The sequence below is a fragment of the Streptomyces sp. NRRL B-24085 genome (assembly GCF_001282115.1).
Taxonomy (GTDB): Bacteria; Actinomycetota; Actinomycetes; order Streptomycetales; family Streptomycetaceae; genus Streptomyces.
This window is the reverse complement of sequence record NZ_LJBR01000055.1, coordinates 1-52,081: the sequence shown is the minus strand read 5'-3', so window position 1 is coordinate 52,081 and position 52,081 is coordinate 1. Positions and strand designations below refer to the sequence as shown.

Annotated in this window: 55 protein-coding genes, 2 tRNA genes and 3 pseudogenes; 34 read left to right on the top strand and 26 right to left on the bottom strand. The window is 70.4% G+C overall.

All coding sequences use genetic code 11. The annotated features are described in order from the left end of the window. The coding region (locus AOJ26_RS08265; protein ID WP_234358497.1) for a LysR substrate-binding domain-containing protein at nucleotides 1–200 on the top strand (200 nt) is incomplete at its 5' end. Nucleotides 201–283: 83 nt separating this feature from the next. Here the strand turns inward: AOJ26_RS08265 and AOJ26_RS08260 are convergent. After that, nucleotides 284–1,138 (bottom strand): phosphotransferase enzyme family protein, encoded by an 855-nt coding sequence (locus tag AOJ26_RS08260; RefSeq protein WP_053847538.1) that lies wholly within the window; start codon nucleotides 1,136–1,138, stop codon nucleotides 284–286. 214 nt (nucleotides 1,139–1,352) lie between these two features. On the opposite strand from AOJ26_RS08260, the gene AOJ26_RS08255 reads away from it, so the two are divergent. The 4 genes and pseudogenes from AOJ26_RS08255 (at nucleotide 1,353) to mgt (ending at nucleotide 5,645) form a co-directional block, all read left to right on the top strand. Further along, a complete protein-coding gene (locus tag AOJ26_RS08255; protein ID WP_053847537.1) occupies nucleotides 1,353–2,288 on the top strand; it encodes a carbohydrate ABC transporter permease in 936 nt (311 codons plus the stop codon). Beyond that, entirely contained in the window at nucleotides 2,285–3,118 is an 834-nt protein-coding gene (locus AOJ26_RS08250; protein ID WP_053847536.1) for a carbohydrate ABC transporter permease, read from the top strand. The genes AOJ26_RS08255 and AOJ26_RS08250 overlap by 4 nt, the downstream gene beginning before the upstream one ends. After that, entirely contained in the window at nucleotides 3,118–4,395 is a 1,278-nt protein-coding gene (locus AOJ26_RS08245) for an ABC transporter substrate-binding protein (protein WP_053847535.1), read from the top strand. The genes AOJ26_RS08250 and AOJ26_RS08245 overlap by 1 nt, the downstream gene beginning before the upstream one ends. A gap of 19 nt (nucleotides 4,396–4,414) precedes the next feature. Next, nucleotides 4,415–5,645, top strand: a pseudogene (gene mgt, locus AOJ26_RS08240) (macrolide-inactivating glycosyltransferase). A 72-nt stretch (nucleotides 5,646–5,717) separates the two neighbouring features. Here mgt and AOJ26_RS08235 read toward each other — a convergent pair. Beyond that, entirely contained in the window at nucleotides 5,718–7,982 is a 2,265-nt protein-coding gene (locus tag AOJ26_RS08235) for an MMPL family transporter (RefSeq protein ID WP_053847533.1), read from the bottom strand. A gap of 235 nt (nucleotides 7,983–8,217) precedes the next feature. Here AOJ26_RS08235 and AOJ26_RS08230 point away from each other — a divergent pair, with 235 nt between their 5' ends. The 3 genes from AOJ26_RS08230 to AOJ26_RS08220 are packed head-to-tail and all read left to right on the top strand — an operon-like array spanning nucleotide 8,218 to nucleotide 10,164. Next, the gene (locus AOJ26_RS08230; RefSeq protein WP_053847532.1) at nucleotides 8,218–8,766 is read left to right on the top strand and encodes a DUF1697 domain-containing protein; all 549 of its coding nucleotides are present in this window, start codon (nucleotides 8,218–8,220) and stop codon (nucleotides 8,764–8,766) included. Further along, nucleotides 8,759–9,124, top strand: coding sequence for a DUF4440 domain-containing protein (locus AOJ26_RS08225; RefSeq protein ID WP_053847531.1), 366 nt, complete (start codon nucleotides 8,759–8,761; stop codon nucleotides 9,122–9,124). Before AOJ26_RS08230 ends, AOJ26_RS08225 begins: the two co-directional genes overlap by 8 nt. A gap of 20 nt (nucleotides 9,125–9,144) precedes the next feature. Continuing rightward, on the top strand, nucleotides 9,145–10,164 hold the full coding sequence (locus AOJ26_RS08220; protein WP_053847530.1) for a ketopantoate reductase family protein: 1,020 nt from the start codon (nucleotides 9,145–9,147) through the stop codon (nucleotides 10,162–10,164). Nucleotides 10,165–10,167: 3 nt separating this feature from the next. On the opposite strand, the gene AOJ26_RS08215 is transcribed toward AOJ26_RS08220, so the two are convergent. From AOJ26_RS08215 to AOJ26_RS08180, 9 genes are all read right to left on the bottom strand, one after another. Next, on the bottom strand, nucleotides 10,168–10,902 hold the full coding sequence (locus AOJ26_RS08215) for a sirohydrochlorin chelatase (protein ID WP_053847529.1): 735 nt from the start codon (nucleotides 10,900–10,902) through the stop codon (nucleotides 10,168–10,170). A gap of 13 nt (nucleotides 10,903–10,915) precedes the next feature. After that, on the bottom strand, nucleotides 10,916–11,803 hold the full coding sequence (locus AOJ26_RS08210; protein ID WP_053847528.1) for an ABC transporter permease: 888 nt from the start codon (nucleotides 11,801–11,803) through the stop codon (nucleotides 10,916–10,918). Then, the gene (locus tag AOJ26_RS08205; RefSeq protein ID WP_053847527.1) at nucleotides 11,790–12,578 is read right to left on the bottom strand and encodes an ABC transporter ATP-binding protein; all 789 of its coding nucleotides are present in this window, start codon (nucleotides 12,576–12,578) and stop codon (nucleotides 11,790–11,792) included. Before AOJ26_RS08205 ends, AOJ26_RS08210 begins: the two co-directional genes overlap by 14 nt. A 44-nt stretch (nucleotides 12,579–12,622) precedes the next feature. Next, nucleotides 12,623–13,741, bottom strand: coding sequence for an ABC transporter substrate-binding protein (locus tag AOJ26_RS08200; protein ID WP_053847526.1), 1,119 nt, complete (start codon nucleotides 13,739–13,741; stop codon nucleotides 12,623–12,625). Further along, a complete protein-coding gene (locus tag AOJ26_RS08195; RefSeq protein ID WP_053847525.1) occupies nucleotides 13,725–15,041 on the bottom strand; it encodes a sulfate adenylyltransferase subunit 1 in 1,317 nt (438 codons plus the stop codon). The genes AOJ26_RS08200 and AOJ26_RS08195 overlap by 17 nt, the downstream gene beginning before the upstream one ends. Nucleotides 15,042–15,043: 2 nt before the next feature. Next, nucleotides 15,044–15,952 carry a sulfate adenylyltransferase subunit CysD gene (gene cysD / locus AOJ26_RS08190; RefSeq protein ID WP_053847524.1) on the bottom strand — a complete coding sequence of 303 codons (909 nt, stop codon included), beginning with the start codon at nucleotides 15,950–15,952 and terminating at the stop codon, nucleotides 15,044–15,046. Next, on the bottom strand, nucleotides 15,949–16,632 hold the full coding sequence (locus tag AOJ26_RS08185) for a phosphoadenylyl-sulfate reductase (RefSeq protein WP_373413164.1): 684 nt from the start codon (nucleotides 16,630–16,632) through the stop codon (nucleotides 15,949–15,951). Before AOJ26_RS08185 ends, cysD begins: the two co-directional genes overlap by 4 nt. Nucleotides 16,633–16,739: 107 nt before the next feature. Then, nucleotides 16,740–16,907, bottom strand: a complete 168-nt coding sequence (locus tag AOJ26_RS43380) for a hypothetical protein (protein WP_159044243.1) — start codon at nucleotides 16,905–16,907, stop codon at nucleotides 16,740–16,742. 26 nt (nucleotides 16,908–16,933) lie between these two features. After that, nucleotides 16,934–17,932 carry a bifunctional lysylphosphatidylglycerol flippase/synthetase MprF gene (locus AOJ26_RS08180; RefSeq protein ID WP_373413165.1) on the bottom strand — a complete coding sequence of 333 codons (999 nt, stop codon included), beginning with the start codon at nucleotides 17,930–17,932 and terminating at the stop codon, nucleotides 16,934–16,936. A 186-nt stretch (nucleotides 17,933–18,118) separates the two neighbouring features. Between AOJ26_RS08180 and AOJ26_RS43375 the strand changes: the two genes are divergently transcribed. The 13 genes from AOJ26_RS43375 to AOJ26_RS08120 all read left to right on the top strand — a co-directional run bounded on the left by AOJ26_RS43375 (nucleotide 18,119) and on the right by AOJ26_RS08120 (nucleotide 29,160). Continuing rightward, nucleotides 18,119–18,213 (top strand) — tRNA-Glu (locus AOJ26_RS43375). A gap of 154 nt (nucleotides 18,214–18,367) precedes the next feature. After that, nucleotides 18,368–19,978 carry an aldehyde dehydrogenase family protein gene (locus AOJ26_RS08175; RefSeq protein ID WP_053847522.1) on the top strand — a complete coding sequence of 537 codons (1,611 nt, stop codon included), beginning with the start codon at nucleotides 18,368–18,370 and terminating at the stop codon, nucleotides 19,976–19,978. Between the two features lie 17 nt (nucleotides 19,979–19,995). Next, nucleotides 19,996–21,135, top strand: coding sequence for an acyl-CoA dehydrogenase family protein (locus AOJ26_RS08170; protein WP_053847521.1), 1,140 nt, complete (start codon nucleotides 19,996–19,998; stop codon nucleotides 21,133–21,135). Between the two features lie 30 nt (nucleotides 21,136–21,165). Next, the gene (locus AOJ26_RS08165; RefSeq protein ID WP_053847520.1) at nucleotides 21,166–22,461 is read left to right on the top strand and encodes an aspartate aminotransferase family protein; all 1,296 of its coding nucleotides are present in this window, start codon (nucleotides 21,166–21,168) and stop codon (nucleotides 22,459–22,461) included. Beyond that, nucleotides 22,458–22,964, top strand: coding sequence for an SRPBCC family protein (locus tag AOJ26_RS08160; protein WP_306300067.1), 507 nt, complete (start codon nucleotides 22,458–22,460; stop codon nucleotides 22,962–22,964). Before AOJ26_RS08165 ends, AOJ26_RS08160 begins: the two co-directional genes overlap by 4 nt. Nucleotides 22,965–22,973: 9 nt before the next feature. Next, on the top strand, nucleotides 22,974–23,525 hold the full coding sequence (locus AOJ26_RS08155) for a hypothetical protein (protein WP_053847519.1): 552 nt from the start codon (nucleotides 22,974–22,976) through the stop codon (nucleotides 23,523–23,525). Further along, nucleotides 23,522–24,073 carry a flavin reductase family protein gene (locus AOJ26_RS08150; protein ID WP_053847518.1) on the top strand — a complete coding sequence of 184 codons (552 nt, stop codon included), beginning with the start codon at nucleotides 23,522–23,524 and terminating at the stop codon, nucleotides 24,071–24,073. The genes AOJ26_RS08155 and AOJ26_RS08150 overlap by 4 nt, the downstream gene beginning before the upstream one ends. A 47-nt stretch (nucleotides 24,074–24,120) precedes the next feature. Next, complete coding sequence (locus AOJ26_RS08145) at nucleotides 24,121–25,122, top strand: VlmB-like protein (protein WP_053847517.1); 1,002 nt, start codon at nucleotides 24,121–24,123, stop codon at nucleotides 25,120–25,122. Next, on the top strand, nucleotides 25,119–26,192 hold the full coding sequence (locus AOJ26_RS08140) for a beta-ketoacyl-ACP synthase III (RefSeq protein WP_078959799.1): 1,074 nt from the start codon (nucleotides 25,119–25,121) through the stop codon (nucleotides 26,190–26,192). The genes AOJ26_RS08145 and AOJ26_RS08140 overlap by 4 nt, the downstream gene beginning before the upstream one ends. Before the next feature lie 12 nt (nucleotides 26,193–26,204). Further along, nucleotides 26,205–26,435, top strand: a complete 231-nt coding sequence (locus AOJ26_RS08135; protein WP_053847516.1) for an acyl carrier protein — start codon at nucleotides 26,205–26,207, stop codon at nucleotides 26,433–26,435. Beyond that, on the top strand, nucleotides 26,435–27,655 hold the full coding sequence (locus AOJ26_RS08130; RefSeq protein WP_053847515.1) for a beta-ketoacyl-[acyl-carrier-protein] synthase family protein: 1,221 nt from the start codon (nucleotides 26,435–26,437) through the stop codon (nucleotides 27,653–27,655). The genes AOJ26_RS08135 and AOJ26_RS08130 overlap by 1 nt, the downstream gene beginning before the upstream one ends. A gap of 96 nt (nucleotides 27,656–27,751) precedes the next feature. Next, nucleotides 27,752–28,129 (top strand): nuclear transport factor 2 family protein, encoded by a 378-nt coding sequence (locus tag AOJ26_RS08125; protein WP_053847514.1) that lies wholly within the window; start codon nucleotides 27,752–27,754, stop codon nucleotides 28,127–28,129. A 251-nt stretch (nucleotides 28,130–28,380) separates the two neighbouring features. Next, nucleotides 28,381–29,160, top strand: a complete 780-nt coding sequence (locus AOJ26_RS08120; RefSeq protein ID WP_063790251.1) for an AfsR/SARP family transcriptional regulator — start codon at nucleotides 28,381–28,383, stop codon at nucleotides 29,158–29,160. 386 nt (nucleotides 29,161–29,546) lie between these two features. Here the strand turns inward: AOJ26_RS08120 and AOJ26_RS08115 are convergent, their stop codons facing one another. Then, nucleotides 29,547–31,046 (bottom strand): MFS transporter, encoded by a 1,500-nt coding sequence (locus AOJ26_RS08115; protein WP_086724083.1) that lies wholly within the window; start codon nucleotides 31,044–31,046, stop codon nucleotides 29,547–29,549. Between the two features lie 228 nt (nucleotides 31,047–31,274). Between AOJ26_RS08115 and AOJ26_RS08110 the strand changes: the two genes are divergently transcribed. The 5 genes from AOJ26_RS08110 (at nucleotide 31,275) to AOJ26_RS08090 (ending at nucleotide 36,059) form a co-directional block, all read left to right on the top strand. Further along, on the top strand, nucleotides 31,275–32,228 hold the full coding sequence (locus AOJ26_RS08110) for a diacylglycerol/lipid kinase family protein (RefSeq protein WP_053847512.1): 954 nt from the start codon (nucleotides 31,275–31,277) through the stop codon (nucleotides 32,226–32,228). Continuing rightward, nucleotides 32,215–33,687, top strand: coding sequence for an MmgE/PrpD family protein (locus tag AOJ26_RS08105; RefSeq protein ID WP_053847511.1), 1,473 nt, complete (start codon nucleotides 32,215–32,217; stop codon nucleotides 33,685–33,687). The genes AOJ26_RS08110 and AOJ26_RS08105 overlap by 14 nt, the downstream gene beginning before the upstream one ends. A 122-nt stretch (nucleotides 33,688–33,809) precedes the next feature. Further along, nucleotides 33,810–34,940, top strand: a complete 1,131-nt coding sequence (locus tag AOJ26_RS08100; RefSeq protein ID WP_063790250.1) for a nucleotide disphospho-sugar-binding domain-containing protein — start codon at nucleotides 33,810–33,812, stop codon at nucleotides 34,938–34,940. 63 nt (nucleotides 34,941–35,003) lie between these two features. Continuing rightward, nucleotides 35,004–35,834 (top strand): helix-turn-helix domain-containing protein, encoded by an 831-nt coding sequence (locus AOJ26_RS08095; protein WP_053847509.1) that lies wholly within the window; start codon nucleotides 35,004–35,006, stop codon nucleotides 35,832–35,834. Nucleotides 35,835–35,971: 137 nt separating this feature from the next. Further along, a tRNA-OTHER gene (locus AOJ26_RS08090) sits at nucleotides 35,972–36,059 on the top strand. A 46-nt stretch (nucleotides 36,060–36,105) separates the two neighbouring features. Here the strand turns inward: AOJ26_RS08090 and AOJ26_RS08085 are convergent. From AOJ26_RS08085 to AOJ26_RS08060, 7 genes are all read right to left on the bottom strand, one after another. After that, nucleotides 36,106–36,732: a YigZ family protein gene (locus AOJ26_RS08085; protein WP_053847508.1), complete on the bottom strand. Its 627-nt coding sequence runs from the start codon at nucleotides 36,730–36,732 to the stop codon at nucleotides 36,106–36,108. Nucleotides 36,733–36,789: 57 nt separating this feature from the next. Next, entirely contained in the window at nucleotides 36,790–37,329 is a 540-nt protein-coding gene (locus AOJ26_RS08080; RefSeq protein ID WP_053847507.1) for a SixA phosphatase family protein, read from the bottom strand. Beyond that, a complete protein-coding gene (locus AOJ26_RS08075) occupies nucleotides 37,326–38,042 on the bottom strand; it encodes a cysteinyl-tRNA synthetase (RefSeq protein WP_053847506.1) in 717 nt (238 codons plus the stop codon). Before AOJ26_RS08075 ends, AOJ26_RS08080 begins: the two co-directional genes overlap by 4 nt. Nucleotides 38,043–38,196: 154 nt before the next feature. Beyond that, nucleotides 38,197–38,361, bottom strand: a complete 165-nt coding sequence (locus AOJ26_RS43370) for a hypothetical protein (RefSeq protein ID WP_159044241.1) — start codon at nucleotides 38,359–38,361, stop codon at nucleotides 38,197–38,199. A gap of 79 nt (nucleotides 38,362–38,440) precedes the next feature. Then, on the bottom strand, nucleotides 38,441–39,142 hold the full coding sequence (locus tag AOJ26_RS08070) for a response regulator (RefSeq protein WP_053847505.1): 702 nt from the start codon (nucleotides 39,140–39,142) through the stop codon (nucleotides 38,441–38,443). A gap of 130 nt (nucleotides 39,143–39,272) precedes the next feature. Continuing rightward, complete coding sequence (locus tag AOJ26_RS08065; protein ID WP_053847504.1) at nucleotides 39,273–39,974, bottom strand: CBS domain-containing protein; 702 nt, start codon at nucleotides 39,972–39,974, stop codon at nucleotides 39,273–39,275. A 14-nt stretch (nucleotides 39,975–39,988) separates the two neighbouring features. Continuing rightward, nucleotides 39,989–40,453: a cyclic nucleotide-binding domain-containing protein gene (locus tag AOJ26_RS08060; protein WP_053847503.1), complete on the bottom strand. Its 465-nt coding sequence runs from the start codon at nucleotides 40,451–40,453 to the stop codon at nucleotides 39,989–39,991. 203 nt (nucleotides 40,454–40,656) lie between these two features. On the opposite strand from AOJ26_RS08060, the pseudogene AOJ26_RS42730 reads away from it, so the two are divergent. After that, nucleotides 40,657–40,922: pseudogene (locus AOJ26_RS42730) on the top strand (universal stress protein); the annotation flags it as partial. Nucleotides 40,923–40,989: 67 nt separating this feature from the next. Then, nucleotides 40,990–41,439, top strand: coding sequence for a universal stress protein (locus AOJ26_RS41640; protein ID WP_053847502.1), 450 nt, complete (start codon nucleotides 40,990–40,992; stop codon nucleotides 41,437–41,439). Here the strand turns inward: AOJ26_RS41640 and ppk2 are convergent. Further along, entirely contained in the window at nucleotides 41,409–42,212 is an 804-nt protein-coding gene (ppk2, locus tag AOJ26_RS08050) for a polyphosphate kinase 2 (protein ID WP_053847501.1), read from the bottom strand. The two genes, AOJ26_RS41640 and ppk2, sit on opposite strands and share 31 nt — an antisense overlap. A gap of 218 nt (nucleotides 42,213–42,430) precedes the next feature. On the opposite strand from ppk2, the gene AOJ26_RS08045 reads away from it, so the two are divergent. The 3 genes from AOJ26_RS08045 (at nucleotide 42,431) to AOJ26_RS08035 (ending at nucleotide 45,930) form a co-directional block, all read left to right on the top strand. Then, nucleotides 42,431–42,838 (top strand): CoA-binding protein, encoded by a 408-nt coding sequence (locus tag AOJ26_RS08045; protein ID WP_053847500.1) that lies wholly within the window; start codon nucleotides 42,431–42,433, stop codon nucleotides 42,836–42,838. A gap of 160 nt (nucleotides 42,839–42,998) precedes the next feature. Further along, nucleotides 42,999–44,639: an APC family permease gene (locus AOJ26_RS08040; RefSeq protein ID WP_053847499.1), complete on the top strand. Its 1,641-nt coding sequence runs from the start codon at nucleotides 42,999–43,001 to the stop codon at nucleotides 44,637–44,639. Between the two features lie 79 nt (nucleotides 44,640–44,718). Next, on the top strand, nucleotides 44,719–45,930 hold the full coding sequence (locus AOJ26_RS08035; RefSeq protein WP_053847498.1) for a 4-hydroxybenzoate 3-monooxygenase: 1,212 nt from the start codon (nucleotides 44,719–44,721) through the stop codon (nucleotides 45,928–45,930). A gap of 4 nt (nucleotides 45,931–45,934) precedes the next feature. On the opposite strand, the gene AOJ26_RS08030 is transcribed toward AOJ26_RS08035, so the two are convergent. Continuing rightward, nucleotides 45,935–46,294 (bottom strand): ArsR/SmtB family transcription factor, encoded by a 360-nt coding sequence (locus tag AOJ26_RS08030; protein WP_053847540.1) that lies wholly within the window; start codon nucleotides 46,292–46,294, stop codon nucleotides 45,935–45,937. 9 nt (nucleotides 46,295–46,303) lie between these two features. On the opposite strand from AOJ26_RS08030, the gene AOJ26_RS08025 reads away from it, so the two are divergent. Further along, entirely contained in the window at nucleotides 46,304–47,446 is a 1,143-nt protein-coding gene (locus AOJ26_RS08025; protein ID WP_234358495.1) for a cation diffusion facilitator family transporter, read from the top strand. Between the two features lie 2 nt (nucleotides 47,447–47,448). On the opposite strand, the gene AOJ26_RS08020 is transcribed toward AOJ26_RS08025, so the two are convergent. Beyond that, entirely contained in the window at nucleotides 47,449–48,006 is a 558-nt protein-coding gene (locus AOJ26_RS08020) for a YbaK/EbsC family protein (RefSeq protein WP_053847496.1), read from the bottom strand. A gap of 20 nt (nucleotides 48,007–48,026) precedes the next feature. Continuing rightward, nucleotides 48,027–48,599, bottom strand: a complete 573-nt coding sequence (locus AOJ26_RS08015; RefSeq protein WP_053847495.1) for a helix-turn-helix domain-containing protein — start codon at nucleotides 48,597–48,599, stop codon at nucleotides 48,027–48,029. Nucleotides 48,600–48,692: 93 nt separating this feature from the next. Between AOJ26_RS08015 and AOJ26_RS08010 the strand changes: the two genes are divergently transcribed. Then, on the top strand, nucleotides 48,693–49,550 hold the full coding sequence (locus tag AOJ26_RS08010; RefSeq protein WP_053847494.1) for a DMT family transporter: 858 nt from the start codon (nucleotides 48,693–48,695) through the stop codon (nucleotides 49,548–49,550). A gap of 106 nt (nucleotides 49,551–49,656) precedes the next feature. On the opposite strand, the gene AOJ26_RS08005 is transcribed toward AOJ26_RS08010, so the two are convergent. Continuing rightward, nucleotides 49,657–50,412, bottom strand: a complete 756-nt coding sequence (locus AOJ26_RS08005; protein WP_053847493.1) for an acyltransferase — start codon at nucleotides 50,410–50,412, stop codon at nucleotides 49,657–49,659. Nucleotides 50,413–50,518: 106 nt separating this feature from the next. Between AOJ26_RS08005 and AOJ26_RS08000 the strand changes: the two genes are divergently transcribed. After that, entirely contained in the window at nucleotides 50,519–51,052 is a 534-nt protein-coding gene (locus AOJ26_RS08000) for a gamma carbonic anhydrase family protein (protein ID WP_053847492.1), read from the top strand. 3 nt (nucleotides 51,053–51,055) lie between these two features. On the opposite strand, the gene AOJ26_RS07995 is transcribed toward AOJ26_RS08000, so the two are convergent. Both AOJ26_RS07995 and AOJ26_RS07990 read right to left on the bottom strand, forming a co-directional pair. Continuing rightward, nucleotides 51,056–51,718 (bottom strand): DedA family protein, encoded by a 663-nt coding sequence (locus AOJ26_RS07995; protein ID WP_053847491.1) that lies wholly within the window; start codon nucleotides 51,716–51,718, stop codon nucleotides 51,056–51,058. Nucleotides 51,719–51,817: 99 nt separating this feature from the next. Continuing rightward, a pseudogene (locus tag AOJ26_RS07990) lies at nucleotides 51,818–52,081 on the bottom strand (hypothetical protein); the annotation flags it as partial.

Below are 52,081 nucleotides of genomic sequence, written 5' to 3'. Positions count from 1 at the left end.
CGGGCGGCGGCCTGGCGCTGATGCCCCGCTGGACGATGCGCCGCCACCCGGCGCTGGTCCTGAGGCCCTTGAGCGGGGTAAGGGCGAGACGCCACATCGACGCCCTGTACCGGCCGGAGCGGACGGCGAGGAGGGCGGTGCGCACGGTTCTGACGGAACTGAGGTCCGCGGCACAGGTCATTCAGGGCGCGGACGACTGACCCGGGGGAGCAGGACTGCACCGATGTGCGGTTCCGCCGCGTGGGCGCGACCAGTCACCGCGGCCTCTGCAACCGTCCTTCGGTCAGAACGGGTACCAGCGCACCGTCTCGTCGCCGTCCCGCAGCGAGGCGACCCGCCGCTCGAACTCGGCCAGGGCCTTCGGGTTGGTCGGCGCGTGCTGCGCGACCCACGCGCAGCTGGCCGTCTCCCGGGCCCCCCGCAGCACCGCGCATCCCTCCCACTCCCGCACGTCCCATCCATAGGCCGAGGTGAACGAGTCGTAGGCCGCCGCGGGCATCCCGTACCGGTCCCGGGACAGAGCCATCACCACCAGGTCGTGCTCCCGCAGATCGGAGGAGAACGTCTCCAGGTCGACGAGGACCGGCCCGTCCGGCCCCACGTGCACATTGCGGGGCAGCGCGTCCCCGTGGATCGGCCCGGGCTCCAGGTGGGGCGTCAGCGCGGCCGCGGCCGCCGCGAAGCCGTCCCGCCGCTCACGCAGATAGGCCGCGTCGGCGGGGTCGACCGCCCCGCCCGCGAGCCGCAGCCACCGCTCCACACCGCCCAGCAGCTCCCGGGGCGGCAGCGCGAAGGACGGCGAGGGCAGCGCGTGCACCACCCGCAGCAGTTCGGCCAGATCCCGCGCCTCGGCGGGCCGTACGGCGTCGGGAAGCCGGTGCCAGAGCGTCACCGGATGACCCTCGACCGACCGCGCCTTCGGCTCGGCCGCCCGCACCGCCGGCACCCCCGCCTCCTCCAGCCACACCGCGATGTCCAGTTCCCGGCGCGCCCGGTCGAGGAGCTCGGCGTCGCGGCCCACCTTGACGACCAGGTCACCGGCGGCGAAGACGGCGTTCTCGCCGAGGGCGAGCAGCTCGGCCGACCCCGCCCGCAGTCCCGCCGCGGCCAGTACGTCCCGCGCCCGTGCCTCGTCCATCCGTCCCGTCCTCCCGGTCCTGACCTGTCCCGCATGCCCGTGCAGTGCCACCGCGAACGGCGTCGACTTCGCGCCATCGCCCGGCCAGTCTCGCATTCCCACAGGTGGGCCCGTGCGCACGCTGCCTTGACGGCGCATACCCCCTTCACGACCATGACGGAGGCCCAGGCCAGGAGGGCCGGATCGTCACGAGCCGCCTGAAGGAGTCGATGACGTGACCTTGGTGACCGCGACGGAGCGGTCGGCGCGGGGCGCACCCGGCGCCGAGGGGGACCGGCGTCCTTCCGGCCGCGGGGTCTGGTTCCTGGTGCTGCCCGCGCTGATCCCGATCCTGGTGCTGAGCGTGGGGCCCCTGATGTACGGGATCCTGCTCGCCTTCACAGACGCCCAGTCGGGCCGCACCCGGGCCACGCAGTGGATCGGCGGCCTCAACTTCCAGGACCTGCTGCACGACACCCTGTTCTGGGAGTCGTTCCGGATCGGCCTGGTGTGGGCGGTCGGCGTGACCGTGCCGCAGTTCCTGCTGGCGCTCGGCCTCGCCCTGCTGCTGAACCAGGACCTCAGGCTGCGCTGGCTCGCCCGCGCCCTTGCGATCATCCCGTGGGCCATGCCCGAGGTCGTCGTCGGCGTCATGTGGCGGCTCGTCTACAACCCGGACGCCGGTGTCCTCAACGAGACCCTGCGCACCCTCGGCCTCGGCGACGGCCGGGACTGGCTCAGCGGTCTGTCCACCGCCCTGCCCGCCGTGATCGTCGTCGGCGTCTGGGCCGGGATGCCGCAGACCACGGTCACCCTGCTCGCCGGTCTCCAGAACACCCCGCGCGAACTCCACGAGGCGGCCGCGATGGACGGCGCGGGCGCCTGGCGCAGATTCCGCACGGTCACCTGGCCCGCCCTCCGGCCGGTGGCGCTCGCGATCACCGCGCTCAACTTCATCTGGAACTTCAACTCCTTCGCCCTGGTGTACGTGCTGACCAGCGGCGGGCCCGGCGGCCGCACCCGTCTGCCCATGCTCTTCGCCTACGAAGAGGCCTTCCGCTACGGCCAGTTCGGGTACGCGGCCGCGATGGGCTGTGTGATGGTCGCCGTCATCTCCGTCCTCCTCGCCCTCTTCCTCGTCGGCCGGCTCAAGGGAGGTGACCGGGCATGAGGACCAGCACCGCCGGCCGGGTCGGCCAGTACGCAGCCCTCCTCGCCTATCTCGTCTTCCTCGCCTTCCCGTTCCTCTGGCTCGTCTCCACCGCCTTCAAGTCCCCCCGGCAACTGGGCAGTCTGCACCCCACCTGGATCCCCCGGGACCCCACCCTCGACAACTTCCGCCAGGCCTTCGACGAACAGCCCCTGCTGCGCGCCGCCGGGAACTCCCTGCTGGCCGCGCTCGCCGCCGCGGTGATCGCCGTACTGATCGCGACCCCGCTCGCCTACGTCACGGCCCGCCACCGCACCCGGCTCGCGAAGGCGGCCACCGGCTGGGTGGTGGTCAGCCAGGCGTTCCCGCTCGTGCTGGTGATCATCCCGCTGTTCCTGGTGCTGAAGAACCTGCGGCTGATCAACTCCCTCGCGGGGCTGGTGCTGGTGTACGTCGTGTGGGCGCTGCCGTTCGCGTTGTGGATGCTCGTCGGATACGTCCGTGCCGTGCCGACCGAGCTGGAGGAGGCGGCCGCCGTCGACGGGGCCGGGCGCCTGCGGACCCTGGTGTCGGTGACGGCGCCGCTGCTCGCGCCGGGGATCGTGGCGACGGCCCTGTTCGCGTTCATCACGGCGTGGAACGAGTTCTTCTTCGCGCTGGTGCTGCTGAAGACGGCGGACAAGCAGACCCTGCCGGTCGTGCTCACCCACTTCATCGGCGCGGAGGGCGTCGCCGACCTCGGACCTCTCGCGGCGGCCGCCTTCCTCGCCACGCTGCCCTCGCTGGTCGTCTTCGCGATCATCCAACGCCGTATCACGGGAGGCATGTTGACCGGGGCGGTGAAGAGCTGATGCGCGCACGCCGGCTCGCGGGGGCCCTCCTTCTCCTGCTCCTGGCCGGATGCACCGGCACGAGCGCGTCCGAGGACGGCCGCGTCACCCTGCGCTTCCAGTCCCTCGCCTGGCAGGAGGAGTCCGTCGAGGCCAACCAGGAACTCGTGAAGGAGTGGAACGCCACCCATCCGGACGTCAGGGTCGAGTACGTGCAGGGGAGTTGGGACAGCGTCCACGACCAGCTGCTGACCTCCTTCGAGGGCGGCGAGGCGCCCGACATCATCCACGACGCCTCCGACGACCTCGCGGACTTCGCCTACGGCGGCTATCTCGCCGACCTCGGCGACCTGCTCCCCGCCCGGCTGAAGTCGGACATCCCGCAGCGGAGCTGGGACACCACCACCTTCGGCGACGGCGTCTACGGCGTGCCCTTCCTCCAGGAGCCGCGGGTCCTCGTCGCCAACGCCGACTGGCTGAGGGAGTCCGGCGTACGCGTCCCGACACCTGAACACCCGTGGAGCTGGCCGGAGTTCCGCCGGATCACCGAGCAGCTCAGCGGCGCCGGCAGGTACGGAGTGGCCTGGCCGCTCAAGGAGCCGGTCTCCGCGACCCTCAACCTGTCCCTGTCGGCGGGCGGACAGCTCTTCCACCGCGGCGCCGACGGCAAGGTGGCCATCCGCTTCGAGAAGGCCGACGAGACCGTGCCCCGCACCATCCACGACCAGGCGAACACCGACCGCAGCGCCTCGCCCACCACGCTCGGCAGCGGCGGCTCCGACACCCTGCCCGGCTTCTTCGGCGGCCGGTACGCGATGGTCCCGCTCGGCTTCTCCTACCGCCAGCAGATCGCCCAGCAGGCACCGAAGGGCTTCCGCTGGCAGGTGCTGCCCGCCCCGGCCGGCGCCGACGGGCTCACCCAGGGCGTCAGCCCGCAGACCCTGTCCGTCGCCGAGGACAGCCCGCACAAGAAGGAGGCCGTCGCGTTCATCGACTTCCTCCTCCAGCCGCGGAACATGGTCCGGCTGGCCCTGGGGGACTGGATGCTGCCCACCGGGACCGAGGCGCTGAAGGACCCCGCCCTGCGCACCGCCGAGGACGGCTGGGCGACGGGGACCGCGCTCGCCCCCCATCTCCGGCCGGCGCCCGCGCAGTCCGTCCGGGGCTACCCGGAGTGGAAGGACAAGGTCGCCACCCCCGCCTTCCAGGAGTACTACAGCGGGGCGATCGGCCTGGACGAACTGCGCGAACGCCTGGAGGACGACGGCAACCTGGTGCTGGCCCGCTACCAGCGCTGAGCGGCACGGGCGTCCCGTAATACGGTTGCACGAGACGTCTCGTCTCGTGCAGCCTGTGGCCCATGACCTCGCACATCGCCATGTTCTCCATCGCCGCCCACGGCCACGTCAACCCCAGCCTCGAGGTGATCCGCGAGCTCGTGGCGCGCGGGCACCGGGTCACCTACGCCGTCCCGCCCCTGTTCGCCGAGAAGGTCGCCGAGACCGGGGCCGAGGTGAAGCCGTGGAACTCGACGCTCCCCGGCCCCGACGACGACCCGTCGGCCTGGGGCACCGAACTGCTCGACCACGTGGAGCTCTTCCTCGCCGACGCGATGCAGGCCCTGCCGCAGCTCGCCGAGGCGTACGACGGCGACGAACCCGATCTCGTCCTGCACGACATCACCGCCTACCCGGCCCGCGTCCTCGCCCACCGCTGGGGCGTGCCCGCGATCTCCGTCTCGCCCAACCTCGTCGCCTGGCAGGGCTACGAGGAGGAGGTCGCCGAGCCGATGTGGGCCGGACCGAAGAGCACCGCACGAGGGCAGGCCTACTACGCCCGCTTCCAGGGCTGGCTGCGGGAGAACGGCATCAACCTGCACCCCGACTCCTTCGTCGGCCGCCCCGACCGCTCCCTCGTCCTGATCCCCAGGGCGCTCCAGCCCCACGCCGACCGGGTCGACGAGAGCGTGTACACCTTCGTCGGCGCCTGCCAGGGGGACCGCGCTGCGCAGGGGGAGTGGGTGCGGCCGGCCGGGGCCGAGAAGGTGGCCCTCGTCTCCCTCGGCTCCTCCTTCACCAAGCGGCCCGACTTCTACCAGGAGTGCGTCAGGGCCTTCGGCGACCTGCCCGGCTGGCACCTGGTGCTCCAGATCGGCAGGCACGTCGACCCGGCCGAGCTGGGCGCCGTACCGGACAACGTGGAAGTGCGCTCCTGGGTACCGCAGTTGGCGGTGCTCAGGCAGGCCGACCTGTTCGTCACGCACGCCGGAGCGGGCGGCAGCCAGGAGGGACTGGCGACCGCCACCCCGATGATCGCCGTACCGCAGGCCGTGGACCAGTTCGGCAACGCCGACATGCTCCAGGGCCTCGGGGTCGCCCGCCGGATCGACACCGGGCAGGCCACCGCCGAGGCGCTGCGCGAGGCCGCCCTCGCGCTCGTCGACGACCCCGAGGTGGCCCGTCGGCTCAAGGAGGTGCAGGCGGGGATGGCGCAGGAGGGCGGCACCCGCAGGGCCGCCGACCTCGTCGAGGCGCAACTGCGCGCATGAGTGAGGGCCCGTTGGCACCCCGGTGGCCAACGGGCCCTCAGTACAAGGGGGTTCTGTCCCGCCCGGCGGGGGTCAGACCCTCAGCGGCTCACCCTCGTCGTCCCGGGCCACGGGCGCGGCCACGGCGTCCGGAGCCTCGTCGTGGGTGAGGTCGGGCAGCCGGTGCAGCCACTTCGGCAGGTACCAGTTGCGCTCGCCCAGCAGGGCCATGACCGCCGGGAGCAGCACGCCCCGGATGATCGTGGCGTCGATGAGCACCGCGGCCGCGAGGCCCACGCCCATCTGCTTCATGGACTGCATGGACAGCGTCCCGAAGATCGCGAACACGGCGACCATGATGACGGCGGCGCTGGTGACGACACCGGCCGTGGTGACCACCCCGTGCTGGATCGCGTCCTTGGTGCTGCGGCCCCGCAGGTGCGCCTCCCGGATCCGCGAGACCACGAACACGTGGTAGTCCATCGACAGGCCGAACAGGATCACGAAGAGGAACAGCGGCAGCCAGGTGATGATGGCGCCGACGCCCTCCGCGCCCACCAGCGAGGCGCCCCAGCCGTGCTGGAAGACGGCGACGAGGATGCCGTAGGCCGCGCCCACCGACAGCAGGTTGAGCACGATCGAGGTGATCGCCACCGTCAGCGAGCGGAACGACAGCAGCATGAGCACGAAGGCGAAGACCACGACGAACGCGAAGACCGGGACGACCGCTCCGGCCAGCTGGTCGTTGAAGTCCTTGGAACCGGCGACCTGTCCGGTGATCGGCGCCTCGACGCCGTCGACCTTGCCGAGCGTGGCCGGACGGACCTCGTCGCGCAGCTTGTCCAGGCTCTCACCGGCCTTGTCGAGGTCGGAACCGCCCACCAGCGGGACGTACACGAAGGCGAGGTTCTGCGCGTCGTGCAGCTTGATCTCGACCGGGCCGCGCGAGGCGCCCGAGGAGATCGCCTTCGCCTTGAAGTCGGCCAGCGCGCCGGTGACCTCGGGGGCGTTGATGTCGGCCGCCTTGACGACCACCTCGGCCGGCTCGGTGCCGCCGGGGAAGGCGTCGTTGACCCGGTTGTACGTCTGCACGATCGGCAGCGAGTCGCCGAACTCCTGGTCCAGGGTGAGGTTCTGCGTCTTCATGCCGAGCGCGGGAGCCGCGACGGCGAGCAGCGCGCCGGCCGCGATCACGACCGAGACGACGGGCTTGGCGAGCACGCCCTTCAACACGGTGGTCCAGAAGCGGCTCTCCCGCTCGGCGCCCCGCTTGCGGCGCAGCCGGCTCTCCGGGTGCAGGAAGGGGATCTTGCCCTTCTCGACCCGCTCGCCCAGCAGCGACAGCAGCGCGGGCAGCACGGTCACGGAACCGACCATGGCGACCGCCACGACCATCAGCGAGGCCAGGCCCATCGCCTCGAACTCGGCGAGCCCGGTGAACAGCATGCCCGCCATCGCCACGCACACCGTGACACCGGAGACGATGATCGCGCGGCCGCTGGTGGCAGCGGCGATCCGCAGGGCCGTCTGAGAGTCCCGGCCGGCCTGCCGCTCCTCGCGCTCACGGCGCAGGTAGAACAGGCAGTAGTCGACGCCCACGGCCAGACCGACCAGCAGCATCACGGAGTTGGCGGTGTCGCTCATCGGCATCACATGGCTGACGACGCCCATCAGACCCATCGTCGCCATGATCGCGCTGACGGCCAGCAGCACCGGCAGCAGCGCCGCCACCAGCGCGCCGAAGGCGATGAGCAGGATGCCGAGGGCCACCGGCACCGCGGAGAGCTCCGCCTTCTGGAAGTCGTCGCCGAACGCGTCGTCGAACGTCTTCATCATGCTGGCGCCGCCGATCTCCTCGATCCGCAGCGACCCGTGCTCCTCCTGCACCCCCTCCACGGCCTTCAGCACCGGCTCGACCCGCTCCCCGGCGGTGTCCGCGTCGCCGCGCATGTCGAACTGCACGAGCGCGCTGCGGCCGTCCTTCGAGATCGTGTTCGTGTCGTACGGCGAGGTGACGTCGGTGACCTCGCCGGTGCCCTCGACCGCCTTCACGACCGCGGCGACGGCCGCCCGGAAGTCGGCGTCGGTCGCCTTGCCGCCGGAGTCCTTGGCCTGGATCAGCACCGACTCACCGGCGGGCTCGTCGATCCCGGCGTCCTCGATGATCTTCGCGGCGGTGTGGGTCTCCCCCTTGAGCTGGTCGCTGTCCTTGACGTCGACCCGGCCTGCCGCCGAGCCGAGTCCCATCGCCAGGACGACGAACAGCACCCAGATACCGACGGCAGCCCATCGGTGCCGTGCGCTCCAGCCGCCGGCCCTGGCGGCCAGGCCACGCACCCTTGTGTCTCCGTTCCGCATGACGGGCTTGCCCCCTCGTGAGCGGTGACAGCCCCCTGCCGCCACCTTTCGTTTCGAAGGTATGAGCTGGATAAACCCGTCTCGTCGTGCTGTCCGGTGAAGTGCGGGGGCCGCCGGCTCCTCCCAAGGGACCGCGCGCCCTCCGTACTGGGGAGGACCGTGACCCTTACATCTAACGGACCTTGTACGGGGCGGTGATCGGGGTCCGCACGGGCCCCGCCCTAGGGTGGGACCCATGACGACGACGTACGCGGCGCTGCTGCGCGGAATCAACGTCGGCGGCAGCAGGAAGGTCCCCATGGCCGACCTGCGCACGCTGATGGAAGACCTCGGCCACGACGGTGTCCGCAGCTACCTCCAGAGCGGGCAGGCCGTCTTCACCGCCGACCACGGCGACGAGGACTCCCTGGCCGCCGAGCTCACGGACGCGATCGAGAAGCGGTTCGGCTTCCCGGTCGACGTGATCGTCCGCGACCACGCCTATCTCAGGGCGATCGCCGACAACTGCCCCTTCCCGGCCGCCGAACTGGAGGGCAGGCAGCTCCACGTCACCTACTTCTCCGCCCCCGTCGACGAGGACCGCTTCGCGGAGATCGACCGGAGCGCCTACCTCCCCGAGGAGTTCCGCCTCGGCGACCGGGCCCTGTACCTGTACGCCCCCGACGGCCTCGGCCGCTCCAAGCTCGCCGAGCACCTGTCCAAGCCCCGGCTGAACAAGGGAGTGATCGCCACCAGCCGCAACTGGAACACCGTCGTCAAGCTGGTGGAGATGACCGGTGAGTGACCACGACCCCGCGGTACGGGCCGCCGTCCAGGGCGAGTTGCGGCTCCTCGACCCCGCGGTACGCGCCTCGCCCGAGCTGGTGGGCGCGCTGCTGCACCCCGGGTTCCACGAGTTCGGCGCGTCCGGACGGCACTGGGACCGCACGTCGGTCATCGCCGCCCTCGCCGGGGCCACGGACCAGGAGGCCGGCCCGATCACGGCGTCCGGGATGAAGGGGGTCCCGCTCGCGCCGGACGTCGTCCACCTCACCTTCGACACCGAGCACAACGGCAGCCGGGCGCACCGCAGTTCGCTGTGGCGGCGCACGGGGAGCGGCTGGCTGCTCTGGTTCCACCAGGCGACACCGTTCGCGGGATGACGGTGTGCGAGGCTCCTGCCATGCGTTACGTCATCATCGGGGCCGGAGCGGTCGGCGGGGCCGTCGGCGGTCGGCTCGCCGGGGCCGGGCACGAGGTCGTCCTGGTCGCCCGGGGAGCGCACCACGAGGCGCTCAGGGACGGCGGACTGCGGCTGCGCGTGCCGGAGGGCGAGTTCACCCACCGGCTCCCGGTCGTGGACGGCCCGGCCGGACTCGGCGCCCTGCGCGCCGACGACGTGCTCGTCCTCGCCGTGAAGACCCAGGACACCGAAGGCGCCCTCGACGCCTGGGGCCCGGCCCCGGTCGAGGGCGGCGGCACGGCGGCCGAGCGACTGCCGCTGCTGTGCGCGCAGAACGGCGTGGAGGGCCAGCGCATGGCCCTGCGCCGCTTCCGGCACGTCTACGGCGTCTGCGTCTGGCTGCCGGCGACGTTCGTGGAACCCGGTGTCGTCAGCGCCGCCTGCGCCCCGCTCACCGGGATGCTGCACCTCGGCCGCTACCCGCACGGCACCGACGGGATCCTGCACCGGATCGCCGCCGACCTGGAGAGGTCCAGGTTCGAGGCGCCCGTGGTGGCGGACGTGACGCGCTGGCAGTACGCCAAGCTGCTGACCAATCTCGGCAACGCCGTGATGGCCCTGAGCGGCCCCGACGACGGGGGAGCGGACAGCGCGTCGCTGCGCCGTCGGGTCCGGGCCGAGGGCGAGACGGTGCTCGACGCGGCCGGGATCGCGTACGCGAGCGTCGAGGAGCAGCGGACGACCCGCGGTGACAAGGTCACCGCCGTCCCGCTCGACGGCGTCCCGGTCGGCGGCTCCTCCTGGCAGTCCCTCGCCCGCGCCACCGGCACCATCGAGGCCGACTACCTCAACGGCGAGATCGCCCTCCTGGGCCGTCTGCACGGCGTCCCGACGCCGTTGAACGAACTTCTCCAGCGCCTGGCCAACACCTTCGCCCGCGAGCGCAGGGCGGCCGGGTCACTGCCGGTGGGGGAGTTGGCACGGCTGGCCGACGAGGCCGTGGCGGCCGTCGAGGGGTGACGCCTACGCGCTCGCCGTGAGCCGCAGCAGCCCCCGCGCCGCCGCCGCGTCGTAGCGCTCCAGCAGCACTCGGGCGACCTCGGGTGCGGGGCCCAGCACCTCGGCCAGGACGTCCGCGTCGACGGCGCCGCGTGCGATGCGGTCGGGCAGGAACCCGGGGGCGAGGACGTACGGTGCCACGGCCACCTTCGCGCAGCCCAGGGCCCGCAGTTCCCGTACCGCGTCCTGGGTGCGGGGCAGGGCCGCGGAGGCGAACGCAGGCCGCACGGCGCACCAGCCGGTGTGCCGCCACTCCCGCGCGATGTCAGCGATCACTGCGATCGCCTCCGGGTCGGTGGACCCCGCCGAGGCCAGCACGACCCCGGTCGAGGACTTGTCGGCGGGCGTCAACCCCGCCTCGTACAGCCGTCGTTCGAGCGCGGACAGCAGGAGCGGGGAGGGGCCCAGCACCTCCGCCTGCCGGATCCGCAACCGCGGCGGAGCGTCCCTGAGGACCGCGGGGATGTCCGCCTTCGCGTGGAACGCCCGCGTCAGCAGCAGCGGCAGCGCCACGACGTCCCGGACGCCCTGTGCCGCCAGCGACTCCAGCACCCCTTGCACGGAAGGGACGTTGAAGTCGAGGAAGCCTGTCTCCACCCGCACGTCCGGGCGCAGCGAGCGCACCCGGCGGACCAGGGCGTGCACCGTCGCGGCGTGCCGCGGGTCGCGACTGCCGTGCGCGATGACCAGAAGCACCATGGATGCGAGGCGCTCACTCGTGCAGGAGCAGGCCGCGGGTACGCAGCATCCAGCGTTCCAGCGGACAGAAGATCACCAGATCGATGGCCACACCCACCAACAGGATGAGCAGGACGGCGAGGAACACCATGGACATGCTGCTGTTGGTGCGTCCCGCCTCCAACAACTGCCCGAGCCCCAGGCCGAGTTCGGGTGAGGAGGCAATGATCTCGGCTGCCATCAGGGAGCGCCAGGAGAACGCCCAGCCCTGCTTGAGACCCGCCAGATAGCCGGGCAGCGCGGCCGGCAGCACTATGTGCCAGGTGCCGCGCAGGCCCGTCGCGCCAAGGGTGCGTCCCGCGCGCAGGAACAGCGGCGGCACCTGGTCGACGCCCGACATCAGACCATTGGCGATAGAGGGGACCGCGCCGAGCAGGATCACCGCGTACATCATGGAGTTGTTCAGGCCCAGCCAGATCACGGCCGGCGGCACCCACGCCACCGACGGCAGCGACTGCAGCCCGGAAAGCACGGGCCTGACGGCGGCGCGCAGAAATCTCACCCGGGCGACCAGAAGGCCGAGCGGGGTGCCGATCACCAACGCGAGTGCGAAGCCCAGCAGGCCACGCGAGACGCTGGTCCAGATGTAACCGAGGAGCGTGCCCTGCAGCCAGGCTGCGCGGATCTCGTCCCCCACGTCGGAGGGAGCGGGCAGCTTGTAGCGGTCGGTGACCTGGGCCCAGACCAGGAGCTGCCACACGGCCAGCACGAGGAGTGCGGCCGTGAGAGGGGGCGCGGCCCTGCGTACCAGCCGACCGAGCAGGGGCGCCTTGACCGCGGAACCGTCCTCCAGGGCGTCGAGCCCCGCTTCCAGACCGGCGAGATCACTCTCGTCGTTGCTGGTGGTTTCAGTACTGGCCATGGCGACGGATCTCCCCACGCAGTGCTTCGGTGATCTCTGCGGACAGGTCCGCCACGGCAGCGTCCTCCAGACGGCGCGGCTGCGGAATGCCGACCCGCCACTGCCGGATCACGCGGCCCGGGCGCGAGCCGAGCAGGATGACACGCTCGGCGAGTCGCACCGCTTCCCGGACGTTGTGGGTGACGAACAGCACCGACAGACGGGTCTCGCGCCAGATCCGGGTCAGTTCGTCGTGCAGCACGTCCCGCGTGATGGCGTCCAGGGCCGCGAACGGCTCGTCCATCAGCAGCAGGCTGCTCTCCTGGGCGAGTGCGCGGGCCAGGGCCACCCGCTGGCGCATACCGCCCGACAGCTCGTGCACCCGCTTGCCGTACGCGCCCTTGAGCCGGACCAGTTCGAGCAGTTCCTCGGCCTTGCCGCGCCGGTCGGGCTTGGGAACTCCCCTGAGCTTCAGGGCGAGTTCGATGTTCTTGCCCGCGGTCAGCCACGGGAAGAGGGCGTGCTCCTGGAACATCAGGGCCGGGCGGCCGTCGGTGGTGATGGCGCCGGCGGTGGGCTGGTCCAGTCCCGCCACCAGGTTCAGCAGCGTGGACTTGCCGCAGCCCGAGGCCCCCAGGAGGGTGACGAACTCGCCCGGCGCGACATCGATGCTGACGTCGTCCAGGACGAGGTGCCTTCCGACAGTCGTGGTGAAGGACTTCGAGACATGGGTCAGGCGCGCCACATGCCCTGTCGGCACATCGGTGCGTGGGGCCTGAGGAGGGGCGGTTGCCATCGTCGAGCGCTCCTGAAGGCTGGCGGGGGCTACGGGACGGGGGCTCACTGCACACCGAGGCCGGCATCGTCGACTGGACTCCTGCCCATGGCGTGCAGGATCTTGTTCAGCGGCGCCAGATCGTAGAGGCCGGTGAGCTCGGGTTCCTCCAGGAGCCCGACGCGTACGGCGTGCTCGGTCTGCGCGGCAAGCGTCCCGGACAGCGGGTCGTCGGTGAAATGCAGCGATGACCATGCGGCCGCGATTACCTCACCGGGCAGGGGTTTGCCGGTCAGGGTGGCGAGCTTCGCGTTGGCGACGGCCTTCGCCGCCGCCGGGTGCGAGTTGATCCACTCGTTGGTTCCGACCGATGCGCGCAGCACGGCCTCCACGACGTCCGGATGCCGGTCGAGGAAGGGCTGCGACACGACGATGTTCGTGCTGGCGAACTTCTTGTCCGGCCACAGCGACGACTCGTCGAGCAGCACCTTCGCGCCCTCGGCGACCAGCTTGGACGCGGTCGGCTCCGGCACCCAGGCGCCGTCGACGGAACCGGATCTGTAGGCGTCCGGCGTCACCTTGTTGTCCGTGCGGAACACCGAGACATCGCCTTTGCCACTCAGCGCGTCGACCTTCCAGCCCTGCTCGGCGATCCAGTTGAGGAACGCCACGTCCTGCGTGTTGCCGAGCTGCGGCGTCGCGATCTTCTTGCCCTTGACATCCTTCAGGGTCTTGATCTTGTCCGGGTTGACGACCAGCTTCACACCGCCGGAGACCGAGCCGCCGACGATGCGCAGGCTCTTGCCGCCGGACTTCATGTAGCCGTTGACCGCCGGGGACGGGCCGATCCAGCCGATGTCGATCGACTTGGAGTTGAGCGCCTCGATCTCGGACGGGCCGGCGTTGAACGTGGAGAACCTCACCTCCGTGCCGCCGAGTTCCCTCCGGAAGAAACCCTTTGCGTCACCGACGAGCACGGTGGCGTGCGTGAGGTTGGGAAAGAAACCGATGCGGACGGACTGCGCGGACAGGCGCGCGCCCTTGGCGGCCACGTCGCCGGTTCCGTTGCCCGGCGCCTGTGAGCCGTATCCACAGGCCGTGGCGACCGATGCCAGGACCAGTACGGTCGTGAGCAGTCGTCGTACCGCACGGGGCACGACACCGCCGTCACGTCGCGTGAGCATGTATCTCTCCGGCTGGTCCGATGACGGATTCCGCCATGCCCGCGGTGAGGGTGGTGCCGTCGTTCGGGTCGATGAGGATGAACGAACCGGTGCGCCGGGAATCCGAGTAGGAGTCCACGGGCAGCGGCTCCGCGGTGCGGATCTTCACCCGGCCGATGTCGTTGGCGACGAGCTGTCCCGGGTGCGGGTGCAGGGACAGGTCGTCCAGCGTGAGCCGGGACGGGATGTCCTTGACGATCGCCTTGACCGTGCGGGTGCCGTGCTTGAGCAGCACCCGGTGCCCCACCGTCAACGGGGCGTCCGCCACATGGCACACGGTCGCCTCGATGTCCTGGGTGGTCGGCGGGGCGTCCTTGCTGGGCACCAGCAGGTCACCGCGCGAGATGTCGATGTCGTCCTCCAGCAGGACCGTCACCGACTGGGTCGTCCAGGCCACCTGGACCGGCTCACCGAGCAGGTCGATCCCGGCGATCTTCGAGGAACGGCCCGAGGGCAGCACCGTCACCTGCTCACCCACCCGGAAGGAACCCGCGGCGATCTGACCGGCATAACCCCGGTAGTCGGGATGCTCGGCGGTCTGCGGCCGGATCACGTACTGCACCGGCAGCCGGGCGTGGCAGTGGGAGAGGTCGTGGGTGACCGGGACCGTCTCCAGGTGCTCCAGGACGGTCGGGCCGCCGTACCAGTCCATGTTCGCCGACGGCTCCACCACGTTGTCCCCGGCCAGCGCCGAGATCGGGATCGCCGTGACCTCCGGCACCCCCAGCTCGGTCGCGTACGCCGTGAACTCCTCGGCGATCGCCGCGAACACGGACTCCCGGTAGCCGACCAGGTCCATCTTGTTGACCGCGAGCACCACGTGCGGCACCCGCAGCAGCGCCGCCAGCGCCGCGTGCCGGCGGGTCTGCTCCACGACACCGTTGCGGGCGTCGATCAGGATCACCGTCAGCTCGGCCGTGGAGGCACCCGTCACCATGTTGCGGGTGTACTGCACATGACCGGGGGTGTCGGCCAGGATGAACCGCCGCCGCGCCGTGGCGAAGTAACGGTAGGCCACATCGATGGTGATGCCCTGCTCCCGCTCGGCCCGCAGACCGTCCGTGAGCAGCGCCAGGTCCGGGCCCTCGGCGCCCCGGCTCGCCGACGCCCGCTCCACCGCCTCCAGCTGATCGCTCAGGATCGACTTGGAGTCGTGCAGCAGCCGCCCCACCAGCGTGGACTTGCCGTCGTCGACCGAACCGGCGGTCGCGAACCGCAGCAGCGTCGTCTCCGAGAGCGCCTCGGAAGTGGTCGTGCTCATCTCTAGAAGTACCCCTCGCGCTTGCGGTCTTCCATCGCCGCCTCGGACATCTTGTCGTCGGCACGGGTGGCACCCCGCTCCGTCAGCCGGGAAGCAGCGATCTCCGCGATGACCTTCTCGATGCTGTCGGCGTCGGAGTCGACCGCGCCCGTGCAGGACATGTCACCGACCGTGCGGTAGCGCACCCGGCGCTTCTCGACGCTCTCACCGTCCTTCGGCCCGCCCCACTCACCGGCCGTCAGCCACATACCGTCACGCGAGAACACCTCCCGCTCATGCGCGAAGTAGATCTCCGGCAGCTCGATCCCCTCCCGGGCGATGTACTGCCACACATCCAGCTCCGTCCAGTTGGACAACGGGAAGACCCGCACGTGCTCACCCGGCGCGTGCCGGCCGTTGTACAGGTTCCACAGCTCGGGCCGCTGGCGGCGCGGATCCCACTGCGAGAACTCATCCCGCAGCGAGAACACCCGCTCCTTGGCGCGCGCCTTCTCCTCGTCCCGCCGCCCGCCGCCGAACACGGCGTCGAACTTCTCCGCCCGGATCTTCTCCGTCAGCGGCAGCGTCTGCAGCGGATTGCGGGTCCCGTCCGGACGCTCCTTGAGCACACCGCGGTCGATGTAGTCCTGCACCAAAGCCACATGCAGACGCAGCCCATGGGCGGCGACCACCCGGTCCCGGTACTCAAGCACCTCGGGGAAGTTGTGCCCGGTGTCCACGTGCAGCAGCGAGAACGGGATCGCCGCGGGCGCGAACGCCTTCAAGGCCAGATGCAGCATGACGATCGAGTCCTTGCCACCGGAGAACAGGATCACCGGCCGCTCGAACTCACCCGCCACCTCACGGAAGATGTGCACCGCCTCGGACTCCAGCGCATCCAGGTGACTGGCCGGAACAAGCACCCCGGTCATCCGTGCAGCCCGCACTCGGTCTTCGCGCGGCCCGCCCAGCGGCCGGCCCGCGCGTCCTCGCCCTCCAGGACCCGGCGGGTGCAGGGGGCGCAGCCGACGGACGCGTAGCCGTCCATCAGCAGGGGGTTCGTGAGTACGCCGTGCTCCTGGACGTAGGCGTCCACGTCGTCCTGGGTCCAGCGGGCGATCGGAGAGACCTTGACCTTCTGGCGCCTCTCGTCCCAGCCGACTACCGGAGTGTTCGCCCGGATCGGCGAGTCACTGCGCCGGAGCCCGGTGACCCACGCGTCGTAGCGCTCCAGCCCTGCCTCCAGCGGCTCGACCTTGCGCAGCCTGCAGCACAGGTCGGGGTCACGGTCATGCAGCTTCGGGCCGTACTCGGCGTCCTGCTCGGCGACCGTCTGACGCGGAGTCAGCGTGATGACGTTCACGTCCATCACGGCCTCGACGGCGTCCCGGGTGCCGATGGTCTCCTCGAAGTGGTAGCCGGTGTCGAGGAAGACGACGTCCACGCCCTTCATCACGCGGGACGCCAGATGCGCGACCACCGCGTCCTCCATCGAGGAGGTCACGCAGAAACGCCGGCCGAAGGTGTCCGCCGTCCACCGCAGAACTTCGATGGGAGAAGCCTCTTCGAGTTCCTGTCCCGCGTGTCTCGCTAGCCTTTCGAGTGCGTTCAACGGAGGCTCCCCCAGGGGTCTTCGGGACGGCATGTCGGAATTACCGGCGTGCGGCTAAATCAGCCTAACCAGGGTTGATTACGCCAGGCTGACGATTCGCTGACCGGTCAGCTCTGCGGTGCACGCTCGGCCGCGGTCAGCCAGTCCTCCAATGCGGTCAACGCGTCCTGTGCCTGTCGGGCCGTATCCGACTCGTCAGGTGCCGCGATGACTCCCATCAGAGATCCGACGACGGCCTGCTGCAACTCGGCGGCGCTGGGCTGCTGGTCGGTCATGAGAATCTCCTCAGTCTCTGTCGGAATCAGAAGGCGTTACACGCACGGAAGATGTGTGCGAAGGAGCTCAGTGATGCTGCGCCATGGAATGCCACGTACTCAGGAAGCACTGTGTCCGGCGCCCATTTCTCCTTGTACGAGAGCTGGGTCTGCGCAGGGTAGAGGGCTGCCCCGTGTTCCCAGAGGAAGTGCATCAGCCACTGGAAGGCCCGACTGTGTCCGGGCATTTCGTTCTCCGGCGCCAGGCCGGTGAACGGGGTGAACCCGAAGTGCAGCCACTCGGTTCCCTCGCTGCGGAACGTCTCGATGGCGGTTGCGTTGATGGCCTCCATCAGGCCGGGTGAACCGCCCGGCACACGTCTGCTCAGGTCGTGCATCCAGCCGGCTCGGCTGCCGAACACGGGAGAGTACGAGATGTAACTGACCGGGCGCCCCTCGATCGTGCCGAGAAACAGCCGACGGTGTTCCTGCGCCGGGCCGCCGCACTCACCGACCAGGAACTCCAGCGGACGCGCCTCCTCCCCCTTGCCGGACAACCAGGCCTGGTCGATGTCCGCCAGGGCCTGGTACCAGCGCTCCGCGTCCACCTCTGCCACGACCAGGCCGTTGCGGTGCGCGCGGGAGATCTTGTTCCGCAACTGCATGAACCGGGTGCCTCGTAGGGTGAACTCCGGTATGCGGACTGCCCATGAGGCGCCGATCTGATTGACCGTGAACCCGTGTTCGGCGTAGACGGTGGCATCCGGGCGTTGGAGCTGCACCGCGACCAGAGTGAGGTCCTGCTCCCGTGCGTGTGCCACGAACCGCTCCAGCAGGTTTTCGTACTCGTCGACGGCGCAGAACGGACCGCCGAATTGCACAAGAAACCGACCGGTCCGGCGATAAATGATCACACCGTCGGTGCCAGGCACGGTGAAGACGTCGTTTCCGCGGTTCAGGGCCAGAAAAGCGCTGGGATTGTCGGCTTGCGTGTGCCGACGGACGGCCTCCAGGACCGATAAGTGTGAGGTCGTTTTTACGGACACCACGTCTCCTTGCTCGCAGCGTTCTGTCCGGACGGGTGGACAAGCGAAAGTAGAACACCTCTGGCGGCGATATCGGAAGGGGGAATCGGAGACTGGCGAAGGAGTCAGCAGAGCATCAGCGGGATGTCAGGGAGGTCTGCCAGCATCATCCTGTGAACGGCGCCGGAGAGTCGGAGTCGTAAGCAGGGAGAGGTGCCCGGAGCGGCTTATCGGGGGCTCGGATCTTCAGTCCGGGTCGGGTGTGAAAGCCTACGCAGGTTCGAATCCTGCCCTCTCCGCCACATGAATGGTCGTGGAACGCCACGACCATTCTTTTGCTATGCCCACAGACGTGTGGTGGGGACCGTCAGCGGACGGTCAGCCATGGGTCAGAAGCAATTGCCAGGATCCGAAGGGCTCAACGATACAACCGTGCTCTGAACCGAAAGGCTCGCCATGGTCGATGGTCAGGACAAGCCGTTGTACAGCTACAAGCTGTACATCGCCGGAAAGGACGTCGACGGAGAGGGCTGGGTCTACACGGTGAGTTCCCGCTCACTGCTGGAGGACGTCTTCACCAGCGTCAGTCTCAAACGCGCCCTGGAACGGAACGACCATGACGAGAAGGCTGCCGCCCATCCGTACGTGGTGGGCCGCTGCGCGGTGGCCGGCGACAGCGGCATCGACCTGGCCACGGAGTCGGCGGCGGCTGCCGCCGCGGCCTGGGCCGCCGTGCCGCTGGAGCGGCGGATGCGCGTCGGTTCCCGCTTCAGGGAGGAACTGGCCCGCAGGGAAGAAGAGTTGATCGGTCTGCTGGTCGCCGAGGGCCACCCCGTGAGGCTCGCCCGATGGGAACTCAGTTGCCTCACTCAGGTGTACAGCGAGGAGAGCCTCGACTGGTACCGGCAGCGGATGCACACCGAGTTCCGGCACGGGGGCCGTCGACTGATCGTCCGCCGGCAGCCGGACGGGGTAGTCGCCTTCAACCCTCCGCAGAACGCTCCCGCCCCCAGCGCGGCCCTGTCGGTTCTGGCCCTGATGGCAGGTAACGCCGTGGTGGTCAGAGCACCCCGCAGCATCGCGTTGAGCACCATGTTCGTCGTTCGAGAACTGATCGCCCCCCTGCTGGTGGAGGCGGGCGCACCGCCTGGTGTGCTCAACGCGGTCTGCAGCAACCCCGGTCAGACGGTGAACCGTTGGCTCGACAGCCCTTTGATCCACGACATCTTCTACATCGGAGGCAGCCAGGAGGGCCTTCGCCTGCAGGAGAAGTGCGTGGCCAGGGGCAAGAAACCCATCCTGGAACTGGCGGGGAACGACGGCATCATCGTCTGGAAGGACGCTGATGTCGCCAAGGCCGCAGAGGCGATCTGTGAGTCGTTCTACGGCTCCGGCCAGATCTGCATGGTGCCCAATTACGTCGTGGTGCATCCCGAGGCGGCCGAAGCCCTGATCGCCGAGGTGGCCGAGCAGGCGGCCGCCGTGCGTCCGGGGTACCCCGAGGACGAGGAGGTGCTGCTGTCACCGGTGCGTCGCAGTGAACGCTTCTTCGCCCTGCTGCGCCAGGCGCTCGATCTCGGCGGCGAACTCGTGACCGGTGGCCGCCGCATCGAACTCGACGGCACCCCGTCCGACACGGGTGTCTTCCTGGAGCCGACCGTCGTACGTGTGAACGGACTCACGGGAGCCCGTCAGTACGACATCGTCCGGGAGGAGACCTTCTTCCCGTTGCTGCCCGTTGTCGTTCCCGAGCTCGAATCGGACGACGAACTGCTCGACAGTCTCATCGACTTCGTCAACGCCAACCAGTACGGACTGCGCAACTCGCTGTGGTCGCGGTCCTCCTCGGTCGTCGACGCCTTCGTGCAGCGTGTCGTCAACGGCGGTCTGTTGAAGGTCAACGACTCGCACATCGGCTTCCTGCCGTATCTGCCCAGCCATGGCGGCACCGGTCTGACCGGCGGGGTCTTCGGCGAAGCCAACTACCCGATGCTCAAGACCTCGCACATCCAGGGCGTGAGCATCGCCCATGACGTCAGCCCCCGCGACGCCGTCTTCGGCTCGTGACACTGGAGGTGTGCTCAGTGCGTTCACTGGACCTGGCCCGCGACACCTGCGAACGATTCCATCCCGGTCTCATCAAGGCCCTGACCGAGATTCCGTTCGCCGACCGCGAGGCGCCGGGAAGCCCTGTCATCGAACTGCTGCGTGAACACGGTGGGGTCGGCCTCCTCGTGCCCACGGACTTCGGGGGACTCGGTGCCGATCCGGTCGAGGCCGTACAGGTGCAGCGTGCTCTGGGATCGTTGTCCCCGTCCCTCGCCGCCGCGGTGACCATGCACCATTTCACCGTCGCGATGCTGTACAGCCTCGCCGCGCAACCGGACCGGCTCACCCCGGCGCAGCTCAAGGTACTGAGCAGTGTGGTGTCGGAGCAGCAGCTCCTGGCCTCCGGCTGGGCCGAGGGGCGCACGCAGCAGAACATCCTGGCTCCCTCGGTGACCGCTCGGCCGGTGGACGGCGGATTCCGCCTGAGCGGCTCGAAGAAGCCCTGCAGCCTGTCTCGTTCCATGAATCTGCTGACCGCCAGTATCGCCGTGCCCGGGGCCGGTGGCGAGCCCGAACTGGCGGTGGCACTGGTGCCGGTGCCCACTCCCGGTCTGTCCGTCCGCCCGTTCTGGGGAAACGACGTCCTCGCGGCGGCGGAGAGCGACGAAGTGCGCCTGGACGACGTCTTCGTGGCCGAGGAACTCGTCGTACGCACCAGCGCGGAGGACCCGCACCGGCTCGACGATCTCCAGACCGCCGGCTTCGTCTGGTTCGAGCTGCTGATATCGGCCGGCTACACAGGAGCCGCCGCGGCGCTCACCGCGGCGGTTCTGGAAAGCCGCCGCGGCAGTGCTCGGGAGCGGGCGGACGTCGTCGTGCGGACGGAGTCCGCCTACCACCTGATTGAAGCCGCCGCTCGCGACGTACGCGACGGGCTGGACGGTGAGGAAGCGGTGTTCCGCGCGCTCACCGCTCGCTTCGCCGCCCAGACGGCCATGAAGGACGCCACCGGTCAGGCCCTTGAACTGCTCGGCGGCATGGACTTCGTCCGCTCCGCCGATCACGCCAGGCTGGCCGCCTCGGTGCAGCCGCTGGCCTTTCACCCTCCGTCCTGTACGGCCAGCGCCGAGGCACTGGTCCAGTACACCGACGGAGGACACCTCGAACTCTCCTGACCACCCGGCGTACGACAAGGAGCCGCCCGTATGACCGCGATCGTGCAAGCGCCGGAACAGGACCGGCAACTGTCCGAGCAGAAGACCCTGTCGCTCTACCGGGCCCATCTCAGCAAAGGCCGGGCCACCCTCGCCGAACTCTTCGGCAGCCATATGGAGGTCGAGTCCCAGGGAGCCTGGCTGTCGACGAGCGACGGCGAATCCTTCCTGAACTGCGGCGGCTACGGCGTCTTCATCATGGGCGCCCGGCATCCACGCGTGGTGGAGGCCGTGCACCGCCAGCTCCACACCCACCCCGTGGCCACCCGCATCCTGCTGGAGCCCACGGTGGCCGCGGCCGCCGAGGCACTGGTCGCCGTCACCCCCGAGGGCCTGGACCGGGTGCATTTTGCACTCTCGGGCGCCGAGGCTGTGGAGACCGGACTCAAACTGGCCCGGGCACACGGACGCCGCCGCATCGTGTCCCTGCGGGGCGGCTACCACGGCAAGACCCTCGGCGCGCTCTCGGCCACCGCCAAGGACGTGTACCAGCAACCCTTCCGGCCGTTGTTGCCGGACGTCGTGCACCTGCCGTTCGGGGACGCCGAGGCTCTCCGGGCCGAACTGGCCGCGCACCCCGGCGAAGTCTGCGTGATCATCGAACCCGTCCAGGGCGAGGGTGGGGTGATCCTGCCACCGAACGGCTATCTGCGGCAGGTCGAGCACATCGTGCGCGAGTACGGCGGATTCCTGGTGCTCGACGAGGTGCAGACCGGAATGGGCAGGCTGGGCGAGTGGTGGGGAGCCGACCTCGCCGGCATCCGGCCAGATGTCCTGCTGGTCGGCAAGGCCCTCGGCGGCGGTGTCGTCCCGGTCTCCGCCGCGGTCGCCACCCGGGAGGCGTTCCGCCCCTTCGACAAGGACCCCTACGTGCACACTTCGACCTTCTCGGGTCAGCCCCTGCTGATGGCAGGTGTGCAGGGAGCTCTTCGGGCGATCCATGAGGAGCAGCTCGTCACCCGGGCCAGGGAACTCGGCGAGCGGTTGCTGCCCGCCATCTCCGAGGTGGTGCACCGCAACATCCCCGATCTCGTGGTCGAGGTCCGGGGGCAGGGCCTGCTCATCGGCGTGGAACTCGTCGAGGCGGGTCTCGCCGGTGAGCTGCTGATCGAACTCTTCAACCACGGAGTCGTGGCCAACCACTCGATGAACGGCAGCTCCGTGGTCAGGTTCACTCCTCCTGCCACCCTGACCGATCGCGACGTGGACCGCCTGATCGACTCGCTCGACCGGGCGACCCGCGACCTCGTGGGACGGGCGGCCACGATGCCGGAAGGCGGTAGGTGACGGTGCGACGCGTCGAACTGAGGGCTCTGGTGCGCGCCGAGCGCGCCGAGGAGGTCTTCGCACAGGTGGTGCGATGGGACCGCTACGCGGAGCTCGCTCCGCATGTGGAATCCGCGGTGGTGCACACGGGATTCCCCGCGACGGAGGGTTCTTCCTCGTGGGAACTGCACTTCCGCAGCGGTCTGTTGCGCTGGACCGAACACGAGCGGTTCGAACCCGGTCGGGGCGAGGTCCGGTTCGAGCAGGCCGACGGCGACTTCGACAGCTTCTCCGGCAGCTGGGAGGTGCGGCAGGACGGCCCTGACGTCCAGGTGGCCTTCGTCTGCGACTTCGACTTCGGCATTCCGAGCCTCGAAGGAATCCTCGATCCGATCGCCGAACGCGTGATCACGGAGACCGTCGCCTGGACCCTCACCGGCATGTTCCCCCGGACCGAACTGGCCACCGGCCTCCCCCTCGGCGCCAAGGACGAGACGACCCCCGGAATACCCACTTCTGCCTAGGAGTTCAGCATGGACCAGGCGAACCCGTTCGAGACGCCACGAACCTTCTCGCTGCACCGCGCGGAGTACCTCGTGGGCTTCGCCGTCAGCACGGGACTGATCATCGCCAATGTGGGTGAGATCCGCTGGATCCCCTTCCTCGCCCTCTTCTTCTACATCGACCTGATCGGCTACATCCCGGGCGCCATCGCCTTCCGGCGCAGCAAGGGGGACCCGATACCCAAGGCCTACTACGTGCTCTACAACGTCATGCACAGCCTGATCACCCAGGGTGCCGTGGCAGCGGTGTGGTGCTGGGTGGCCGGACCCGAGTGGGCGCTGCTCGCCCTGCCCTTCCATCTCTTCGGCGACCGGGGTCTGTTCGGGAACTTCATGAAGTCCTTCGCGCTGCCCTTCGAACCCGTACGGCAGCCGGGCTACCTCGACATCCTCGACGACCTGGGTGTGCAGCATCCCAAGCCGGTGGGCCACCTCATGGATCCGATCCCCGTCGGGCACATTCCCGCCGCCAACAGGCACCGGGCCGGACGCGGGCACGTGGCGACGGCAACGCGGCGATGAACGCGAGCCGACGCAGATCACTGCGACAACTGGCGAGCGCGGTTTCCGTACTGACGGTCCAACACGAAGGCAGGCTGCACGGCACGACCGTCTCCACCGCGGCCACCGTCTCGCACAGCCCGCTCCTCCTGGCGGCCAGCCTGAAGGCCGGCTCCGTGATCGTCGGCCTCGCCATGGCCGAGGGCCGGTTCTCGGTGAACGTGCTGAGCGGCCGTCAGGCCGACGCCGCCCGCTGGTTCGCCGACGGACGTCGCCCGGACGGCGAGGCCCAGTTCGCGGGCCTGCCATGGCGACGTGACGACTACACGGCGGCTCCCCTCCTGGAGGGAGCCCTGGGGCACTTCTCCTGCCGCGTGGCCGGGTGCGCCGTCGTCGGTGACCACGAGGTTCTCCTCGGCCAGGTGGTGAGGGCCGACTCCGCGGAGGGCGAGCCGCTGCTCAGCTTCGCCGGCGACCTCTTCGCGGCGGCCCTCGAACCTCCGTGCCCGCTGCCGGGAGCGAACCCCCTGCTACGGGACGAGGCGCTGGCCGTACCGGACACGGCGTGAGCGCACTGCGCGCCGAGAAGCACTTGAAGCGTCAGAAAGAGAATGGGATGACACAGGAGACAACAGGAACGGCCACAGCGCGTGAGGCGGACTGGGATGCCGCCCCTGGACTGCTCGACGGGGCCAAGGAGTTGGTGCTCGGGCCGGACACCTGCGATCTGGCCTACTGGATCACACAGGTCGCCCAGGGCACTTTGAGGGACCGGGGTGAGACGGGACACCATCGCGACGCCGAGGTCCCCGATTTCCTGCGTGCCCCCGGGCCCCTCAGGGAGGCACTGGTCCTGGAGTTCGGCTTCCGCGGACTGTCCGAGGAGATCGCCACGCGCCTGCTCGCCCACTACGTGGCCAACGCCCCCGGCGTTCCCGAACTGGAGTTCTACGCCACACAGCTCATCGACGAGGCCCGGCATGCGCGGGTCTTCCGCAACCACCTGGTCGAGCTCGGCATGCCGGCGGACACTCTGCTGGCCGACATCGAGGTCATGGCGGCCGACTACCGACGCCGGGTGCTGGACCCGGTCGAGGAGTTCACCCTCGACATCATCCGGGACCAGGCCGACTTCCCCGGCGGCGTGGCCGTCTTCGCCATCGTGATCGAGGGGGTTCTGGCCCCGGCCGCAGAACTGAGCGAGCGCAAGTGGACCCCGCTGTCGCCGGCCACGGGCGAGATCTCCCGCGGCACCGCGATCGACGAGATCCGCCATCTGACCGTCGCGTCCACCATCCTCAAGAACCATCTGGTCCGTCATCCGGAATACCGGCCCAGGCTCGCGGAGGTCCTCGATGCCGGACGCCGGCTCTGGGAGGAGGTGCCGGACCGCGAGTTCGTGATCCAGCGAGAGGAACTCTTCCAGGCCGGCATGACGCGCCACGCGGACCTGATCGGGGACTACGAGATCTGGCCGGGTGTCCGCATGATCGACACCACGCCGGAGCAGCGGTACGACATGGCTGAGCAGTGGACGGACGAGATGGCCGAGGCTCGCATGGCCTACATGGGGCTGCCGGTCGAACTCATCACCGGCGGTGCGCGGGAAGCGGCATGAGAGCCGCAGTGATCGCCGGACTGGGTGGTTACGTGCCCCCCAACCTTGTGACCAACGCCGACCTGACAGCCCGGCTGGACACCTCGGACGAGTGGATCCGGTCACGGACCGGAATCGCCAGTCGCCATGTGGTGTCGCCCGGCACCGCCACGTCCGATCTTGCGGTGGAGGCCGGACGAAGGGCACTGGAGTCGTCCGGGGCGAGCGAAGCCGATGCCCTGGTGCTCGCCACGACCACGCCCGACCACCCGTGTCCGGCCACAGCCCCGGACGTGGCGGCCAGACTGGGACTCGGGCCCGTGGCCGCCCTCGACATATCGGCCGTGTGCAGCGGCTTTCTCTACGGCCTCGCCGTCTCGGCGGGACTCATCGCCGCGGGCACCGCGGAACGCGTCCTGCTGGTCGGAGCCGACGCGTTCACCACGATCGTCGATCCCGAGGACCGAGGGGTTGCCGTGATTTTCGCGGACGGTGCCGGCGCCGTGGTCCTGCGCGCCGGCGAACCCGATGAACCGGGCGCGGTGGGCCCGGTGGTGCTGGGCAGTGACGGCGAGCACCGACATCTGATCCAGGTCCCCGCCGGGGGGTCACGGCAACCGTCGGCCGGGGTCGCACCCGCGCCGGGCGACAGGTTCTTCCGCATGCGGGGCCGGGAGACCTACCGGCACGCGGTGGATCGGATGACCGCGGTGAGCCGTGACGCACTCGTTCGCGCCGGTTGGCAGGTGGAGGACGTGGACAGGCTGGCCGCCCATCAGGCCAACGCCCGCATCCTGGGCACGGTCGCCGATGAACTGGGGGTGCCCCCCGAGCGCAGGCTCAGCAACATCGAGCAGGTGGGCAACACCGCCGCGGCATCCGTCCCGCTGCTGCTAGCCCAGGCCGCGGCGGAGGGCGAACTGACCGAGGGCATGCGGGTGCTGCTCACTGCGTTCGGCGGCGGTCTGGCCTGGGGTGCCACGACGGTGCGCTGGCCACGCCTGGGCCCGCTCACCGCGCCGGACCGGCCCGGGGCCGAGGTGCCGGTTCCCGGCATGCGCCCGGCTTCATCCATCCGATCGACTCGTTGAAAGGACTTTCACATGTTCGAGACCCTGAAGGACATCCTGGTCGGCAAACTCAAGGTGGACCCGGATCGGATCACTCCGGAGGCCACCCGGGAGGACGTCGAACTGGACTCTCTGGCAGTGGTCGAGCTGTCACTGCTGCTGGAGAAGGAACTCGGCGTGAACGTGAGCGACGACGAGCTGATGGAGACCACCTCGATCGGTGACATGGTCCGGCTGGTCGAGAGCAGGAAAGCGGAGGTCTGATGTCCCCGTCCGACATCGCTGTCACCGGGCTGGGGCTCGTCACTCCGGGTGGTATCGGAACCGGCCCCAGTTGGGCGGCCGTCAGCGAGGGCAGATCCGCGGCCGCACATGATCCGGAGCTTGAGGGCGGTCCGGTGCGCATGTCCGCGCGGGTTCCGGGCTTCGACCCCGACCGGCTGCTCGGTGGCCGCAAGGCCCATCGACTCGATCGCTTCACACAGTTCGTGTTGGTCGCCGCCAGGGAAGCCCTCCACGACGCCGGCCTCGACCCGCAGACCTGGGACGGCGCCAGGGTGGGCATCGTCCTCGGCTGCGCCGACGGCGGACCGGCCACGGTCGAGGCGCAGCACGACGTTCTGCGTGACGAGGGACCAGCCAGGGTGTCGCCCCTGCTGCTGCCGATGCAGTTGCCGAACATGATGGCGGGTCAGACAGCGATCGAGTTCGGCGCCACCGGTCCGAACCTGGTCGTGGCCACCGCCTGCGCCTCGGGCGCCACGGCCATCGGTACCGCGCGTGATCTGCTGCTGCTCGGACGCTGCGACATCGTCCTGGCGGGCGGCAGCGAGGCCATGATCACACCCCTGGTCATGGCCGGGTTCGCGCAGATGGGCGCACTCTCGACCAGGGAGGACGACCCTGCTTCGGCGTCCCGTCCCTTCGACGCGGAGAGGGACGGCTTCGTCGCGGCAGAGGGCAGCGGTGTCTTGGTACTGGAACGCGTGGCCGACGCCCGGGCCAGAGGAGCCCGGGTGAAGGCCCGGCTGGTGGGCTACGGCGCGAGCGCGGACGCCCGGCACATCACCGCGCCGCATCCCGAAGGTGTCGGGTTCGGCGCCGCGATGCGCGCCGCGCTCGTCGACGCCGGAGCCTGCCCAGGGGATGTCGAGCACGTCAACGCGCACGGTACGTCCACTCCGTTGAACGATCTCGCGGAAGCCCGGATGCTGCGCCGGCTGTTGCCCGGCTCCACGCTCGTGACCTCAACCAAGGGGGCGACGGGGCATCTCCTGGGGGCGGCCGGGGCCGTGGAGGCGGCGTTCACCGTGCTCACCATCGAGCGGGGTGTCGTGCCTCCCACGGCCAACCTCAAGAATCTGGACCCCGAGATCGATCTCGCCGTGGCCACGGAGCCCACTGTCCGGCGAGTCGATCTCGCGCTCAGCAACTCCTTCGGGTTCGGAGGGCAGAACGCGGTCCTCGCCTTCGCCTCCGCCTGAGCCCGCTTGTTTATTACCTCCCAAGTAATTGTCCGGGGAGCCGGCAGTCGGTGACGATTACATCGTCAAGCTTTCCCCGAACGATAGAAGGGACCCATGGAGGACTTCCGCCGACTGGCCGAAAACTACATCGCGACCTGGAACGAAAAGGACGCCGATGTCCGGCGAAAGCGTATTCAGGAACTGTGGGCCGAGGATGGTGAATACGTATTTCCGCAGGCTGTGCTCAGTGGACACGACGCGATCTTGGCAGGCGTGACTGATGCCTTTGGTCACTACGGCGCCAAGGGTCTGACGTTTCGCCTCCGGGACGACGCTGCGCCCGACGCGAACCACAACGCCGTGCGGTTCGGATGGGAGCTGGTGAACCCCGAGAACGATGAAGTGAGCATGGCCGGCGTCGACTTCATCATCGTCGACAAGCAAGGACGAATCCGCTCGGACTACCAGTTCTTCGACGTCGTACCGGTCTGACGAGAAGCCCCGCGCAGCACCCGCCGGGCCCTGTCGCCGCCAATAACATTGGTGGCGACAGGGTCCGGCACCTGTGCGTCGACTACTTTTCGCCACGCCTGGGCAATTTTTTAGTCAGGATGACCAACACAGTGTCCGGGTTGCGGGCGATTAATGCGCTTGACCTTTCGACTGGCGCCGTTATAGTTTCTTGATGAGTGCAATCGAACGTGCGAGCCAGTTCCTGGCATTAGTGGTGTATTCGCGATCGAATGGACGACGGGGGCATTGTGCAATTCCTTCTCCTGGGCGGTCTGGAGATACGGGCCGAATGTGGCAGTCGCGCAACGTTCAGAAGTGAACTGCAGCGGACCCTCATGCACGTTCTCCTGGTGAGTGAAGGGAAAACTGTTTCGGTGGACGCCCTGATCGACGAGCTGTGGGGCGAATTGCCGCCCAGCGGGGTGGTCAACGCCCTTCAGGCGCTGGTGAGTCGATTAAGGAAGAAGCTGGCAAGCCTGGAACGGGGCCGGGAGGCCTCACGGCTGATCGGCCATCCCTATGGCTACCAACTCGTCGTTGACGAGGACGAGTTGGACGCGTCCTCCTTCGTGGCAGCGGTGACGCGGGCGCAGGCGGCAGACGGCAGGCCGTGCGAGGTCGTCGACATGCTCCGTGCGGCGCTGGCCCGGTGGCGTGGCCCTGTCTTCGGCGGAGAGGCCAGCGGCCCCATCTGCCGCGCCGCGGCGGCGCGGTACGAGGAGTACCGCATCCGCGCCCTGGAACTCCTCTTCGAGAACGAACTGGCCCGCGGCAACCATGCCGGCATCCTGGGCGAACTGCGTGAGAAGCACGCCGAGAACCCGCTCCAGGAGCGGTTCTGCGCCCAGCTGATGATTGCCCTGTACCGCTGTGGCCGGCAGGCCGAGGCCCTGTCGTCCTACCGCGAGATGTGGTCCAGGCTCTCGGAGGAACTGGGTATAGAACCCTCCATCGAACTGCGCCGGACCGAGCAGGCGATCCTCACCCAGGAACTCCGCATGTCCGCCTGACGACTTCCCGTCGGTCACCGGCCGCCGGCCGGGTACCGAGGCGACCACCCACCGGCCCCTGTGGCCACGACTCCTCCCCGAGCGAGTCGTGGCCACAGGGGCCGCTTTCTGCTCACAGGCGTCGGCCGCTTGCCGCGGCGGGTGGTCGGTGGCCCGTCCGCCGGTCGCCGCCGGCCCGGCTCCGCACACCGCGCCCGCCGTGGCCGGGGATGTGCGTGCACGGACGTCCCAGAAGTCCCCGCTTGCGTCCAGACACGCCCCAGACATGACAACGGGCCCACAGGATGTCCTGCGGGCCCGTTGTGCTCCCCTGTACCGCCGACCGCCCCGAAGAAGGCGGGGGATGTCCCTTGCTCAGGGCCGGCCGTCTCATCAGGGAGTCCGGGTCAGCCCTCGGCGGGTGCCATCGATTCCTGCGGCGCCGGCTCGGCCTCGGCGGCGTCGACCGCTGCCCGACCCGGACGGAGCGCGAGCAGTGCGGTGACGGCGCCGGCGAAGATGAGCGCCGAGGCGATCAGTACGCCGCTGTGGTAGCCCGACAGATAGGCGATCTTGGGCCCGTCGCCGGACTCGATGCGTCCGGCCGTGACCGAGCTGACCACCGCGCCGAGCACCGTCACACCACACAGTGCCGACATCTCACGGAAGGCGTTGAGCACACCACTGGCGACTCCGACCTTCGTGACCGGCAGCGCGCCGGCCACGGCGGTCTGCAGTGGAGTCACAGCGCCGGCACCGAGGCCGACGAGAATGAGCGCGACCTGGAGGTCCCAGGCGCTGGCGTGCTCGTCCGGGACGGCCAGCAGTGCCAAGCCGACGGCGGCGACGACGAAGCCGACCAGGACAGTGCGCAGCACCCCGAACTTCTCCGCGAGCTTCCCGGAGAGCGTGGCCACGACGGCCATGACGACGGCCAGCGGGACGAAGACGGCACCGGCCAGGATGGGTGAGAAGTCCAGCACGTTCTGCAGGTACAGCGAGGTGTAGGCGAAGACGCCCATCATGCCGCAGCCCCACAGGACGAGCGCCGCCGTGCCCCAGGTGAAGGTGCCGTTGCGGAACAGCGTCAGGTCGAACATCGGGTCCCGGAAGCGTGTCTCGACCAGGCAGAAGACGATCAGCGCCAGCACGACCGCCGCGAAGGACGCGAGGATCGGGGTAGCCGTCCACCCCTCCTTCGGCCCCTCGATGAGCGCGTACGTCAGGCCGAACAGCACGACACCCGAACTGATCAGGCCAGGCGTGTCCAGCCGCCGCGACTGCGTGATGCCCGCGTTCTTGTCGATCGACCACAGACCGATCGCGACGGCGGCAACACCGATCGGGACATTGATGAAGAAGATCCAGCCCCAGTCGATGTAGCGGGTGAGCACCCCGCCGACAATGGGACCGAACGCGAACGACAGCGCGATCACCGCTCCCCACAGGCCGATCGCCTTACCGCGTTCACGATCGTCCTTGAAGGTCGTCAGAATGATCATGAGCGTCGCCGGGGTGGACAGTGCCGCACCCACTCCCTGCACGGCCCGGCCGGCCAGCAGCATGCCGAACGAGTCGGCGAGACCGGCGAACAGCGACGCGATCGTGAACACGATGATGCCGATCATCAGCACGCGCCGGGTGCCGAGGAGGTCGGCGAGCCGACCGCCGAGAAGGAGCAGCGCCGAGAACACCAGCATGTAGGAGCTGATAATCCATTCGATCCCGGAGATCTGCAGATTCAGATCCTGACCGATCGAAGGAAGCGCCACATTCACGACGGTATTGTCGAGCTGGGCCATGAAGGTCGAAAGCAGAACAGTGGTGAGCGACCACCAGCGCTTCGAATCCGCGTTGGCGTCCCCGGAATCGGGGGACACCTCAGCGGGCGCACCTCCGGTACTCATGTGGGTCTCTCCCTGGAATGTTTGATACAGGCGAAATGCCGACCCTGTCGGGCGTGGGCCTTCCAGGGTCATTCAAGGTTGCCCGTCGGCCACAGTTCATGTCGATTACCCCCCAGGTAATATCTCGGGCCGCCTCGTCAGTGAGGAGTCAGCCACATCTGCCACCCTTCCGTCATTCCCGTTCAATGCCGGACGGGTCGGTGACCCAAGCGATCCCAGGGGGGCAGGATGACGGCAAGCCGCGCCAGAGCGAGCTCCGTCCTGATCATCGCCAACTCCGCTGCCGGAGCCGTCACGTCGGACCGGGTACTCGAGGTCCTGGACGTGTGTGCCCGGCACTGCGACGAGGTGACCGTGCAATGGGTCGGGCGTGAGCGGCAGGAACGCGTGGAAGGCCGCGTCGTCGAAGGCCTGGCGCGAGCCGACCTCGTCGTGAGCGTGGGTGGCGACGGGACGGCACACTGGACGGCACGGCAGATCGTGGGCGCCGCCGACCGTGCCGAGGACCGCCCGGCGCTCTTCGTGGTCCCGTTCGGGACGGGCAACTCCAACTATCGCAACCTGTGGGGTGACCGCCCCTGGCAGGGGATCCTCCGAGCCGCTGTCACCCAGCCCCGCCTCATGGTCCGCCACCTGGACATGGCCCGGGTCGTGGAGACCGGTGAGCTGATCCTGCTCGGGGCCGGGTCCGGTCTGGTGGCGGACGTCCTGCTCCTGGCCCGCGGCATCGAGGCAACCGGGCGCGCCCGGTACCAGGCCGCGGTGGAGCGGTCGGCGCTGACCCACACGCCGTACCAGGGCCGGGTCCTTGTCGACGGTGTCGAGATCCAGCACGGGAAGACGATGCTCGTCAACGTGGGCGGCGGACGGTACCGGGCCTGGCAGTACGACCTGCTGCCGCACGCGGAACCGGACGACGGCCTGCTCGACGTCTGTGTGCTCGGCGACTCGGCAGACCCCGCGGCTCTGCCGGAACTGCTGCGCCACGGCCTGCACGTCGAACAGCCGGGCAGTGCCTACGCCCGGGGACGCGAAGTGGTGGTCGAACGCACGGACGGCAACCCGCTGCTGTTCGAGCACGACGGCGAACTGCGTCCTGCCACCGGCGCGCGCGTCACCGTCGAACTGCTCGAGGGGATCCTGCCGACGCTCTCCGGGAAGGCCCCACATGTCGGCGACTGAGGAACTCTCGGCCTGGGCCGCGGCCCTGCGGCCCGACGACGTGCCCGATCACGTGCTGGCCCTCGCCCAGAGCCAGATAGTCTCGCAACTCGCCGCCATCCGGGCGGGCTTGCGCCATCCCTCCGGCCGGCGCCTGGTCCGCGCGTACGGCTCGCCCCTGGCGTCCGACCCCCGGCAGGCGGCCTGCGTACTGGCTGCGCTGGGATCATGGCTCAACTTCGACGACACCGCGTACGCCGGCCATCTCTCCAACTCCACGGTCGCGGTACCGGTGGCCTACGCCCTGGCCGGTCAGCTCGACGGTACGGGACTCCTGACGGCCGTCGTCGCCGCCAACGAGTGTGCCGCCCGGATCACCGCCGCGGCGACGCTCGGCCGCTTTCGAGGGCAGGTCGCCGTGCACACCCACCTCGCCGGCGCCGTCGCCGGGCGGCTGCGCGCGGAATCGGCGCCCGCCGACGTATGGGCCGACGCGCTGGGTGTCGCTTACACCTTGCCGCCCTGGACGTTGTTCCCCGGGTTCATCGGCAGTGACGCCAAGCTCGTCCACGCCCTGGCAGCGGTACGGGCCGCCATGGACGCCTGCGACGCCGCGCATGCGGGACTGCACGGCACCCGGGACATCCTCGAACATCCCGACGGATTCCTGCGTCACTTCGCCACAGTGCCCCTGGCGGGCGCGGTCACCCAGGAGCTGGGACGTCGCTGGCACACCGAGACACTGTCGTTCAAAGTACGGCCGGGCGGACCGGGGATCGACTCCGCTGTCGACTGCGCTCTGGACCTGCACCGCGACCACGGCCCGCTGCGTGAGCAGGACATCGAAGACGTGACCGTGACCGCCAGCTACTACACCGTGTTCGCCGACCGTCATGCCGCGCCCTACGCCGACAGTCCCGAGGCCCCGCTCAGTGCTCTGTTGCTGTCCGCCCCCTACACAGTGGCCACGGCTCTGCTGGAAGGCGCGCTCACCGTGGACGACTTCTCGGCCCCGTCCGTGCGGGACGCGCGACGCTGGCGGCTGGCCGAACGCGTACGGCTGGAGCACGACCCCGAGATGACCCGCGCTCTGCTGCGGAGCGAGGCTCCGTTCGGGGAAGCGCTGCGCCAGGCGGGGTCGGCGGGCCGTACCTGGCTGAGACAGTTCGGCGGCGATCAGCTCGCCGATCTGCTCGATGCGGAGGCCGAACCCGTGCCGAGCTTCGCGACCTCCACCAAGTCGACGCCCGCCCAAGTCGTGGTGCGCATGCGGGACGGCCGCACGTACAGCACGCGGCGTGACATTCCCGTGGGGGCCGCCGGACCGGAGACCCGCCGGGACCACGCCAGGCTGGTCCGTGCGAAATTCCTGACCCAGGGCGGGTCGCCGACCGTCGCGGACGCCTGCCTTCGTCTGCGGGACGCCTCAGCCGGTCACACCGAGCGGTCGCTCCGGGAAGCACTGAGCGATCTCGTCTGACATCACATTTTCTCCAGAGCGGAAATTTCTCCGACGTTCCGCTGAAGACTCACGGCTATTACCTGCCGAGGAATGGTTCGGTAATACGCCTGCCGCAGATTACTCCGAGGAGGTAACTCGCCATGCGTGTTCTCATCGCTGCCTCGCCCGGGATAGGGCATGTGTTTCCTGCCGTGCCGCTCGCCTGGGCGTTGCGACTGGCCGGCCACGAGGTGCTCGTGGCCACGGGAGGCGACGGTCTCGCCGTTCGCGAGGCGGGTTTGGCGGTTGCCGACGTGTGCCCCGGTCTCACACTGGTTGACATCGTGAAAACGACGGTCGCCCGGCATCCCGAGATGTTCGCCGAATTCGCCACGGCCAGGTTCACGGACTTCGCGGACTCCCTGCCCTATTACGCGCAGATGATGAATGATCAACCGGCGATGATGGATGCCTATGTCCGGGTGGCCGAGGAGTGGCGGCCCGACGTCGTCGTCTACTCCGCTCTCACCGTCGGTGGCCTCGTCGGTGCGGCCAAGCTCGGGATCCCCGCCGTGGAACACGGCTACGGTCTCTTCCGAACCGACGGTTACGGCCCGCGGCTACGTGACCTGACGGCTGAATGCTTCGACCGGCACGGTGTGGATCTGCCGACTCGGATGCACTCCATCGACATCGCACCACCGAGTCTCGTCGGTCATGTGCCCTCGGGCTGGCCGATGCGCTACCTGCCGTACAACGGCGGGAGCAGTGTGCCTGGCTGGCTGTTGGAGCCACCCCGCCGCCCCCGCATCGCGGTCACCCTGGGGACGACCGCCCCCGGGCTCGGCGGGCTTGACCGTGTGAAGCGCATAGCAGAGCTGGTCGGCGACCTCGACGCCGAATTCGTCATGGCGCTCGGAAACTCGGACATCTCCGATCTCGGCCCCGTACCGGCCAATGTCCGCGTCGAGGGGTGGGTCCCTTTGAACCTGCTGCTGCGTACCGCCGCCGGGATCATCCACCACGGCGGCTCGGGCACCACACTCGCTGCGCTGGACGCCGGTCTGCCGCAGATCCTGCTGCCCGACGGCTCCGATCGTGACGTCAACGCGGACGCAGTGGCCGCACGTGGAGCCGGCGTGTCCGCCCGTATCGACGACGTGACCAAAGCGGCTGTCGACGCCCTGCTCCACGACAACGCCCTGCGGGATGCCGCCGCCGACGTGCGGAAGGAGATGCACGCCATGCCGGGTCCGGGGCAACTGGTGGCGAGGCTCGAGCAGATCGTCTGACGGATGCCCTGGGCCCGGCTGCGGGACCGAGCTCTGTTGCTTATCATTCCAAGAGTGATCCCCATGGACGCATCATCGGCAGCAGAGCTCGGCGAGTTAGTGCGTAACTGGCGTCGTCGGCGGAAGCTCAGTCAGCTCGAACTCGCTTCACGTGCTGAGGTCTCCGCACGACACCTCAGCTTCATCGAGAACGGAAGGGCCAAGCCCAGCCGTGATCTGGTGCTCCGGCTTTCCGAGCACCTTGAAGTACCGGTCAGACAGCGCAACACGCTTCTCGTGGCGGCCGGTTACGCACCTCAGTACGAGGAGAGCCCGCTCGGGACGCCCCGGCTCAGCGCGGTCAAGTCGTCGATCGACCGCCTGCTGAGGGCCCACGAGCCCTATCCGGCTCTGGTGTTCAACGTGCACGAGACAGTGGTGGCCATGAACGACGCCGCCCGCCGGCTCATGGCCGGAGCCTCTCCCGAGTTGCTGACGCCACCGATCAACCTCATGCGGCTGGCCCTGCATCCTCAGGGACTCTCCCAATACGTGGTCAACAAGGCGGAGATGCGCGCCCAGATGCTGGCCCGTCTGCACCGTCAGATGGTCAACAGCGGCAGCGAGAAGCTGATGAAGCTCTACGACGAGGTGGCCAACTACCCACACGTGCCGGGCCCCGAGGGGAACGGCGGCGGTGGCGAGGAGGTCCTGTCGTGTCTGATCGTCCACAAGCACAACACGGAACTGCGCCTCTTCAGCACGGTCACCACGTTCGGGGCGGCGACGGACATCACCGTGGCGGAACTGTCGCTCGAGATGTTCCACCCGGCGGACGCTCGTACCGCCGATGCGCTCAAGGCCGCCGCCGTGCAGGACATGTCCGCCCAGATGCCGGCGCCGATCGGCGTGTGACACTCACCGGCACGACCTGAGAGAACGACTCCAGGAGCTCGCGGGCGTCAGCGAGCTGTCAGCGCGGCGTAAGCGTGAACTGCCAGTATCTCTTCCAGAGACGGAGGCCGGACAAGGTGAAGGCTTCCGCTCGATCGGGAGAGGTATCCGAAGTGGCCTACCGGGTCCCGGATTTCTCCGGGAGGGTCCATGTGGCCCGCGCAGGTTCGAATCCTGCCCTCTCCGCCGCGAACGAACGGGTTCAGTCCCGTTCGGCTCTCGCCGACCCGACTCACGCGTCCCCGTAGGCCTCCCCGCCCAGTTCGAACCGGGCTCTCCCGGCCGTGGCGTCAGCGAGCCAGCCCCGGAACGCCTCCACGTCCGCGTCCGGCAGACCGATCTCGATCGTGACCGCCTCGCCGTAGCGGACGTCGCGCACCTCGCGGCCGGTCGACCGGAGGTCGTTCTGCACCTTGCCCGCGCGCTGGTGGTCGACGGTCACGGTGGCGAGGCGGAAGCGGCGGCGCGTGAGGGTGCCGAGGGTGTCCAGGGCCTCGCCGACCGCGCCGCCGTACGCTCTGATGAGTCCGCCCGCGCCGAGCTTGACGCCGCCGTAGTAGCGGGTGACGACGGCGACGACGTACCGCATGTCGCGGCGCAGCAGCATCTGGAGCATGGGGACGCCCGCGGTGCCGCCGGGTTCGCCGTCGTCGCTCGCCTTCTGGATCGCCGCGTCGGCGCCGATGACGTACGCGTAGCAGTTGTGGGTGGCGTCGGCGTGCCCCTTGCGGACGGCGGCGACGAAGTCCTGGGCCTCCTGTTCGGTGGCCGCCGGGGCGAGGGCGCACAGGAAGCGGGAGCGGTTGACCTCGGTCTCGTGCACGCCCGCGCGGGCCACTGTGCGGTACTCGTCCTGCATCCGGCCACCCTAGTCCGTGCGCGGACACCGGCCGCGTGGCCGGCCGGGCCCGCCCGGTCACTTCCTCCCGCGCGGCACCAGCACGGACGTGAGCAGTGCCGTCCCCGGCTTCAGGGCCCGCCAGGACGTGCCGTGCCAGGCCAGCACCGCGATCGCCGACGTCGGGAACTTCACGCGCACCTCGTCCAGCGCGTCGTCGAGGCCGTCCCCCGCGAGGGTCAGGACCAGTTCCTCAAGGCCGGGGTTGTGTCCGACGAGGAGCAGGGTCTCGACCTCGGGAGGTGTCCCGTGCACGGCCGCGAGCAGCTCCGGTACGTCGGCCGCGTACAGCTCGGGGTCGAGGCGTACCGGCGGCGGGGTGCCCCACTGGGCGGACGCCAGCTCCCAGGTGTGCCGGGCGCGTACGGCGGTGGAGCACAGGGCGAGGTCGGGCAGGAGGTCGGAGGCGGCGAGGACGCGGCCCGCCTCCGGTGCGTCCCGGCGGCCCCGGGGCCCGAGGGGGCGCTCGTGGTCGGCGACGCCCTCCGGCCACGCGGACTTCGCGTGTCTCAGCACGATCAGGCGGCGCAGGGGCCCCGCTCCGGAACGCTCGATCATGCCGGGGACCCCAGGTCGCGGGTGAGGTCGAGACCGAGCAGCCGGTCCGCGTAGGCGTACGTCTCGAAGCGGGCGCCCTCCGGCAGGTCCGACTCCTCGACCCGGCGCAGCACGCGCAGCACCTCGGGTACGTCCAGGTCGTCCTCCCAGGCGGTACGGAGGCGTCCGCGCACCTCGTCGGGTACGGGGCGTGACGGATGCCGGGCCCAGGCGGCGACGGCCCGGCGCCACCGCGCGAGGGTGTCGTGGGCGTCGGTCAGGGCCGTCTCGTCGAGCTGTGCGGGCGTGCTGCGGGGCGGGGTGAGCAGGGCGAGGCGGACCGCGGCGGGGTCGGCGTCCGGCGGGAGGTCCGGCGTGCCGACGGGGGCGACGGCGACCCGGACCCCGTCCGGGGCGGCACCGTTCTCCCCCACCACGTGGACGGCCTGGGACTCGCCCCAGCCGGGGCCGACGTCCCGGCGGTCCTCGAAGGGCCGGATGCCGAGGGCGGCGGCACCCGCGTGCAGTTCGGCCTGTCCGCGTTCGCCGGTGAGCAGCGCCCACACGGGCGTGCCGCCGATCTCCAGGGCCCGTACCAGCAGGTCGGCGACCAGCAGGACGCGCAGGGCGGAGGCGTCGTAGCCCGGCACGTGGGCCTCGACTCGGGTCAGGCCCCTGCGGGCGGGGACGGCGTCGACGGGCTCGCCGGTTCGGGCGTCGGTGATGCGCAGCACGGGGCGAGCGTAGGCGCCCGGAGGGCCGGGCGCAGGTGACTGACCGGTATTCCGGACACGGTCATGAGGTGCGGCCGGCCGCGGCGGATCCGTCTCTTCGTCCCAGGACGCGGGCCGGTACGGCGACGGCGACTGCGGACACCGTGACGCCCCGCTAGTCGCTCGCGGCGACCGGGCCCGCGCGGTGGGTCCGGCGGACGAGGTCGGCGCAGGCGGGCCGGCGGTGCCGGAGCTGCGAGGCGTCGGGAGGGACGGTCGGACGTGCGGTGAGCGTGTCGTACGGGCACCGGCGGCCCCCTGCCATGCGGTTGCCGCGCACAGCGCGCTCCACCGGGTGTTCGGACCAGGGGCTTCGAGGGCGGCCGTGCGCCGGCCGTACGCCCGAGGCGCGCGGCCCCTCACCTCCCGGATCGGTCGTCCGTCTCCGGCTGGTCCAGTTGCGAGGCCAGGACCGCGGCCTGGACGCGGCGCTGGACGCCGAGCTTGGCCAGCAGCCGGGAGATGTGGTTCTTGACCGTCTTCTCGGAGAGGTAGAGCTTCTTGCCGATCTCGCGGTTGGTCAGTCCGTCCCCGATCAGCGCGAGGATGTCCCGCTCACGCGGCGACAGGCTCGCCAGTTCGGGCGCGAGCGCCGGCGTCTCGACGGGGTCGGCGCGCAGGGAGCGCATCAGGCGGGCGGTGGTCGCGGGGTCCAGCATGGACTGGCCGGAGGCGACCGTGCGGACCGCGGAGACCAGGTCCGAGCCCCGGATCTGCTTGAGGACATAGCCCGAGGCCCCGGCCATGATGGCGTCGAGCAGGGCGTCCTCGTCGTCGAACGACGTCAGCATCAGACAGGCCAGCTCGGGCATCTGGCTGCGCAGTTCGCGGCAGACGGTGATGCCGTCGCCGTCCGGGAGGCGCACGTCGAGGACGGCCACGTGGGGGCGCAGCGCCGGGCCGCGCACCAGGGCGTGCTCGACGGTGCCGGCGTCGCCGACCACCGAGATGTCCGGCTCGGCGTCGAGCAGGTCGGTCAGGCCCCGCCGTACCACCTCGTGGTCGTCCAGCAGGAAGACACGGATCGGGTTCTGCTCCGTGAAGGTGCCTGGCTCGGTCATGACGACCCCTCGTTCCCCGGTTGCGGACGGGCGGCGGGCGGCCCGTGAGGACGATCGTCGCGCGAACGAAACCCGATCCACCAGGGCCGACCGGCCCAAGATGCGGGAGAGCGCCGGGCGGCCCCCGGGTTCACCGGCTCCCCGACGCTCCGGGAGGCCGGGCGGAGGCGGACACGGAGTCCGGCGGACCCTGCGCCTCCGGTTCGAAGTCCACGTCCACCACGCCCCCGACGGCACGCACCAGCCGGGCGGCCACGGGGATCAGGGACGGATCCCGGACCCGGCCGACGAGCCGTACCGCACCGTCGTCGACCCGGACGCGGACCGACGAGCACGGTGGCGGGAAGAGGTACGCCACCACCTCGCGCCGCACCTCCTCGGCGATCTCCTCGTCGTCGCGCAGGAACACCTTGAGCAGGTCCGACCTGCTGACGAAGCCCTGCAACCGGCCCGGTTCGTCCACCACGGGCAGCCGCTTGACCCTGGCACGGGCCATGATGCGGGCGGCCTCGGCGAGCGTCGCGTCCGGCCGGGTGGTGAGCGCCGGTGAGGTCATCAGCTCCTCCGCGGTGAGGGCTCCCGCCTTGGCCAGGTCGGACAGGCGCCGCAGCTGGGTGTACCGGTCCGGGTCGCTGTCGCGGAACTCCTCCTTGGGCAGCAGATCGGCCTCCGAGACGATCCCGAGGACCCGGCCCCCGCCGTCGAGGACCGGCAGGGCACTGACGCCCCGGTCCCTCATCAGCCGCACGATCTCCTTGAAGCCGGCCGTGCGGCCGACGGCGGCGACGGAGCGGGTCATGACGTCGCTGACGATGTGCGGAGTGCCGTGCATGACGACTCCCGCCCTCAGACGATGCTGCCGGAACCGTACGGGGCGTACAGGTCCAGGAGCCGGATCCGCGCGGAGTGCAGCCGGTGGGCGAGCACGTCCCCGACCCACCGGGCCACGGCGCTGCCCATGGCCGGGTCCTCCTGGCACAGCAGGCGGACGGCCGTGGCGTCGAACTCGTACGCCCGCACCGGGCTCGTCGCCTCGGCGCCGAGATGCCAGGTGTGCGGGGTGAACAGCCAGGACCAGCCGACGAGTTCGTTGTGCCGCAGGGTCTCGATGACGGCCGGCCGGCGTCCCGGTACCCGCAGGTCGAGCTCGACGGTGCCCGTCCGGATGATCCAGAACCGGTCGGCGCAGCTCCCCTCCTCGAACAGCCGCGTCCCTTGCGGGAAGGAGACCTCACGGGCCACGCGCATCAGCCGGTGCCGGTGTTCGGCGGGCAGGGCGCGCAGCATGCTGGGCGTGGGCGTGGTGATCATGGCCTGCCTCCCGACGGGTGGGGAACCGCTGTAGCCACCGTCCCCCAAACCACGGGCGGGGTCACATGGGCCGACCGGCCCCTGAGCCGGCCCACACGGCTCCGACACGGCCGTGAACGGCTCCGCCGCGAGGAAACGGTCCGCGAGACCCCTCCGTCCCGAGGAAACGGTCCGCGAGACCCCTCCGCCCCGTCCCCCGAGGACTCCACGCCGAGCCGGCCCGACGCGAGACCGTCGCCCTGGCCGAGGTCATGGCCCCGTGGCGCAAGGCGTTCCCGGACACCGAGGTCGCCGAGGAGTCGTTCTACGGCACCCCGCGGGCCACCTCGTCGACGCCTCCCGCACGGCCTCCCTGGCCGTCGTGGGCCGGCGGGTCCGCCGCGCCGCGCTCGGCACCCGCATCGGACCCGTCACGCACGGCGTCCTGCACCACTCCCTCGCCCCCGTCGCCGTCGTCCCGCACGACTGACGCCACACAGCGCGTCGTCCTGGGCAGCCACGACGACCGGGCACGGTCCGGGCGGCACGGCCGTGTCGTGGTCGGGGTCGGGGTCGGCGCGAAGCCGACCTTGGACTTCGCCTTCGCGGAGGCCGCGCGGCGCGAGGTGCCCGTGGAGGCGGTACGGGCCTGGCGGTGCCCGGCACACGAGAGCACCGGCCATCCGCTGCCGGCCGGGGAGCCCGCCCGGCTGCACGAGCAGCAGGCGGTGGACGTCCTGGAGGCGGCGCTCCGGGACGTGCCGGCCGATGCCGAGGTGCACCGCCGTACCGTCGAGGGCCCCGCCGGGACGGTGCTGGCGGGGGCCTCGCACCACGCCGACCTCCTGGTCATCGGCGCCCGGCGGCACGCGCGGCACTTCGGGCTCCAGCTCGGCCGGAGGGCCGGGCCCACCGGGTGCTGCACCACTCGGACTGCCCGGTCGCGATCGTCCCGAGGAAGGGTGACCGGCCGGGCTCAGAGACTCGCCGCGTGGTCGGGGACGTAGGTCTGAAGATCGCGCGGCGGGCGCTCGTACCCGGTCGGCCGCGGCCGCTCGGGCAGTTCCAGGACCGGGGGCGGCACCTCGCGGTAGGGCACGGATCCGAGCAGGTGGGCGATCATGTTCAGCCGCGCCCGGCGCTTGTCGTCGCTCTCCACGACGAACCAGGGCGCCTCGGAGATGTCGGTGTGCACCATCATCTCGTCCTTGGCACGGGAGTACGCCTCCCAGTGGGTGATGGACTCCAGGTCCATGGGTGACAGCTTCCAGCGCCGCAGCGGGTCCTCCAGGCGTTTGCGGAACCGCTCCTGCTGCTCGGTGTCGCTCACCGAGAACCAGTACTTGCGCAGCACGATGCCCGCCTCGACGAGCATCCGCTCGAAGATCGGGCACTGGCGCAGGAAGAGCCGGTACTCCGCCTCGGTGCAGAAGCCCATGACGTGCTCGACGCCGGCGCGGTTGTACCAGGACCGGTCGAACAGCACGATCTCGCCGGGCGCCGGCAGGTGCTCGACGTACCGCTGGAAGTACCACTGGCCGCGTTCCCGCTCGGTCGGCTTCGGCAGGGCCGCGATCCGGGCGACACGGGGGTTGAGGTGTTCGGCGACCCGTTTGATGGTGCCGCCCTTGCCCGCCGCGTCCCGGCCCTCGAAGACCACGACCAGCCGGGCGCCCTCCGCGCGCACCCATTCCTGGAGCTTCACCAACTCCGTCTGGAGTCGCAGCAGTTCCTTCTCGTAGGTCTTGCGCGGCAGTTTCTCCGCGCCCTTCTCGGCCATGCCGCCTCCACCCTCCGACGACCGCCGGGACAGCCGTCCCGTGCCCGGGGTCGAACACCTGGGCGCCACCGTACTTTCCGGCGCCGGGCCGCGCACGCCGGAGGTCGGGACCGACCGCCCCGTGGGCGCGGGCCGGCGTGACCGGGCCCCGGGAAGACCCGGAGGCCGGCCGGTGTTGCCTCCCATGGTCCAGTTCCCGCTTCCCGAGGAGTTCCGACGTGTACGGCGACCCAGCGACGATCCGCAAGATCCTGACCGAACTCGGCGACACCTGGGCCGTCGTGGGCCTGTCGTCGAACCAGGGGCGTGCGGCCTACCGCGTCGCCGAGGTGCTCCAGCGTTACGGCAAGCGGATCGTGCCGGTCCATCCCAAGGCGGAGGCCGTGCACGGAGAGCAGGGGTACGCCTCGCTCGCGGACATCCCGTTCGACGTGGACGTGGTCGACGTGTTCGTGAACAGCGACCTCGCCGGGGCCGTCGCCGACGAGGCCGTGGCCAAGGGGGCGAAGGCGGTGTGGTTCCAGCTCGACGTCGTCGACGAGTCCGCGTACGAGCGCACCCGCGCGGCCGGTCTCGACATGGTCATGGACCGGTGCCCGGCGATCGAGATGCCCCGCCTGGGCTGAATTCCCTCCCGAATTCCTGAAACGCTCGCAAGGAATTCCCCGCAGAAAAGTCAAAGAAGTCAAACATACGACAACCGCCTTTAATCCAAAGGCGGTTGATTCGTAATCTGGGGCCGCTCGCACAGTAAATATATGTAATTCGTGAGAGGCCCCTTAATTTATGGTAAGCGTCGATTCAGCGCCTGCGGCGAAGGGGACACCGGGCGGCGGGCTGCGGCGGGACGTGGGGCTGATCGGGCTCATGTGGGCCTCGGTGGGTTCCATCATCGGCTCGGGCTGGCTCTACGGCGCGCAGGAAGCGGTCGTCGTGGCCGGGCCGGCGGCCGTGGTGTCGTGGGTGATCGGCGCGGTGGCCATCGTGCTGCTCGCCCTGGTGCACGCGGAACTCGGCGGCATGTTCCCGGTGGCGGGCGGCACCGCCCGGTATCCGCACTACGCCTTCGGCGGCCTCGCCGGAATGTCCTTCGGCTGGTTCTCCTGGCTCCAGGCGGCGACCGTGGCGCCGATCGAGGTCGAGGCGATGATCGGTTACGCCGGTCACTGGTCCTGTGCGCAGGGCTTCCAGCACGCGGACAAGACGCTCACCACGAGCGGACTCCTCGTCGCCGTGCTCCTCATGGCCGTCTTCGTGGTCGTCAACTTCCTCGGCGTACGAGCGCTCGCGCACACCAACAGCGCCGCCACCTGGTGGAAGATCGCGGTGCCGCTGGCGGCCGTCTTCGTCATCGCGGCCGGCAACTTCCACCCGGCCAACTTCCACTCGGAGGGCTTCGCGCCGTTCGGTGCCAAGGGCGTGCTGAGCGCGATCAGCACCAGCGGCATCATCTTCGCCCTGCTGGGCTTCGAGCAGGCCATCCAACTGGCGGGCGAGAGCCGCGACCCCCGGCGCGACCTGCCGCGCGCGACGATCGGCTCGGTCGCGATCGGCGCGGTCGTCTACGTGCTGCTCCAGGTCGTCTTCATCGGCGCGCTGCCGCACGGCACGTTCGCGCACGGCTGGGCGAAGCTGGACTACCCGGGGATCAGCGGCCCCTGGGCCGGTCTGGCGACCCTCGTCGGGCTGGGCTGGCTGAGCGTGGTGCTGTACCTGGACGCGGTGATCTCGCCGGGCGGCACCGGACTCATCTACACGACCGCGACCTCCCGGGTCTCCTACGGCCTGTCGAGGAACGGCTACGCGCCCAGGCTGTTCGAGCGCACCGACCGCAGGGGCGTGCCCTGGTTCGGTCTCGCCATCTCCTTCGTGACCGGCGTGCTCTGCTTCCTGCCCTTCCCGAGCTGGCAGCAGCTGGTCAGCTTCATCACCTCGGCGAGCGTTCTGATGTACGCCGGCGCCCCGCTGGCGTACGGCGTCTTCGCCGACCGGCTGCCCCACCACGAGCGCCCCTACCGGCTGCCGGCGGGCTCGGTCCTGTCCCCGGTGTCCTTCGTGGTCGCCAACCTCATCATCTACTGGGCCGGTTGGCACACCCTGTGGCGGCTCGGGGTGGCGATCGTCCTCGGCTACGTGCTCCTCGGCGGCTACGCGCGCTACGCCCTCGTCAAGGGGCTGCCCGACGCGCCGCGCCTGGACTGGCGGGCCGCCCAGTGGCTCCCGGCGTACCTGGTGGGCATGGGCCTGATCTCGTGGCAGGGCGGCTTCGGCGGCGGTTCGGGCCGGATCGCCCTGTGGTGGGACATCCTGCTCGTCGCCGCCTTCTCCCTGGTGATCTACTACTGGGCCCGGGCCACGGCGTCGCCGGCCGCGGAGATCGAGCGCAGCATCGACGAGGTCGTCGTCACCGACGCGCCCGCGCACTGAGACCGGCGGCCCGGGTGCCTCCGCCCGCCGAGGCACCCGGGCCCTCCCCGCCCCCGCCGGGGGCCGACATAATGACCGGGTGACCTCCCACCCCAACTCCGTTGCCCCACAGCGCTTTCCGGTCGTCATAGTCGGGGCCGGGCCCGCCGGACTGACGATCGGCAACATCCTGCGGGCCGCGGGTGTCGACTGCCTCGTACTGGAGGTGGAGAGCCGCGAGTTCATCGAGCAGCGGCCCCGCGCGGGCGTCATCGAGGAGTGGGCGGTACGGGGTCTGCAGCGGCGCGGTCTCGCCGACAGCCTGCTGGAGCGCGCCCAGTCGCACACCGAGTGCGAGTTCCGCTTCGCCGGCGACCGCTTCCGCTTCGCCTACGGCGAGCTGACGGGACATCACCACTTCGTCTACCCCCAGCCCCTGCTGGTCACCGACCTGGTCCGCGAGTACGCCGACGTCAGGGGCGGCGAGATCCGCTTCGGCGTGCGGGACGTCGTTCCGCACGACCTGGAGTCGCCCCGGCCGTCCGTGTCGTACACCGACGCGGAGACGGGCGAACGCCACGTGGTGGAGTGCGAGTTCGTGGCCGGCTGCGACGGGGCCCGCGGGGTGACCCGCACCGTCCTGCCCGAGACCACCAACATCGCCCGGCACGACTACGGCGTCGGCTGGCTGGCGCTGCTCGCCGAGGCGCCGCCGTCCTCCGACTGCGTCCTGTTCGGCATCCACCCGAACGGTTTCGCCGGGCACATGGCCCGCAGCCCCGAGGTCACCCGCTACTACCTGGAGTGCCCGCCGGGCGACGACCCAGGGAACTGGCCCCACGAGCGCGTCTGGGCCGAACTCCAGCAGCGCCTGGGCGCGGACGGCGTCCCGCCGCTCACCGAGGGCAGGCTGATCGAGAAGCGCGTCCTCGACATGCACAACTACGTGGTCGAGCCCATGACGTTCGGCCGGCTGTTCCTCGCGGGGGACGCCGCCCACCTGACCGCCCCCATCGCGGCCAAGGGCATGAACCTCGCCCTGCACGACGCGTTCCTGCTCGGCGACGCGCTCGTCGCCTACCTCGGCAAGGGCGACGGCAGCGGCCTCGACGGCTACTCGGAGGCCTGTCTGCGGCGCGTGTGGGACTACCAGGAGTTCTCCCAGTGGCTCTCCGAGGTCTACCACGGCACCTCGTCGGGCGACGAGTACCGCGCGGGCACCACCTTCGCCCGCCTCCGCCGCCTGTTTACCTCCCCGGCCGCCGCGGCGGCCTTCGCGGAGCAGTACCTCGGTACGGCGGCCGCGTACTGACCTCTCAGTCGTGCACCGGCCGGTCGCTGAGCCGGTGGTCGGCCACGTTCAGGGCCTCGTCGACGAGCCGGCGCAGATGGCCGTCGCGCAGTGCGTAGACCACCCGGCGTCCCTCCTTGCGCGTGCTGACCAGGCCGGCCAGCCGGAGCCGTGCAAGGTGCTGGCTGACGGCGGGCCGGGCCGCCCCGCACGCCTCCGTGAGCGTCGTGACGTCGGCCTCTCCCCCGGCCAGGGCATGCAGCAGCGCGAGGCGGGTGCGGTCGCCGAGCAGGGCGAGGACCTCGGCGGCGAGGGCGAACTGTTCCTCGCCGGGGGTGCGCGGGTGCGCATCGTGCGCAGGTGACAGGTGCATGCGTGCGCTCATACGCACATAATGGCGGGGTGGGCGCGCCACGTCCACCACCGCGCGCACCGGAAGGGACAGCACGTGAGCCACCACGAGCACGGTCACGACCATCCGCACGGGCACGACCATCCGCACGGGCACGAGCACGGGCATGACCACGAGCACGGGCATGCCCATGGACGCCACGGCCTCCGTCACCGCCTGACGCATCTCCTGACCCCGCACTCCCACGAGACCGCCGGCAAGCTCGACTCCGCCCTGGAGTCCTCCGCCCGCGGCATGCGCGCCCTGTGGGTCTCGCTGGCGGTGCTGGGGGTCACGGCCCTGGCCCAGGCGGTCGTGGTGGCCGTGTCCGGGTCCGTCGCGCTGCTCGGCGACACCGTGCACAACGCGGCGGACGCGCTGACCGCCGTACCGCTGGGCATCGCCTTCGTGCTGGGCCGGCGTGCGGCCACCCGCCGGTTCACGTACGGCTACGGCCGTGCAGAGGATCTCGCGGGCATCGTGATCGTGCTGACGATCGCCGCGAGCGCGGCCTTCGCGGGGTGGGCGGCGATCGACCGGCTGCTCGATCCCCGTCCCGTGGCACACGTCCCGGCGGTCGCCGTGGCCGCGCTGGTGGGCTTCGCGGGCAACGAGTGGGTGGCCCGCTACCGCATCCGGGTGGGCCGGGACATCGGCTCGGCCGCACTCGTGGCGGACGGACTGCACGCCCGCACCGACGGGTACACCTCACTGGCCGTGCTCGCCGGTGCCGGCGGTTCGGCCCTGGGCTGGCAACTGGCCGACCCGCTCGTGGGGTTGGCGATCACGGCCGCGATCACGCTGGTGCTGCGGGACGCCGCCCGCGAGGTGTTCCGGCGGGTGCTCGACGCCGTCGACCCGGAGCTCGTCGACCGGGCCGAGGCCGCGCTGCGGGAGGTCGAAGGGGTGCGCGGGGTGGGCGAGTTGCGGCTGCGCTGGATCGGGCACCGGCTGCGCGCGGAGGTGGCGGTCGTGGTGGACGGGGAGATGACGGTACGTCAGTCGCACACGGTGGCCGTGGCGGCGGAGCACGCCCTGCTGCACGCGGTGCCCCGGCTCACGGCGGCCCTGGTGCACGCCGATCCGGCGCCGGTGCCGGGCGAGGCCGACCCGCACCACGCGCTCGCCCACCACGCGCCGGCCTGAGCTCAGGCGACGCCGAGCCCCTCCAGCACCACGGCGCCCGGCAGTTCCGCGAACGCCTTGCCCGGCACCAGCAGTTTCCCCCGGCGCCGCCCGCTGCCGACCAGGACGTAGGGCAGGTCCACCACGGCCGAGTCGATCAACAGCGGCCAGCCGGCGGGGAGTCCGATCGGGGTGATGCCCCCGTACTCCATGCCGCTCTCCCCGGTCGCCGTGTCCATCGGGGCGAAGGACGCCTTGCGGGCGCCGAGTTGGCGCCGGACGACTCCGTTGACGTCGGCCCGGGTGGTGGAGAGCACCACGCACGCGGCGAGCGTGGTCTCGCCGCCGCGCTTGCCGGCCACCACCACACAGTTCGCCGACTGCTCCAGCAGCTCCCGGCCGTAGTGCTCGACGAAGACCGCGGTGTCGGCCCACTGCGGGTCGGTGTCGACGTACACGATCTGCTCGGCGGGGACGCTGCCGCTCCAGTGGCGTACGGCGTCGGCGACCGGGCGGATCAGCTCGTCGAGGGCGGCGGGGGCAGGGGTGGCGTGGTCGAAGTGTCCGATGGGTGCGTCCATGGCGGCACGCTAACAGCCGCTCAGGGCACGGCCGGCACCGAGACCGCCAGCATCCACCGCGCGGGGACGTCGCCCTGGTTGGCGTAGACGTGCTCGGCGTCGGCCTCGAAGGTGACGCTCGCCCCGGTGGGGACCAGGTGCTCGACGCCGTCGACGGTCAAGGTCATTTCGCCCTCGGTGACGTGCAGGATCTCGACCGTCCCGGCGGGGTGTGGATCCGACCTGCTGCTCTCGCCCGGCATCATCAGCCACTCCCACATCTCCAGCGGGCCGGGGGCCTCCGCGCCCGCGAGGAGCCGGCTCCAGCTTCCCGCCTCCGTGCTCCACAGCCGCACCACCTGCTCGGGCGGGACGACCCGCACCTTGGGCCCCTGCTCGTAGTCGAGCAGCGTGGTGATGCTGATGCCGAGGGCGTCACCGATCTTCACGACGGTGCCGAGGCTGGGGTTGGTGCGGGCCTGCTCGATCTGGATCAGCATGCCGCGGCTGACTCCGGCCCGGGCGGCGAGAGTGTCCAGGGTGAAGCCGCGCTCGGTCCGCCAGCGCTTGACGTTGCGCGCGAGGGACTGGGTCAGCAGGTCGAGGTCCGACACGTCACGTCCAATATTCTGTATGACACGGTGCAACTGAATGAACTACGGTGGGGTGCACCCGATCGTTCACCGAACTGTACTGCGAGGCGAGCCGTGACAGCATTCTTCGCCCTGGCCACCAGCCTGCTGTGGGGCCTGGCCGACTTCGGCGGCGGGGTGCTGACCCGACGGCTCCCGGCGCTCACGGTGGTGGTGGTCTCCCAGGCGATCGCGGCGGCGGTGCTCGGCGCGATCGTGGTGGCGACGGGCGGCTGGAGCGAGGCGGGTCCCCGGCTGTGGTTCGCGTTCGCCGCGGGACTGGCCGGGCCGGTCGCCCTCATCTGCTTCTACAAGGCGCTCGCGCTGGGCCCGATGGGAGTCGTGTCCCCGCTGGGCACGCTCAGCGTGGCGGTCCCGGTCGGCGTGGGCCTCTTCCTGGGCGAGCGTCCCGGGCCGGTGCAGGCCGCGGGCATCGCGGTGGCCGTCACCGGGGTGGTCCTGGCGGGCGGCCCCCAGTTGCGCGGAGCCCCGGTGCAGCGCGAGGCGATCGTCCTCACCCTGATCGCGGCCCTCGGCTTCGGCACGGTCTTCGCCCTGATCGCGGAGGCGTCCACGACCGTCCCCGGCCTGTTCCTCGCCCTGTTCGTCCAGCGCCTGGTCAGCGTGGCGGTGGGGGGCGCCGCTCTGTACGGCTCGGTGAGACGGGGCGCCCCCGCCTTCCCGGCCCCCGGCTTCCCCTGGGCGTCCCTGCCCGCTCTCGCCTTCGTCGGCCTCGCGGACGTGGCCGCCAACGGCACGTACGCGGTGGCCGCCCAGCACGGCCCGGTCACGGTGGCCGCAGTCCTCGCCTCCCTCTACCCGGTGGTGACGGCCCTGGCCGCCCGAGGCCTCCTCGGCGAACGCCTGCGCACCCTCCAGGCAGCGGGCGCGGGCCTGGCCTTAATAGGCACCCTGCTCCTGGCAACGGGGTGACACTCCGACGCGCCCCTCCAGGGGCGCGGGGAACTGCGCGACAAGCCCCCACCGGCCGGCTGCCGCCCGACCACCCTCCGCGGCAGCCCCGTAGGCACCTTCACCTTCAGTCCAGCTCGGCCAACTTCGCCACAGTCTCCTCGTCCAGCCCCGCCAACGCGCTCAACTCCTCCGCAGTCGCCCCCGGAGGGATCGGCACCGGCGCCGGCGTGCGCAGCGGCGGCTGCCACCCCTCCTCGGCCGTCCACCGCCGGACGACCCGAGCGGGCGCCCCCGCGACCACGGCGTGGTCCGGCACCACCCCGCGGACGACGGCACCGGCGGCCACGACGACGTTCCGCCCGATCCGCGCGCCGGGCAGGATCACCGCCCCGGTCCCGATCCAGCACCCCGAACCGATCTCCACCGGCTCCATCCGCGGCCACTGCTTGCCGATGGGCTCGTGGGGGTCGTCGTAGGAGTGATTCGTGGAAGTGACGTACACATAGGGCCCGAAATAACAGTCGCTGCCGATGGTGACCGTGGTGTCGGCGATGACATGGCTGCCGCGTCCCAGCACGACCCCGTCGCCGATGCGCAGGATCGGCTCCGGGCCGAGGTCCAGGTCGGGCATCAGGCCGGCGGTCAGGGTGACCTGCTCGCCGACAATGCAGTGGGAACCCACGTGGATCCACGGCTCGCCGAACACCGTGCCGAGCGGAAAGGCCAGCCGGGTGTGCGCCCCCAGCGCGCCGAAGCGGAAGCGCCCCGGGCGCTCGGCGGTGACGGACCCGGTGCGCTGCACCCAGGCCCAGCCCGCGTGGACGGCACGCTGCACGAGGCGGCCCCGCCAGGATGAGAACGTGTTCTTGCTCTTCGGCACGAGCTCACCGTACTGAGCGCACGGCGTCCGCATGAGACCGCGGGGTTGTGATCTTCGCCCCAACCGGGTGGCGTACCGTGCGGGACATCGCGAACCAGGAGGCGGAATGGCGCACAAGGCGTTGATCACGGGCATCGGCGGCAGGGAACCGCAGATCGACGAGGGGGCCTTCGTGGCACCCACCGCATCGGTGATCGGAGACGTGACGCTACGGGCGGGGGCCAGCCTCTGGTACGGCGCGGTGGCCCGCGGCGATGTAGAACGCATCTCAGTCGGCGCCCAGAGCAACATCCAGGACAACTGCACTCTGCACGCCGATCCCGGCTTCCCGGTGACGATCGGCGAGCGCGTGTCCGTGGGGCACAACGCCGTCGTCCACGGCGCCACGGTCGAGGACGACTGCCTGATCGGCATGGGCGCGACCGTGCTGAACGGCGCGGTGATCGGGGCGGGTTCCCTGGTGGCGGCCCAGGCGCTGGTTCCGCAGGGCATGCAGGTGCCGCCGGGTTCACTGGTCGCGGGCGTGCCGGCGAAGGTACGGCGGGAACTGACGGAGGAGGAGCGGCAGGGGGTCACCCTGAACGGCACGCTCTACGCGGACCTGTCCAAGGCCCACCAGGAGGTGCATGAGAAGCCGTGAGGATCAGTCGGCGGCCGGGACGGTCTCCGGCTCGGCCGCCTGCTTCTGGGCCGCCGCCGTCGCCGTGGCCTTCGCCGCCTTGCGCTTGAGCACCAGCATCGAGGTCAGCCCGATCAGCACGGCCAGCACGAGCCCGAGCCACGAGAACCGCTTCAGCCAGGACTCCGCGACGATCCCGACGTAGTAGATGACCGCCGTCGTACCGCCGGCCCAGACGATCCCGCCAAGCACATTGGCGATCAGGAACTTCCAGTACGGCATCCGCAGCACACCGGCGAGCGGTCCGGCGAAGATCCTCAGCAGCGCCACGAAGCGGCCGAAGAAGACCGCCCACATGCCCCACTTCTCGAAGGACCGCTCGGCCGTGGCCACATGGCCCTCGCTGAAGTGCCGCGGGAACTTGTTGCCCAGCCAGGCGAGCAGCGGCCGTCCGCCCTTGCGTCCGATCGCGTAGCCGATGGAGTCGCCGACGACCGCACCGACGCTGGCGCACGCGCCGAGGACCACCGGGTTGATGCCCGCGTGCTGCGAGGACAGCAGCGCGGCGGAGACCAGGATGATCTCGCCGGGCAGCGGGATGCCCAGGCTCTCCAGGCCGATGACCAGGCCCACCAGGGCGTAGACGGCGGCCGGGGGCACGGTGTCGAGCCATTCCTGGACGTGCAACGCCGGTTCCTCCCAAGTCGCGTTCCCGGCGTGCGTCACCTTCCGACGCACGCCCGGGAAGCCTACCGGTTCGGGAGAACCGGCGTCGGGGGCACGGACTCAGCCGCCGATGCCCGGCCCCGCACCGGTGACGAGTGCGCCGAGGACCGACACTCCGGACGCCGTCGCCGACGTCGCGGTGTCCAGGACCGCGCCCACCGCCGGCCCGGCCCGCTCGACGGGAACGGCCGACCCGGCGTCACCGTGGCCGACCTGGGCCACCCGGGTCCCGTACTGCTCGGGCGGGCTGCCGTTCCGGCCCGAGGGCCGGCCGGAGTCCCCGTCCCGGTGGGCGTCGGATCCGGAGGGCGGGGAGGGCGGCAC

What these genes read in the sequence shown, in the direction of transcription:
- AOJ26_RS08235 (WP_053847533.1), bottom strand. Translation starts at nt 7,982, where the DNA reads ATGCGGAACGGAGACACAAGGGTGCGTGGCCTGGCCGCCAGGGCCGGC.
- ppk2 (WP_053847501.1), bottom strand. Translation starts at nt 42,212, where the DNA reads ATGGCCGAGAAGGGCGCGGAGAAACTGCCGCGCAAGACCTACGAGAAG.
- AOJ26_RS08230 (WP_053847532.1), top strand. Translation starts at nt 8,218, where the DNA reads ATGACGACGACGTACGCGGCGCTGCTGCGCGGAATCAACGTCGGCGGC.
- AOJ26_RS08140 (WP_078959799.1), top strand. Translation starts at nt 25,119, where the DNA reads ATGAGAGCCGCAGTGATCGCCGGACTGGGTGGTTACGTGCCCCCCAAC.
- cysD (WP_053847524.1), bottom strand. Translation starts at nt 15,952, where the DNA reads ATGACCGGGGTGCTTGTTCCGGCCAGTCACCTGGATGCGCTGGAGTCC.
- AOJ26_RS08100 (WP_063790250.1), top strand. Translation starts at nt 33,810, where the DNA reads ATGCGTGTTCTCATCGCTGCCTCGCCCGGGATAGGGCATGTGTTTCCT.
- AOJ26_RS08155 (WP_053847519.1), top strand. Translation starts at nt 22,974, where the DNA reads ATGGACCAGGCGAACCCGTTCGAGACGCCACGAACCTTCTCGCTGCAC.
- AOJ26_RS08245 (WP_053847535.1), top strand. Translation starts at nt 3,118, where the DNA reads ATGCGCGCACGCCGGCTCGCGGGGGCCCTCCTTCTCCTGCTCCTGGCC.
- AOJ26_RS08105 (WP_053847511.1), top strand. Translation starts at nt 32,215, where the DNA reads ATGTCGGCGACTGAGGAACTCTCGGCCTGGGCCGCGGCCCTGCGGCCC.
- AOJ26_RS08175 (WP_053847522.1), top strand. Translation starts at nt 18,368, where the DNA reads ATGGTCGATGGTCAGGACAAGCCGTTGTACAGCTACAAGCTGTACATC.
- AOJ26_RS08205 (WP_053847527.1), bottom strand. Translation starts at nt 12,578, where the DNA reads ATGGCAACCGCCCCTCCTCAGGCCCCACGCACCGATGTGCCGACAGGG.
- AOJ26_RS08000 (WP_053847492.1), top strand. Translation starts at nt 50,519, where the DNA reads ATGGCGCACAAGGCGTTGATCACGGGCATCGGCGGCAGGGAACCGCAG.
- AOJ26_RS08135 (WP_053847516.1), top strand. Translation starts at nt 26,205, where the DNA reads ATGTTCGAGACCCTGAAGGACATCCTGGTCGGCAAACTCAAGGTGGAC.
- AOJ26_RS08125 (WP_053847514.1), top strand. Translation starts at nt 27,752, where the DNA reads ATGGAGGACTTCCGCCGACTGGCCGAAAACTACATCGCGACCTGGAAC.
- AOJ26_RS08200 (WP_053847526.1), bottom strand. Translation starts at nt 13,741, where the DNA reads ATGCTCACGCGACGTGACGGCGGTGTCGTGCCCCGTGCGGTACGACGA.
- AOJ26_RS08115 (WP_086724083.1), bottom strand. Translation starts at nt 31,046, where the DNA reads ATGAGTACCGGAGGTGCGCCCGCTGAGGTGTCCCCCGATTCCGGGGAC.
- AOJ26_RS08085 (WP_053847508.1), bottom strand. Translation starts at nt 36,732, where the DNA reads ATGCAGGACGAGTACCGCACAGTGGCCCGCGCGGGCGTGCACGAGACC.
- AOJ26_RS08260 (WP_053847538.1), bottom strand. Translation starts at nt 1,138, where the DNA reads ATGGACGAGGCACGGGCGCGGGACGTACTGGCCGCGGCGGGACTGCGG.
- AOJ26_RS08215 (WP_053847529.1), bottom strand. Translation starts at nt 10,902, where the DNA reads ATGGTGCTTCTGGTCATCGCGCACGGCAGTCGCGACCCGCGGCACGCC.
- AOJ26_RS08080 (WP_053847507.1), bottom strand. Translation starts at nt 37,329, where the DNA reads ATGATCGAGCGTTCCGGAGCGGGGCCCCTGCGCCGCCTGATCGTGCTG.
- AOJ26_RS08120 (WP_063790251.1), top strand. Translation starts at nt 28,381, where the DNA reads ATGGACGACGGGGGCATTGTGCAATTCCTTCTCCTGGGCGGTCTGGAG.
- AOJ26_RS08150 (WP_053847518.1), top strand. Translation starts at nt 23,522, where the DNA reads ATGAACGCGAGCCGACGCAGATCACTGCGACAACTGGCGAGCGCGGTT.
- AOJ26_RS08020 (WP_053847496.1), bottom strand. Translation starts at nt 48,006, where the DNA reads ATGGACGCACCCATCGGACACTTCGACCACGCCACCCCTGCCCCCGCC.
- AOJ26_RS08145 (WP_053847517.1), top strand. Translation starts at nt 24,121, where the DNA reads ATGACACAGGAGACAACAGGAACGGCCACAGCGCGTGAGGCGGACTGG.
- AOJ26_RS08165 (WP_053847520.1), top strand. Translation starts at nt 21,166, where the DNA reads ATGACCGCGATCGTGCAAGCGCCGGAACAGGACCGGCAACTGTCCGAG.
- AOJ26_RS08030 (WP_053847540.1), bottom strand. Translation starts at nt 46,294, where the DNA reads ATGAGCGCACGCATGCACCTGTCACCTGCGCACGATGCGCACCCGCGC.
- AOJ26_RS08095 (WP_053847509.1), top strand. Translation starts at nt 35,004, where the DNA reads ATGGACGCATCATCGGCAGCAGAGCTCGGCGAGTTAGTGCGTAACTGG.
- AOJ26_RS08070 (WP_053847505.1), bottom strand. Translation starts at nt 39,142, where the DNA reads ATGACCGAGCCAGGCACCTTCACGGAGCAGAACCCGATCCGTGTCTTC.
- AOJ26_RS08025 (WP_234358495.1), top strand. Translation starts at nt 46,304, where the DNA reads ATGGCGGGGTGGGCGCGCCACGTCCACCACCGCGCGCACCGGAAGGGA.
- AOJ26_RS08110 (WP_053847512.1), top strand. Translation starts at nt 31,275, where the DNA reads ATGACGGCAAGCCGCGCCAGAGCGAGCTCCGTCCTGATCATCGCCAAC.
- AOJ26_RS08040 (WP_053847499.1), top strand. Translation starts at nt 42,999, where the DNA reads ATGGTAAGCGTCGATTCAGCGCCTGCGGCGAAGGGGACACCGGGCGGC.
- AOJ26_RS08130 (WP_053847515.1), top strand. Translation starts at nt 26,435, where the DNA reads ATGTCCCCGTCCGACATCGCTGTCACCGGGCTGGGGCTCGTCACTCCG.
- AOJ26_RS08060 (WP_053847503.1), bottom strand. Translation starts at nt 40,453, where the DNA reads ATGATCACCACGCCCACGCCCAGCATGCTGCGCGCCCTGCCCGCCGAA.
- AOJ26_RS08065 (WP_053847504.1), bottom strand. Translation starts at nt 39,974, where the DNA reads ATGCACGGCACTCCGCACATCGTCAGCGACGTCATGACCCGCTCCGTC.
- AOJ26_RS08220 (WP_053847530.1), top strand. Translation starts at nt 9,145, where the DNA reads ATGCGTTACGTCATCATCGGGGCCGGAGCGGTCGGCGGGGCCGTCGGC.
- AOJ26_RS08210 (WP_053847528.1), bottom strand. Translation starts at nt 11,803, where the DNA reads ATGGCCAGTACTGAAACCACCAGCAACGACGAGAGTGATCTCGCCGGT.
- AOJ26_RS08250 (WP_053847536.1), top strand. Translation starts at nt 2,285, where the DNA reads ATGAGGACCAGCACCGCCGGCCGGGTCGGCCAGTACGCAGCCCTCCTC.
- AOJ26_RS43380 (WP_159044243.1), bottom strand. Translation starts at nt 16,907, where the DNA reads ATGACCGACCAGCAGCCCAGCGCCGCCGAGTTGCAGCAGGCCGTCGTC.
- AOJ26_RS08195 (WP_053847525.1), bottom strand. Translation starts at nt 15,041, where the DNA reads ATGAGCACGACCACTTCCGAGGCGCTCTCGGAGACGACGCTGCTGCGG.